The sequence below is a fragment of the Vibrio sp. 10N.286.51.B11 genome, assembly GCF_041469245.1.
Taxonomy (GTDB): Bacteria; Pseudomonadota; Gammaproteobacteria; order Enterobacterales; family Vibrionaceae; genus Vibrio; species Vibrio crassostreae_C.
Window position 1 is genome coordinate 1 of the sequence record NZ_JBFRKI010000039.1, and the last position, 57,671, is coordinate 57,671.

At 45.0% G+C, this 57,671-nt stretch carries 52 protein-coding genes and 2 pseudogenes (1 of these 54 running past the window's edge); 15 read left to right on the plus strand and 39 right to left on the minus strand.

Features of this window, described 5'->3' with window-relative positions:
• Positions 1-100: 100 nt before the first annotated feature.
• The 12 genes from AB4154_RS18925 to gspC all read right to left on the minus strand — a co-directional run bounded on the left by AB4154_RS18925 (position 101) and on the right by gspC (position 11,597).
• Positions 101-880, minus strand: a complete 780-nt coding sequence (locus tag AB4154_RS18925) for a type II secretion system protein N (protein ID WP_017063075.1) — start codon at positions 878-880, stop codon at positions 101-103.
• A 1-nt stretch (position 881) separates the two neighbouring features.
• Positions 882-1,370: a type II secretion system protein M gene (locus AB4154_RS18930; RefSeq protein WP_017062479.1), complete on the minus strand. Its 489-nt coding sequence runs from the start codon at positions 1,368-1,370 to the stop codon at positions 882-884.
• Positions 1,371-1,390: 20 nt separating this feature from the next.
• Positions 1,391-2,620: a type II secretion system protein GspL gene (gene gspL, locus AB4154_RS18935; RefSeq protein ID WP_372123818.1), complete on the minus strand. Its 1,230-nt coding sequence runs from the start codon at positions 2,618-2,620 to the stop codon at positions 1,391-1,393.
• Entirely contained in the window at positions 2,589-3,638 is a 1,050-nt protein-coding gene (gspK, locus tag AB4154_RS18940; protein ID WP_017062481.1) for a type II secretion system minor pseudopilin GspK, read from the minus strand. The genes gspL and gspK overlap by 32 nt, the downstream gene beginning before the upstream one ends.
• Entirely contained in the window at positions 3,622-4,353 is a 732-nt protein-coding gene (gene gspJ / locus AB4154_RS18945; protein ID WP_372123819.1) for a type II secretion system minor pseudopilin GspJ, read from the minus strand. The genes gspK and gspJ overlap by 17 nt, the downstream gene beginning before the upstream one ends.
• Positions 4,340-4,735 (minus strand): type II secretion system minor pseudopilin GspI, encoded by a 396-nt coding sequence (gene gspI / locus AB4154_RS18950; protein ID WP_372123821.1) that lies wholly within the window; start codon positions 4,733-4,735, stop codon positions 4,340-4,342. Before gspI ends, gspJ begins: the two co-directional genes overlap by 14 nt.
• Positions 4,722-5,315: a type II secretion system minor pseudopilin GspH gene (gspH, locus tag AB4154_RS18955; RefSeq protein ID WP_017062484.1), complete on the minus strand. Its 594-nt coding sequence runs from the start codon at positions 5,313-5,315 to the stop codon at positions 4,722-4,724. Before gspH ends, gspI begins: the two co-directional genes overlap by 14 nt.
• Positions 5,316-5,393: 78 nt before the next feature.
• Positions 5,394-5,837: a type II secretion system major pseudopilin GspG gene (gene gspG / locus AB4154_RS18960; RefSeq protein ID WP_017062485.1), complete on the minus strand. Its 444-nt coding sequence runs from the start codon at positions 5,835-5,837 to the stop codon at positions 5,394-5,396.
• A gap of 88 nt (positions 5,838-5,925) precedes the next feature.
• A complete protein-coding gene (gene gspF, locus AB4154_RS18965; protein ID WP_004735600.1) occupies positions 5,926-7,146 on the minus strand; it encodes a type II secretion system inner membrane protein GspF in 1,221 nt (406 codons plus the stop codon).
• A gap of 1 nt (position 7,147) precedes the next feature.
• A complete protein-coding gene (gene gspE / locus AB4154_RS18970) occupies positions 7,148-8,650 on the minus strand; it encodes a type II secretion system ATPase GspE (protein WP_004735599.1) in 1,503 nt (500 codons plus the stop codon).
• Positions 8,650-10,674 carry a type II secretion system secretin GspD gene (gspD, locus tag AB4154_RS18975; RefSeq protein ID WP_372123823.1) on the minus strand — a complete coding sequence of 675 codons (2,025 nt, stop codon included), beginning with the start codon at positions 10,672-10,674 and terminating at the stop codon, positions 8,650-8,652. Before gspD ends, gspE begins: the two co-directional genes overlap by 1 nt.
• 41 nt (positions 10,675-10,715) lie before the next feature.
• A complete protein-coding gene (gspC, locus tag AB4154_RS18980; protein ID WP_372123825.1) occupies positions 10,716-11,597 on the minus strand; it encodes a type II secretion system protein GspC in 882 nt (293 codons plus the stop codon).
• Positions 11,598-11,928: 331 nt separating this feature from the next.
• Between gspC and hslR the strand changes: the two genes are divergently transcribed.
• The 4 genes from hslR to AB4154_RS19000 all read left to right on the plus strand — a co-directional run bounded on the left by hslR (position 11,929) and on the right by AB4154_RS19000 (position 17,315).
• On the plus strand, positions 11,929-12,315 hold the full coding sequence (hslR, locus tag AB4154_RS18985; RefSeq protein ID WP_017062490.1) for a ribosome-associated heat shock protein Hsp15: 387 nt from the start codon (positions 11,929-11,931) through the stop codon (positions 12,313-12,315).
• 18 nt (positions 12,316-12,333) lie between these two features.
• Positions 12,334-13,227, plus strand: a complete 894-nt coding sequence (gene hslO, locus AB4154_RS18990) for an Hsp33 family molecular chaperone HslO (protein ID WP_017063067.1) — start codon at positions 12,334-12,336, stop codon at positions 13,225-13,227.
• A gap of 337 nt (positions 13,228-13,564) precedes the next feature.
• A complete protein-coding gene (gene pckA / locus AB4154_RS18995) occupies positions 13,565-15,190 on the plus strand; it encodes a phosphoenolpyruvate carboxykinase (ATP) (protein ID WP_048661293.1) in 1,626 nt (541 codons plus the stop codon).
• A gap of 154 nt (positions 15,191-15,344) precedes the next feature.
• Entirely contained in the window at positions 15,345-17,315 is a 1,971-nt protein-coding gene (locus AB4154_RS19000) for an AsmA family protein (RefSeq protein ID WP_372123827.1), read from the plus strand.
• Between the two features lie 47 nt (positions 17,316-17,362).
• Here AB4154_RS19000 and AB4154_RS19005 read toward each other — a convergent pair whose 3' ends face one another.
• The 3 genes from AB4154_RS19005 to AB4154_RS19015 are packed head-to-tail and all read right to left on the minus strand — an operon-like array spanning position 17,363 to position 19,662.
• Entirely contained in the window at positions 17,363-18,298 is a 936-nt protein-coding gene (locus tag AB4154_RS19005) for a bifunctional GNAT family N-acetyltransferase/hotdog fold thioesterase (RefSeq protein WP_102394592.1), read from the minus strand.
• A gap of 16 nt (positions 18,299-18,314) precedes the next feature.
• The gene (gene dtd / locus AB4154_RS19010) at positions 18,315-18,749 is read right to left on the minus strand and encodes a D-aminoacyl-tRNA deacylase (RefSeq protein ID WP_004735590.1); all 435 of its coding nucleotides are present in this window, start codon (positions 18,747-18,749) and stop codon (positions 18,315-18,317) included.
• Entirely contained in the window at positions 18,721-19,662 is a 942-nt protein-coding gene (locus AB4154_RS19015) for a virulence factor BrkB family protein (RefSeq protein WP_372123829.1), read from the minus strand. The genes dtd and AB4154_RS19015 overlap by 29 nt, the downstream gene beginning before the upstream one ends.
• A gap of 42 nt (positions 19,663-19,704) precedes the next feature.
• Here AB4154_RS19015 and AB4154_RS19020 point away from each other — a divergent pair, with 42 nt between their 5' ends.
• Positions 19,705-20,346, plus strand: coding sequence for a DUF2959 domain-containing protein (locus AB4154_RS19020; RefSeq protein WP_136977388.1), 642 nt, complete (start codon positions 19,705-19,707; stop codon positions 20,344-20,346).
• A gap of 31 nt (positions 20,347-20,377) precedes the next feature.
• Entirely contained in the window at positions 20,378-20,908 is a 531-nt protein-coding gene (locus AB4154_RS19025) for an AAA family ATPase (protein ID WP_372112729.1), read from the plus strand.
• Positions 20,909-21,070: 162 nt separating this feature from the next.
• Here the strand turns inward: AB4154_RS19025 and typA are convergent, their stop codons facing one another.
• Entirely contained in the window at positions 21,071-22,906 is a 1,836-nt protein-coding gene (typA, locus tag AB4154_RS19030; protein ID WP_372123831.1) for a translational GTPase TypA, read from the minus strand.
• 562 nt (positions 22,907-23,468) lie between these two features.
• Here typA and glnA point away from each other — a divergent pair.
• The 5 genes from glnA to AB4154_RS19055 all read left to right on the plus strand — a co-directional run bounded on the left by glnA (position 23,469) and on the right by AB4154_RS19055 (position 31,117).
• The gene (glnA, locus tag AB4154_RS19035) at positions 23,469-24,878 is read left to right on the plus strand and encodes a glutamate--ammonia ligase (protein WP_017059221.1); all 1,410 of its coding nucleotides are present in this window, start codon (positions 23,469-23,471) and stop codon (positions 24,876-24,878) included.
• Between the two features lie 214 nt (positions 24,879-25,092).
• The gene (locus AB4154_RS19040; RefSeq protein WP_102394311.1) at positions 25,093-25,656 is read left to right on the plus strand and encodes a DUF4124 domain-containing protein; all 564 of its coding nucleotides are present in this window, start codon (positions 25,093-25,095) and stop codon (positions 25,654-25,656) included.
• A 168-nt stretch (positions 25,657-25,824) separates the two neighbouring features.
• The gene (glnL, locus tag AB4154_RS19045) at positions 25,825-26,901 is read left to right on the plus strand and encodes a nitrogen regulation protein NR(II) (protein WP_017079339.1); all 1,077 of its coding nucleotides are present in this window, start codon (positions 25,825-25,827) and stop codon (positions 26,899-26,901) included.
• A 121-nt stretch (positions 26,902-27,022) separates the two neighbouring features.
• Positions 27,023-28,426: a nitrogen regulation protein NR(I) gene (glnG, locus tag AB4154_RS19050; RefSeq protein ID WP_017059224.1), complete on the plus strand. Its 1,404-nt coding sequence runs from the start codon at positions 27,023-27,025 to the stop codon at positions 28,424-28,426.
• Between the two features lie 108 nt (positions 28,427-28,534).
• Complete coding sequence (locus AB4154_RS19055) at positions 28,535-31,117, plus strand: EAL domain-containing protein (RefSeq protein ID WP_372123832.1); 2,583 nt, start codon at positions 28,535-28,537, stop codon at positions 31,115-31,117.
• 83 nt (positions 31,118-31,200) lie between these two features.
• Here the strand turns inward: AB4154_RS19055 and hemN are convergent, their stop codons facing one another.
• The 5 genes from hemN to AB4154_RS19080 form a co-directional block, all read right to left on the minus strand.
• A complete protein-coding gene (gene hemN, locus AB4154_RS19060) occupies positions 31,201-32,592 on the minus strand; it encodes an oxygen-independent coproporphyrinogen III oxidase (RefSeq protein ID WP_017070103.1) in 1,392 nt (463 codons plus the stop codon).
• A gap of 284 nt (positions 32,593-32,876) precedes the next feature.
• A complete protein-coding gene (locus tag AB4154_RS19065; RefSeq protein WP_017060164.1) occupies positions 32,877-33,365 on the minus strand; it encodes a DUF2489 domain-containing protein in 489 nt (162 codons plus the stop codon).
• A gap of 6 nt (positions 33,366-33,371) precedes the next feature.
• Positions 33,372-33,929: a Der GTPase-activating protein YihI gene (gene yihI / locus AB4154_RS19070; protein WP_017060163.1), complete on the minus strand. Its 558-nt coding sequence runs from the start codon at positions 33,927-33,929 to the stop codon at positions 33,372-33,374.
• Positions 33,929-34,567, minus strand: coding sequence for a class I SAM-dependent methyltransferase (locus AB4154_RS19075; RefSeq protein WP_010433503.1), 639 nt, complete (start codon positions 34,565-34,567; stop codon positions 33,929-33,931). The genes yihI and AB4154_RS19075 overlap by 1 nt, the downstream gene beginning before the upstream one ends.
• 557 nt (positions 34,568-35,124) lie before the next feature.
• Entirely contained in the window at positions 35,125-35,742 is a 618-nt protein-coding gene (locus AB4154_RS19080) for a cytochrome c (protein WP_372123834.1), read from the minus strand.
• Between the two features lie 148 nt (positions 35,743-35,890).
• On the opposite strand from AB4154_RS19080, the gene yihA reads away from it, so the two are divergent.
• Complete coding sequence (yihA, locus tag AB4154_RS19085) at positions 35,891-36,550, plus strand: ribosome biogenesis GTP-binding protein YihA/YsxC (RefSeq protein ID WP_017060162.1); 660 nt, start codon at positions 35,891-35,893, stop codon at positions 36,548-36,550.
• Between the two features lie 218 nt (positions 36,551-36,768).
• Positions 36,769-37,368: a GTP-binding protein gene (locus AB4154_RS19090; protein WP_372123836.1), complete on the plus strand. Its 600-nt coding sequence runs from the start codon at positions 36,769-36,771 to the stop codon at positions 37,366-37,368.
• 507 nt (positions 37,369-37,875) lie between these two features.
• Here the strand turns inward: AB4154_RS19090 and polA are convergent.
• The 3 genes from polA to hemB all read right to left on the minus strand — a co-directional run bounded on the left by polA (position 37,876) and on the right by hemB (position 42,909).
• A complete protein-coding gene (gene polA / locus AB4154_RS19095) occupies positions 37,876-40,674 on the minus strand; it encodes a DNA polymerase I (RefSeq protein WP_372123838.1) in 2,799 nt (932 codons plus the stop codon).
• 680 nt (positions 40,675-41,354) lie between these two features.
• Positions 41,355-41,789 (minus strand): GNAT family N-acetyltransferase, encoded by a 435-nt coding sequence (locus tag AB4154_RS19100; protein WP_017063054.1) that lies wholly within the window; start codon positions 41,787-41,789, stop codon positions 41,355-41,357.
• A gap of 76 nt (positions 41,790-41,865) precedes the next feature.
• A complete protein-coding gene (gene hemB / locus AB4154_RS19105) occupies positions 41,866-42,909 on the minus strand; it encodes a porphobilinogen synthase (RefSeq protein WP_017060158.1) in 1,044 nt (347 codons plus the stop codon).
• Between the two features lie 208 nt (positions 42,910-43,117).
• On the opposite strand from hemB, the gene AB4154_RS19110 reads away from it, so the two are divergent.
• Positions 43,118-43,879 carry a TatD family hydrolase gene (locus tag AB4154_RS19110; RefSeq protein WP_372123840.1) on the plus strand — a complete coding sequence of 254 codons (762 nt, stop codon included), beginning with the start codon at positions 43,118-43,120 and terminating at the stop codon, positions 43,877-43,879.
• A gap of 288 nt (positions 43,880-44,167) precedes the next feature.
• Here AB4154_RS19110 and tatC read toward each other — a convergent pair whose 3' ends face one another.
• The 7 genes from tatC to rmuC form a co-directional block, all read right to left on the minus strand.
• Positions 44,168-44,923, minus strand: a complete 756-nt coding sequence (gene tatC / locus AB4154_RS19115) for a twin-arginine translocase subunit TatC (protein WP_017060156.1) — start codon at positions 44,921-44,923, stop codon at positions 44,168-44,170.
• 148 nt (positions 44,924-45,071) lie between these two features.
• Positions 45,072-45,479, minus strand: a complete 408-nt coding sequence (tatB, locus tag AB4154_RS19120) for a Sec-independent protein translocase protein TatB (protein WP_017060155.1) — start codon at positions 45,477-45,479, stop codon at positions 45,072-45,074.
• A 3-nt stretch (positions 45,480-45,482) separates the two neighbouring features.
• The gene (gene tatA / locus AB4154_RS19125) at positions 45,483-45,737 is read right to left on the minus strand and encodes a Sec-independent protein translocase subunit TatA (protein WP_017060154.1); all 255 of its coding nucleotides are present in this window, start codon (positions 45,735-45,737) and stop codon (positions 45,483-45,485) included.
• A gap of 53 nt (positions 45,738-45,790) precedes the next feature.
• Complete coding sequence (ubiB, locus tag AB4154_RS19130) at positions 45,791-47,425, minus strand: ubiquinone biosynthesis regulatory protein kinase UbiB (protein ID WP_017065813.1); 1,635 nt, start codon at positions 47,423-47,425, stop codon at positions 45,791-45,793.
• The gene (locus tag AB4154_RS19135) at positions 47,422-48,027 is read right to left on the minus strand and encodes an SCP2 domain-containing protein (RefSeq protein WP_017063051.1); all 606 of its coding nucleotides are present in this window, start codon (positions 48,025-48,027) and stop codon (positions 47,422-47,424) included. The genes ubiB and AB4154_RS19135 overlap by 4 nt, the downstream gene beginning before the upstream one ends.
• A 98-nt stretch (positions 48,028-48,125) precedes the next feature.
• A complete protein-coding gene (gene ubiE / locus AB4154_RS19140; RefSeq protein ID WP_026012235.1) occupies positions 48,126-48,905 on the minus strand; it encodes a bifunctional demethylmenaquinone methyltransferase/2-methoxy-6-polyprenyl-1,4-benzoquinol methylase UbiE in 780 nt (259 codons plus the stop codon).
• 65 nt (positions 48,906-48,970) lie between these two features.
• Positions 48,971-50,503: a DNA recombination protein RmuC gene (rmuC, locus tag AB4154_RS19145; RefSeq protein WP_171732309.1), complete on the minus strand. Its 1,533-nt coding sequence runs from the start codon at positions 50,501-50,503 to the stop codon at positions 48,971-48,973.
• Positions 50,504-50,641: 138 nt separating this feature from the next.
• Here rmuC and AB4154_RS19150 point away from each other — a divergent pair, with 138 nt between their 5' ends.
• Positions 50,642-51,550 (plus strand): DMT family transporter, encoded by a 909-nt coding sequence (locus AB4154_RS19150; protein ID WP_372123842.1) that lies wholly within the window; start codon positions 50,642-50,644, stop codon positions 51,548-51,550.
• A gap of 136 nt (positions 51,551-51,686) precedes the next feature.
• On the opposite strand, the pseudogene AB4154_RS19155 reads toward AB4154_RS19150, so the two are convergent.
• The 8 genes and pseudogenes from AB4154_RS19155 to AB4154_RS19190 all read right to left on the minus strand — a co-directional run.
• Positions 51,687-51,866 (minus strand): annotated as a pseudogene (locus AB4154_RS19155) (NAD(P)/FAD-dependent oxidoreductase); the annotation flags it as partial.
• A 234-nt stretch (positions 51,867-52,100) separates the two neighbouring features.
• Positions 52,101-52,818: pseudogene (locus tag AB4154_RS19160) on the minus strand (ATP F0F1 synthase synthase); the annotation flags it as partial.
• A 408-nt stretch (positions 52,819-53,226) separates the two neighbouring features.
• Positions 53,227-54,132, minus strand: coding sequence for a DMT family transporter (locus tag AB4154_RS19165; protein WP_372123843.1), 906 nt, complete (start codon positions 54,130-54,132; stop codon positions 53,227-53,229).
• Between the two features lie 72 nt (positions 54,133-54,204).
• Positions 54,205-54,549, minus strand: coding sequence for a RidA family protein (locus AB4154_RS19170; RefSeq protein ID WP_372123845.1), 345 nt, complete (start codon positions 54,547-54,549; stop codon positions 54,205-54,207).
• A 72-nt stretch (positions 54,550-54,621) separates the two neighbouring features.
• Entirely contained in the window at positions 54,622-55,269 is a 648-nt protein-coding gene (locus AB4154_RS19175; protein WP_372123847.1) for a transcriptional regulator, read from the minus strand.
• Between the two features lie 45 nt (positions 55,270-55,314).
• The gene (locus AB4154_RS19180) at positions 55,315-55,695 is read right to left on the minus strand and encodes a RidA family protein (RefSeq protein WP_372123849.1); all 381 of its coding nucleotides are present in this window, start codon (positions 55,693-55,695) and stop codon (positions 55,315-55,317) included.
• A gap of 10 nt (positions 55,696-55,705) precedes the next feature.
• Entirely contained in the window at positions 55,706-56,875 is a 1,170-nt protein-coding gene (locus AB4154_RS19185; RefSeq protein WP_372123851.1) for a MalY/PatB family protein, read from the minus strand.
• Between the two features lie 9 nt (positions 56,876-56,884).
• A protein-coding gene (locus AB4154_RS19190; protein ID WP_372123853.1) for a nitrate/nitrite transporter crosses the window boundary here: on the minus strand, positions 56,885-57,671 show its 3' portion. The gene runs 497 nt beyond the window's last position; 787 of the gene's 1,284 nt are visible here — the last part of the coding sequence; its start codon lies beyond the right edge, outside the window; the stop codon is at positions 56,885-56,887.

Sequence of the window (57,671 nt, forward strand, 5' to 3'; positions counted from 1 at the left end):
CTGTCAGATATCCTCTAGATTCTCAGAACAAACAAAACGGGCACCTCAGTGAGGTGCCCGTTTTTTATATCTCGTAATTTAGTGACCCTTAGCCGTTTAGCTAAAAACGACCTTGATAAGTAAACTGGTACTTACCTTGGCTATCAGGATTACCCAACCATTTAAGCTGATTTTGCATCGTTGGCGGGAATTCAACACCCGGTTTAAACCACGCTGCAGATGTGTAGCGCTGGTTAGATGTTAGACTCGCTGAGAACTCACTGTCTACTTGAGTGCTCTTCTGAACGCCTTTGGCTGCAATTGTACTGTCTTCACAGGTTATGTCCGCAATCACAGGACCAAGGTCTAACGAACCAACAGGTGAATCGACTGCAGCACCAGACCAAGCCACAGTACCTTCACCAGACTGACACCAAGGTTGAGCATGAACCGCATGCTTGATCGTCAGCTCAACCTTTCCACCAATTGAAACCGGGACTGGAATGGCTGGGGCGTATTTCATCACGTTCATAGCAGGCATTGAGGCCACTAAGTTCTCTGCATACGCGCCACTCATGCTGTACCCGACACGCCCTTTACCTGACAAGTTCATGTCGCTGTTACGACCAAAACGAACCGCCAGTTCTGCTTTGGCTTGAAATAGCTTAGAAAACTGGAAGTCCCACTGCACTGAACCGTAATTAACACGCTGCCAGGCGATATTATTGGCGCTGCCCTGCCAAACCGTTCCTTCAACACCTTCAATATTCAAGCCACGCACAGCCGGTGCATGTTTGAGTACAAAAGAGGCCGGTAGATGCAGCAACAGACTAACCGAGAAAAAGACAATAAAGATGCCGCCAAAAAGTAAACCTAACTTCAAAGATAAACCGCGTTTCACATTAACCTCGTTTAAACTGTAGTCGGTTGACCTCAATAACCCCTGGGTTATCGGAGCGATCAATGTCCATAAACTCAACTTCGACACCCTGCTTCTCTTTCAAGTATGTCAGCCAATCTAAGAACTGATTAAAAGGCACAGGTTTCACCCAGACTTGCAGCATCTCGCCACGTGGTTGCACACGTATCAGCTCGATATTAAAGCGACGCATAGAAGCAGGCACAGATTGATTCAGAGGTTGACTGGCACTAATGCCGCCACTGCCTCGTAGTTCAACCACTTCATTGGCTTTATTGGTTACCCAAGCCAGTAGTTGCTTCTCGCTTTGAATGCGGGTCTGCGCAAGTTCAGCTCGCTGACTGAGTGGCTGGATTAGCCCCCAATAAACGACACCGACCACCAATAGAATTGAGCAACCAATCACTAGTCGTTGCTCTCTTTGACTTATTGAAGTCCACCACGCTTGGAGTGGCTCAATCATATTTCTCATCACTGATCTCCTTACGCAGGTTATTGATGGGGTTTAAGAGTAAAGCTGCCAAATACGGCATCGCCATTACGGTTTAATGGACCTTGTTCGACGGTAAACTTCTCTTCGAGCTTCACTCTCGCGGTCTCAAAATGTTGGAAGTCAGAGCTTTTCGCTTCCAATCTCACCTCTGAGCGGTTGCCGTCGTAGCGAATACTATTCACTTCGATGGCTTTCACTTGTCCTAAAGTTTCTGGCAGTAACGCTAGCCATCCAAGTAAGGAATCACCATCACCCGAGCCACCATACTTCTTAGCTTCGTCGTTCATCTGGCGCTTAAGGTAGCTGACCGTCGGAATACGTTGCTTGCCCGGAAGTACGCTTCTAAAAATACGTTCACTCTCCGTTCGGTACGCTTCGGCTTGTGCTTCGTACTGCTGAACCTTTAAGGCTTGCTGAGTGACGATCACCGCCACCAGCAAACAAGCTGCGATCGCTACTTTTTGCCATACACGCCAGTACTTACTGAATGAAGATTTGGTTTTAAAGGTGCCAGTCAGTAAGTTTACGCCACTTGTAATGGCTTGTTGGCTCAGTAAAGACATCACCAGTTCAGCAGGTTTAGCTTGCCACTCAATGCCACTTTGCAGTTGAACGTCATCACTTGGCAGTGCGGTGTAGCTAAAAATCGTTGGTGATTGCTCTTCGTCATCTAAGGCAACCCAATCGCTTTGTAAGAACATCGCTAGCCACGCCTCATTGATCGACACTGCTTGATAGTTGCTTTGACGCAATAACCAATGTTGGTCGATCTGCAGCGCACTGATGCCCTGATCTTCTAAAGGCAACGCTAAGGTATCAGGCAATACTTTACGAAAGATAATGTTCGCTTCGCGGAAAGTATCCAGCGCCTGCTTAAGCCAATCACGTTCCACACCACACACTGTCGCGTGCGTTGCGTCTTTCTCTAAAATAGTCAGGTGTAAGTCTTCGATATCTTGTGCGACTTCGTCTTCTAATAAAAACGGCAGCATAGAATCGAACTGGCGAGCAGCACCTTTCGGGATCTCAACACGCTTAATTAAGCATTCATTTCCCGGCAATAAAGCGATACAGCTACGCTTTTCAGCGTAAGGCGTTAACTCATCCAGCTGCTCCCAGCTAGACAGTTCGCCACTTGCTATCACTTCTTGTTGGCTTGTCGACCAAACTAACCACTGCACAGGGCTTTGTGGTTCGCTACTCAGTCGAACGGTCAGAAACTCGCTCACTGATTCCTCCAAAACGACGGCGTACTACCGTCACTGTTTCTCGATTACTACTATAGAAAAGCGTCCGTATACGTACACGTGACTGCTCAACTAATACCTCTGCATCTAGCTCAAAATAGGCGCTATCTACAGTTAAATATGCTTTCGCTTTTTTGCTGACTTCGGCACTCACACCCACAATAGCAGGCTCAGCCATAAACGCATCCACCGTATCCCAACCATCGAATGGGCGTTTGTCTATCAGCTGTTTGGCATCCGATTCACTTAAGCCGGGGGCAAACATCGCTTCCAATAACGGCGCCTGCTTTTCCGTAAGAGTATTCACATTCAAACGGAAATCGTCGCTCGGCAGAGCACAAACAAAGGGGCGAACCTTATTCATCACCTCACCAGTGACTTGATAAACCGAGCGTAGCTCGGACTCATCGGCCATTAAGCCATTCGCTGCCAAATAAGATGGCTTCATCGCCTCATAAGTACTGTCTTCTACACCAGCTGAAGAGGTGGTTCGGGTATCACTATCAACAAATTCCCAGCTTGAATGTGCAATAACCTCGGCCTGATAAGGCTCAACATCTTGGTTTTCCAACAAGGTTTGCCAAACCGTAATTAAATAAGGTGTTTGGTTACTTGAAGTCGTCGCCACACCAGCCAACGCATTGAGATTAAAACATGCCTGAGCATCAACAATACGGCCTTTAACTTGACCATAATCCAACGGGTATACCTGTTCTTCTAACGCCCATGGTTGACTCAAGTTGACGGTATCACTGTCTTTGTAGCTTTGCCTAATGCCGTCTTGCACCAGCGCTTCGACACCAATGCTGTACCAGTAAGCCTGTTGGTAATTCAGTTGATTGCCCACGCGCTTAAATTGAGTAAACAGGCGTTCCGACATACTGCCTGCGATGGTTGCCATTATCGCCAGTAGCATCAGGATAATGATCAGCGCAACACCTCGCTGCTTGCGCCCCATGGCAGACCTTGTCAGTGCAAACTTATTAGTTCGATGAGTCATTATTCCCCTCATTACTACTTGAAGAGTCACTGTTTGAAGAATCATCGGCCTGATCTAGCGTGCCACCAGGGGTGAGATAAATACGCTCTATCTCACCATAATCTTTCAAGGTTAGCTTTAACCTTACCGCTTTCGGTAGCGATTTGTCGGCTTGCCACTCTTTCCCCCAGCGGCTTCCGTCATAAAACTCGAATTCCAAGCTTTCAACATCATCAAGCAAAGGCGTAATCACACCTTCTTGTCCTGCAGGAGTATCGGGGTAGCGCCACCACACACGCTCAAGCGTTTCTTCTTTAATGCGGTAACCCACTTTGGTGACTTCTCCGCGAGGAAACTGCTGCTGTGGGTTATGCCAGCCAAGGCGAGTAAACATGATGCCAACGCTGTCGGAATCCAGTAAATACTCTTTAATTAAGATCAGCTTAGATGATGCTTCTTCACCGTTGGTACGAAATTGTCGTACCGCCATCTGGCGAAAATCATTATCTAAAATGACTAAGCTACGTTGCAGTTGATTTAAACGAGCACTGCGCTCGATTGAAAGCTCGTTGCTGCGCTGAACCTGATTGACTACCTGATAAGCCGCCATGCTTAACGTGGCAAAGATAGCGATCGAGACCAAAACCTCAATTAAGGTAAAGCCTCTCCCTTTCGAAGATAGTCCTTGTTGACGAGGCACACGCTTATTGGCGGGCATGCTCTTAGTTGACCACATAGCTGCGCACCGTGACCACTGGAGAAGCTTGTTTACTGGTTGCCACACTCACATCAAACGCCTTTAATAAATCATCGCTAGTATCGATTGGCGTGACCTTCCAAAACCACTCTCTCTCGGCCAGCTCTTGTGTGCCCTGCGCTTTTTTTAGCTTCTCAGGATGCAGCATCACCAAAGCCATTTGATTATCAACGACCATCGCCGCGAAGGTTTTTTCTTCTAGATAACTGAGGGTATTGATGTGCTGAGTAACAGCACGAATCACGCTGATCGCCGCGGTCGCAAAGATAGCGAGCGCAACTAATACCTCAAGCAGCGTCATTCCTCGAGAACCAAGGGGCATACCACGAAAACGATAAGGAGAACGATTATTCCTCTTCATCTTCTTCTCCCGGTTCTAGCAGTCGAATCACACCATTGTCCAATACTCGAATACGCCAACCATCTTGTATGGTGTCTCCGGTATTTGGATAAAACGACAATACAAATGGCGTCATTTCAGCACTCGACAAGATGTAGATCTGTGGTGGTTTCGGCTTCTTTTCCTCTTCAAGATCAGCAAACATATCTTCATCAAACAAGCTTCCTGGGTTGAACAACCGATCATCGTCTTCCCATGCGCCACCACCTAGAGTCAGTGACAAGGCGAGTTCTTCCGGTAGTTCAGTTAAAGAGGGGATTTTTTCAAAATCGACTTCTTGCCAGCCTTCGGACTTAAGCGCCATCAGTACATAGGTCGATTTCTTTTCATCAACACGAACGCCAAAATCCAAACCACTCAAAATAGCCTCTTCATTGAGTAATTGAACTCGCTGATAAAAGCTTTGAGCGTATTTTTTAGCAACATCTTTGCTATTGGTAGGAATGGTCGCGATCACCGCGACCGCCGTTACTGACAGTAATACCAACACCAAAAGAATCTCAATTAAGGTGAAACCTGGCTGTGTTTGCTTAGTTTTCACCTTTAGACTCCATCTGTTTACGTCCTACCATCAATAACGTATCAAGCAACAATAACGAATCAAACAATAAGCTGATGCTTATTGGAAATCCTGCATGTTCCAGTTGCCGATATCCGCAGCAATACCTTCACCACCTTCTTGGCCATCAGCACCAAGAGTGAAAATATCAATAGTGCCGTTATCACCAGGGCTTAGGTATTGGTACTCGTTACCCCATGGGTCGTTTGGCAGACGCTTGATGTAGCCACCGTCGCGGTAGTTACGAGGCTCTGGGCTGCTTGGCTTAGAAACCAATGCATCAAGACCTTGATCCGTTGTTGGGTAAACGCTGTTATCCAGTTTGTACATATCTAGCGCGTTCTCTAACGCCACGATATCAGTGATGGCTTTTTGTTGGTCTGCCTTCTCTTTATTACCCAATAGGTTAGGTACAACAAAGCTCGCCAATACGCCAAGGATAACCACAACAACCATCACCTCGAGTAGAGTAAAGCCTGATTGTTTCTTCATTCTGTTTTTCATTATTTTCTCCAAATTACAGACAGCGAGTTGAAGGTAATAATGTCCTTCTTCTCGTTAATCCAAAAACTAACGTCTGATGAGCAGCAGGTTAACCACTCATTAAATTGTTCATTTCAAGCATTGGCATCAGCGTCGCCATCACGATAAACAGCACTAAGCCAGCCATCAACGCAATAAGCGCTGGGGTAAAAATGCCTAACGCGATATTGACCGTCGATTCAAAGCTTTGATCCTGGTTATCTGCCGCTCTTGTCAGCATCTGTTCCAATTGGCCACTCTGCTCACCACTGGCGATCATATGCAGCATCATCGGGGGAAAGAGTTTGGTTTGATCAAGCGCTTTACGCAGGCTTGCCCCTTCTCTAACGCTATCTGATGCCTGCAGTACTTGTTGCTTCACATGGTGATTCGACATTACATCAACCGCAACCTTCATCCCCTCAAGGATAGGAATCGCACTCGAGGTACAGATAGAAAGTGTTCGTGCAAAACGAGAGGTATTAATTCCTTTCGCGATCTTGCCGATCAGTGGAATGCTTAATAGCTTGCGATCCCAACTCATGCGAACGCCCGGCTTTTTCAGCGCAGTCTTAACCAACACAATCACACCAATGGTCAACACCAGTAATTGGATGCCCCAATTCTGGATAAATTCACTCGATGCTAATAAAAATTGTGTCGACTGAGGGAGCTCTTGTCCCATTTGGATAATAGGCTCAACGATCTTAGGCACTACCGTTGCCAGTAGGAACGACACAATCGTCACCGCAAACACCACCAGCACGATTGGGTAGATCATCGCTTGCAGCAACTTAGAACGCATCTTCTGACGGTTTTCTGCGTAGTCAGCCAATCGTTCCAATACCGCATCGAGGTGTCCTGACTTCTCACCAGCAGCAACCATGGCTCTGAATAGCTCATCGAAGATATGGGGATAATCAGACAAGCTGTCTGCTAACGAATAACCTTCCGTCACCTTAGAGCGAACTGCCAACAACATCGTTCGAATACGTGGCTTTTCAGATTGCTCGGCTACCGCCTTCAAACACTCTTCTAGCGGCATACCAGATTGAACGAGCGTGGATATTTGACGAGTAATAAGCGCAAGATCAGGTGTACTGATGCCGCGTTTAAAGCTGGTCGATGGCTGAGCACCTTTTGCTGTTTTTGCTTTAGCCTCGGTCATCTCAACCGGCATCAAGCCAAGCTCTTTGATTCTTTGGCGAGCCTGACGAGCATTATCTGCTTCAATTGAGCCTTTTTTACTTTTGCCTTTGGCATCCAGTGCTTTGTATTCAAATGCCGCCATACTAGACTTCCTTGGTCACTCGCATCACTTCTTCTAGGGACGTTACCCCTTTCAGAACTTTGCTCAAGCCATCATCTCGAATACTTGGTGTTGTGCCACGAATTGCTTTATCAATCGCCTGCTCACCCGCTTCACTGTGAATCAGCTCTTGTACTGAGTCATCAATCATCAGCAGCTCATGAATACCAGTACGACCTCGATAACCCTTATGGCCACACTCTTCACAACCTTTGGCATGGTAAAGCGTCAGGCTTTCTTTCTTCTTCAACCCAAACAGTTTCTTCTGCTCTTTATCGGCTTCATAAGGTTCTTTACATTCGTTACATAAAGTACGAACCAGGCGCTGAGCCAAAACACCCAGCAGTGAAGAAGAGATCAAGAAAGGTTCAATGCCCATATCACGCAGACGTGTAATCGCACCAACGGCAGTATTGGTATGCAGAGTCGACATAACTAAGTGACCTGTCAAAGAGGCTTGGACAGCGATCTCTGCGGTTTCCAAATCACGGATCTCACCAATCATGACCACATCAGGATCTTGACGAAGAATGGCACGTAAACCACGCGCAAAGGTCATATCAACCTTAGGGTTCACTTGTGTTTGACCAATGCCATCGATATCGAATTCGATCGGGTCTTCAACGGTTAAAATGTTTCGTTCATTGCTGTTGAGTTCTTGCAGGCCTGCGTACAGGGTCGTCGATTTACCTGAACCTGTCGGGCCGGTCACCAAGATAATGCCGTGTGGGCGCTGAATCAGCTTACGGAAGTTTTCATGGTTTTCTGCTGTCATACCTAAACTGTGCAAGTCTAGACGAGTGGCGTTTTTGTCCAACAGACGCATTACCACACGCTCACCATGCGAAGAAGGCATGGTTGAAACACGAACATCAACCGCTCGGCCACCAATACGCAGAGAGATACGGCCATCTTGTGGCACGCGTTTTTCCGCAATGTCCAATTTAGCCATAACCTTGACACGCGAAACCAATAACGGAGCCAGTTTACGGCTTGGCGCTAGAACATCACGCAGCACACCATCAACTCGGAAACGGATACAAAGTGACTTTTCAAAGGTTTCGATGTGTATATCCGAAGCACCCTCTTTGATCGCCTCACCCAGCATCGCATTGATTAACTTGATGATTGGTGCATCATCTTCTGATTCAAGTAAGTCTTCGTCTTGAGGCAGTTCTTCCGCTAGTGAGAAGAAGTCATCACTATCAGCACCAATGTCTTCCATGAGCTGACGAGCTTCTGACGAGTCACGCTGATAAGCATCGGTCAGTTTTTTATCAAACTCATCGAGAGTAATCGCTTGTGGCGTGAAACCATTTTTCACAACACGACTCACTTCAATGATCGCCGCCGATTTCAGTGGCTCAACATAATAAAGTATCGGTGCGCGCTCTGGATGTTGGTATTCCAACACCATCTTGTAGCGATTCGCAAAGCTAAACGGCAAGCGCTGATAAGTACGTGCCGCCCCTACCAATTCAGCCATTATTCTTGTTCCATTTGATCGATGAAGGCTTGAATTTCAGCCGGGTGATTCATCTCCGCACCAAATTTAGGCAATACTGGGATATTATCGTCGGCCAATAATTTCAGCCCTTGCTCAGCCTTATACAGTTGCTCCGCACGAATGAAATTGTATTTACGCTGAGTGATACCATCGGCTGTCATACCATCACGAATGATGGTTGGCTTGATGAATACCATTAAATTCTTTTTCTCAACCTGAGTACTGGTGGATTTGAACAGGTGGCCTAGAAAAGGGATATCACCCAAGAACGGTACCTTAGATTCACTTTCCAGTGCTCGCTCGTCAATCAAGCCACCAAGCACCAGCATTTGACCGTCTTGAACAATCACAGACGTGTTCAGTTGACGCTTAGCAAAACGAACATCAACTGCACCATTGGCGCCCAATACGTTAGAGACTTCTTGTTCTATTTGCAGTTGAACCGAATCACCCTCGTTGATTTGTGGCACCACTTTAAGCTTGATACCCACTTCTTTACGTTCAACCGTTTGGAATGGGTTGTCGTTGCTTGAACCTGCGGTCGAGCCAGTTAAAACAGGCACCTCTTCACCCACAATGAATGAAGCCTCACCGTTATCCATCACGGTAATACTTGGAGAAGATAGGATATTTGAATTTGAATCGGTCGCTACTGCACTGATCAAGGCGGTCCAGTCACCCATGACGACACTCATTGCGGCGCCATTAACGCCAGAAAGAGCAGAAGCTAACGTTGAGTAGTCACCCTTTTCGGTGGTCGTCTCATTACGCTGGAAATTACCATCAGAGTCATAAACCGCGGTGGTCGTTTCAGTGTCTTTCGCTTCTTCTAAACCAACCATTACGCCACCGATTGACGCACCAGTGTTGCCATACTGAATCACAGCACCAGTATCAAGGTTACCCCATTGCACACCAAGGTTAATACCGTCACCTTCTGCCATCTCGACAATTAGGGCTTCAATCAATACTTGAGCACGACGAATATCCAACTGTGCGATCACATCTTGTAGCGCATTCATGATGTCCGGCTGTGCGGTAATCACTAAAGAGTTGGTGTCACTGTGAGCGGAGATCATCACTTGATTGCGCTGCGATGAACTGCCTTTAGTTGAAGTTTGCTTCTCTGATTGCAGGTTATCCGACACGCCTTTCAGCACATCAACTAAATCTTCTGCTTTTGCGTATTTAAGGTAAATAACTTGGTTATTGCCCTTGGTTGCCATTTCAACATCAAGCTGTTCAATCAGCCTTCTTAAACGGCTACGTACCTTAGGGTCACCTGAGATAAGGATCGCATTGGTACGTTCATCGGCAACTAATTTAGGTTGTAGGAAGGCTGGTGTGTTTTGGGCATCTGTGGTTTTGCTTAGTGCATCAACGATACGTACCATTTCTGCCGCAGAAGCATTCTTTAGCTCAACGACTTCAATCTCTTTATCACCCGCTTGGTCAACACGCTTGATGATTTCAGCTAAACGGTTTACTACCGCCGCTCGGCCTGTAATAAGGATGATGTTGGCTGGGTCGTAGTGCACAACGTTACCCGCGCCTGCATTGTCGTTTAGTTGACGAAGCAGAGGAGAAAGTTCACGCACCGAGACATTACGAACCGTCACAACACGTGTCACCACGTTGTCGCCTTTGATCGTATCACTGTCTCCAACGACTGGAATTGCCGATGTTTTCGAATCCTTGGCCTTGATGATCTTAAGAACACCCGAGTCCATTTCGACAACCGCGTAGCCATACACTTCCAATACGTTTAGGAAGAAGCTGTAATATTGCTCTTCATTGAGTACGTCGTAGCTGCGTACATCGATTTTTCCGCGCACCGAAGGGTCAACGATGATCGTCTTCTCTAGGTTACGACCAACAATATTAATAAACTCTTGAATATCAGTGCCTTTAAAGCTGGCACTAAAATCACTCGCGATGGCTGCGGGTGTGCAGATTAAGCTTCCTGCCAATAACCATGCACTTTTCTTAAACCAATGCTTCACGTACTTCTCCTACACTTTCGTCCTTCGTTAGACGCAAAGTTTTAAAATTCAATAAACACTTCATGTTGTTGACCATCTCTCTCGACGACGAGGTTTAGCTCTGTCAGCTCTGAGATAGAACGGAATATGTTGCCCATAGCGGCAGGGTCTGTCAGGTCTTGTCCATTTAACTGAGTGGCAATATCTCCGTTTTGGAGCCCAACAGAGTTAAAAAGTTCTGAATCTTTGCCAGGGCTCACACGATAACCAATCACTTTATCGTCGCGTTTCACCTGAGACAGTCGAACATATTGGAAGATTTGTTGAGGGTCTTTCATTATCTTCGCTTTAATTTCATCTAGCTTCTCTTCTGCAGAAGCTGGGTTGTTGCCACGCACAGAAGAAGAGGTACGAGGTGGCGCAGGTGCTGATACAGACAAACGCTTGTACTCAATACCTTCAAGCATCAGGGTTTCGTCTCGACCTGAGTTATCAATAATCACACGATCGACTAATACCGCTTTTAACTTAGCTCGCGTACCTTCGATCTCTTCATTAATGCCGTAGGTCGCTTGTGTGCCGCGATTGGCAATCACCGCCAAGCTCAGCTTTGGATTAGAACTGGCTACTGCACCCACTAAAACGAGGTTCAGTCGCGTCTTTGGCGCATCTTGGATAACTTGCTGCTCAACCACAGCAGGCGTGGTTGGGTTATAAGCACCAAACATGTTGCTCTGCTGCAAAGAAGAGATATCAAGAGTCGATTGAGGTGCTGAAGACGATGAAGCCGTTGCTGTCCAAGGCGCGATAGTTTGCTCAGCAGGTTCGATAAACCATGCAAGCTGCCCTAAGATCCATGCGGAAGCTGCAATCAATACACAACAGGTCGCTAAGCTTAGTTTCTGCTGAAGTACAAATCCATTCTCTAATAAGCGGCTCAACATAGGAGAATTCCCTACGCGATTTTTGAGCTCTAAAAAGTTCACTTTCCTAGTCCCTTTTCATGACGACAAACGCTGCAAATCATTAAACTTTCAGCTTTTTTATTCATTCGTTCGATACCAAGCTTATTTAAGCAATAAGATCCTGAACTATATCATAGCAAATCTATAAATCGGCATTACCTGAGCTATTTTGTAATCTTCCTTGAAAAAAAAGCCAATCGCCTCCACATAAGCTTCTACTAAATGTGATAAGCGTCATCAAAAACATGTTGCGCACTGTTCGTTACAGTTAAACCGCATTCATTTCTCACTTAATAAGGCACAGCCCTATATGAAAACTGCTAATGAAGCTGTCAGACTCGATAAATGGTTGTGGGCAGCTCGTTTTTACAAAACCCGGTCTATTGCTCGCAACATGGTCGATGGTGGCAAAGTCCACTATAATGGTCAGCGCAGCAAGCCAAGTAAAATTGTCGAACTTGGGGCTGTGATTACACTGCGCCAAGGTAATGAAGAAAAGACGGTAACGATCGAGAAAATCTCAGCCCATCGTGGTGGAGCTCCGATCGCTCAAACCCTCTATGAAGAAACCACCGAAAGCTTGGCAAAAAGAGAAGAGTTTGCACAACAGCGCAAGCTAAATGCTCATAGCCCAGCACCAGAACGTCGCCCAGATAAAAAGCAACGTCGTGACATCATCAAGTTCAAGACTCAATAAGCTAGAAGGAATAGCCAAATGGCAGACCCAATGTCTACAAGTAATGTTTTAAATCGCTACCTATTTGAAGACCTATCAGTACGTGGTGAATTGGTACAGATGGACGAAGCGTACCAACAGATTATTTCTAGCAAGGAATACCCAGCTCCAGTACAAAAGCTGTTGGGTGAGCTACTGGTTTCAACGACGCTACTAACGGCGACCCTAAAGTTTGAAGGTTCTATCACGATGCAGCTGCAAGGTGACGGCCCAGTATCTCTAGCAGTTATCAATGGCGATCACGATCAGAAGATCCGTGGTGTTGCTCGCTTTGAAGGCGATATCGCAGACGACGCAGGTCTACACGCCCTAATGGGTAAAGGTCATCTAGTGATCACTATCGATCCTAAGAAAGGTGAGCGTTACCAAGGTATCGTTGGTCTTGAAGGTGACACGCTTGCACAAGTGCTTGAAGGCTACTTCGCTAACTCTGAACAGCTTAAGACTCGTCTATGGCTGCGCACTGGCGAGCATGAAGGCAAAGCACACGCTGCAGGTATGTTGCTACAAGTAATGCCCGACGGCACCGGTACTCCAGACGACTTCGAGCACCTAGAGCAACTAACAGACACCGTGAAAAACGAAGAGCTATTCACTCTAGAAGCGAACGAACTGCTTTACCGTTTGTACAACCAAGAGAAAGTACAGCTATTCACACCACAACCGGTTGAGTTCTTCTGTGGCTGTTCACGCGATCGAAGTGCAGCAGCAATCATTACTGTTGCTCAAGAAGAGATCTACGACATCCTAAGCACCGAAGGAAGCGTTGGTCTACACTGCGATTACTGTGGCACAAACTACTCGTTCGACAAGAATGATGTTGATGCACTGTACGCAGAAGCAGCAGATAAAGGCAGCAATACGGTTCATTAATTTACGGCGTACCAAAAACACGTAATTTACCCCAAAAAGGTCAGCCCTCAGCTGGCCTTTTTTGTGATCAAAATAGCGCAAACTCCGTAACATCTCGTAATAAAATCACCGCTTAATTTTAATCAATTAATAATGTTCTCGCCCCTAGCGCAAAGGTTTGCGTACAGGATAGACTAGTTGGGCCAATATGTGACGAGACGCTTAAAACCCCATGGCTAATATGGATATTTTTTGAGCTATATCCCTGTTTCCCCCGAGTCTCGTTGCTAGCATGGTGAGCAGATAACAATAAAAAATTAATACAAAATCCCTACAAAATATCCTACAAGGAGCACCTATGACCGTTATGGAACATACAAAGGCTGCACAAATTGATCTAACTAAGCACGGACTGACTGGCGTTACTGAAGTTCTTCGTAATCCTAGCTACGAGCAGTTATTCGTTGAAGAAACACTGCCAGGTTTGGAAGGCTACGAAAAAGGCGTAGTAACGGAACTAGGCTCTGTTGCGGTAGACACTGGTATCTTTACTGGCCGCTCACCAAAAGATAAGTACATTGTTAAAGATGACACGACCCGCGATACCATGTGGTGGTCAGATCAAGGCAAAAATGACAACAAACCGATTACAACTGAAGTATGGAATGAGCTGAAAGAGCTTGTGACAACTCAGCTATCTGGCAAGCGCCTGTTTGTCATCGACGGTTATTGTGGTGCTAACCCTGATACGCGCTTAAGCGTGCGTATTATCACTGAAGTAGCGTGGCAAGCGCACTTCGTTAAGAACATGTTCATTCGTCCAACTGACGAAGAGCTAGCAACGTTCGAACCTGATTTCGTGGTAATGAACGGTGCTAAAACAACTAACCCTAACTGGGAAAAGCAGGGTCTAAACTCTGAAAACTTCGTTGCTTTCAACCTAACAGAGCGCGTTCAAATCATCGGTGGTACTTGGTACGGCGGTGAGATGAAGAAAGGCATGTTCGCAATGATGAACTACCTGCTTCCTCTGCAAGGCATTGCTTCAATGCACTGTAGTGCAAACGTCGGCGAGAAAGGCGATGTAGCCATCTTCTTCGGTCTATCTGGTACAGGTAAAACTACGCTTTCAACCGATCCTAAACGTGAGCTAATCGGTGATGATGAGCACGGCTGGGACGACGACGGTATCTTCAACTTTGAAGGCGGTTGTTACGCGAAGACTATCCGTCTATCTAAAGAAGCAGAACCAGAAATCTACAATGCTATCCGCCGTGATGCACTGCTAGAAAACGTAACGGTTCGTGGCGATGGTTCTATCGATTTTGATGACGGTTCTAAAACAGAAAACACTCGTGTTTCTTACCCGATTCACCACATCGACAACATCGTTAAGCCAGTATCAAAAGCAGGTCACGCTCAAAAGGTTATCTTCCTGACTGCTGATGCATTTGGTGTACTACCACCAGTTTCTAAACTGACTCCAGAGCAAACCAAGTACCACTTCCTATCTGGTTTTACAGCGAAACTAGCAGGTACAGAGCGCGGTATCACAGAGCCGACTCCTACCTTCTCTGCAGCATTTGGCGCGGCGTTCCTAACGCTTCATCCAACTCAGTACGCTGAAGTACTTGTGAAACGCATGGAAGCAGCTGGCGCTGAAGCTTACCTAGTAAACACAGGTTGGAACGGTACTGGCAAACGTATCTCTATCCAAGATACGCGTGGCATCATCGACGCTATCCTAGATGGTTCTATCGACAAGGCTGACACTAAGGTTATCCCTATGTTCAACCTAGAAGTACCACTAGCGCTGCATGATGTTGACCCAGCGATCCTAGACCCACGCGACACGTACACTGACCCACTACAATGGGAAAGCAAAGCGAAAGATCTAGCAGAACGCTTCATCAACAACTTTGATAAGTACACAGACAACGCTGAAGGTAAATCACTGGTTGCGGCTGGCCCTCAACTGGACTAACCCAATCATCTGCTCGGGCTTAGCCAAAAGCGAACGCCCAATTTAAAGTGATATTTTTGTAGCAAGCCCCTCTTTTGAGGGGCTTTTTTGTTGCTGCTTGCCCCTTTTTGTTCCACTCTGTTTTGAGACTATTGAAATTTAAGGCTTTCAAGGAATGAAAAAGGTATTCATGGTGTTCGGCATTGTATTGGCTATCGCCGTTGCAGCTATCGCAGCGTTGCTATTAAGCCTGCAGACCCAATACCGTGTGGATGTGGCTAACTTTTTTATCAAACATACGATTGAACAACCTGTGCTCATTGAAGATTTAGAGTATCAGGCGCCTTATCACATCACCTTAATGGGCATTACCCAAAGCCAACCCGAAAAACAGGAACCTCTGTATATCGACAAGATCGATTTTTGGTTCAGCCCAGACTCTCTCCTTGAAGCCAAACTGGTTTTAGACTCTGTGTTGATCAGCGGACTACAGTTAGAAGCCGACAATCTAACAACACTCACATCAGTGTTTATCCAACCAAACCTCAAGCTGCGTCAGTTGGCAATCAATAATCTAGATTTCTCGACGCCAGAGTTTAATGCGCGAGACATCGACCTGCAGCTCTCTGCCCCAACATGGAACGACGACAACTCGCTTCTGCCTTATGGAAAAACCCAACTCTCTGCCTCACAACTGTATTGGCAAGGAGAAGCCTTCGATAACCTGTTGATTGATCTAGACCTCAAGCCGAATGACAGCACCCTTTATGGTGCTTCTTTTGACTGGCGCGGCGCCAAGATTTCCGGACAAGCAGAGCAGTATCAGCAAGATTGGTCGTTAGTGAATGTGACCGTTGATGGTTTACGACTCAATAAGAAACAGACCCAAAGCCTACTAAGCAAAGAGTGGGATGTTGCAGGCATTAAGATTAATCACATCAATAGCTTAGATATTCTGCGTAGCGACGTAGAGTGGCAAGATGGCCACTTAGCTGGCTTTGATGCCTCATTAGAAAATATCCAACTGCCTTTTGAAATCTGGAAACAACAGAAAGCCATTTTTTCTCTACAGGCAGAAGGAGTGACCATTGATGATGACATGTTCATCGAGCCAAGCCTCAAGCTCAACCTAGAAGCAAACCGGATTCTGATTGAGGATTTCTATACTCAATTCCTGCAGGGCACTGTTCAGCTCAATGGCGAAGTCGCCCCTAGCAGCATTCAATTGGCGCAGCTCGACCTGCAAGGCATCAAGTGGATTACCGAAAACCAAGATAGCCCTCTACCGGCCGCTCGCCTATTGCCTTGGCTCACACAGCTCCAGAACGTCGAGATTAACCGACTTAATATAGAACGCAGCCAACTTATCCAACTAGCACAAACGCCTTACTGGCAGGTCTCTGGATTACATGTCGAGGGGCATCAAGTTCAACTGCTGCAAGATAGAAAACTGGGCTTGTGGCAAGGGAAGCTGATGGCGAGCGCCAATGATGCCAGCTACCAAAATATTCTCAGCGCACAGCCTGTGGTTGAGATGAATAGCGAACAAGGAAAATGGACGCTGACTCGTCTGTTTGCACCACTCAGGAATGGCTACATTGAAGCCAATGCAACGCTCGATTTTAACCAAATCAGCAAGCCATGGAGCTTAGATATTTCTGCCGATGGGTTACCCATTGCGCCTATGCTGCAGCGACTTGAATTACCACTCGATGCAACCGGCTATGGCGAGTTTGAACTTCAAGCCGCAGGTTTATATGGCGACTCACTGATGCTCGGTTACTCAACCACAGGGCAACTCACTGGCAGCGTTCGCCAGGGTGTGATGACCTTTAATGACAAGCTTTCTGAAACATCGACTGATAACGTGTTTGAAATTCCAGAGCTTAATGCGCATTTTGACCGTGGGCGCTTCACTCTCGAACCGATGCACATTATTGGTACGTCAGCAGCAGAGCAAGGCGAACAAAGGGTTCAAACGCTCAATGGCGAGGCTTCTGGAGAACTCGACTTGCTTAAAGCCGAGCAACACACCCTCTCGATTACCCTATCGGACCCATGTCATCAAATCTCAGGAAAGCTCACCCAAGCTGAGTATTCGGAGATTAACGACTGCCAACAAAAAAGCGCCACTCCACAGGAGTAGCGCTTTTAATCAATATCTTACCAAATCAACGGAGTGCTAGATGTGGGCTATTCGCTCACATTAGAATCTGTCGAGAGTATCTTTTTATAATCAGGGATCAGCATATAGGTTCCCGTAAACTCAACCGCTTCCACATCGCCACTGTTAATGGTCACATGAATGATGATACGAGCTTTTCTGCCAGACGCGAGGCGATCTAAATCGCCACTGATCCCATCCAATGAAGTGGATGCGACTGGGTTTTGCTCGACTGGGTGACGATAACGAATATTACTGTCTGCCAGTACGATATCACCGGTCAGCCCGCGTTCTTTCATCAATAACCAAGTCATCCCCCAACCAGTTAAGGTCGCTAAGGTAAAGGCAGAGCCTGCAAACATGGTGTTATGAGGGTTCAAGTTAGGATTCAGCTGAGCACTACACTCAAATTGGTAACCCGTGTATTGGTTGATCTTGATGCCCATCTTGTCACTGATCGGGATCTGATGTTCCCAGCGCTGCTGAAGCTCATTACACCACTCAGGCTTGCGTAGAACGTCTGCCATTGGGTCAAGATGCTTAACCATCTGTTGGTGACGCACAGGGCCACGTTGATCGTTAATCTCACCGCGACGTTCAAATTCATTCTTCTCATAGAATGAGATCGCATCTTCACGTGCATTACACACCAAGCGCTTAGCACCCTCTTGGCGAGCCAGTGATTCAAGCGCGACTAGAATCAACGAACCCATGCCTTTACTTTGGCGAGATTTCTTCACCGCCATATAGCGGATCTGACCTTCCAGGTCTGGGGTGATATACAGACGACCAATCGCCATCGGGCGACCACGACCATCAACAATCATGCGATGGTGACTCATTGGGTCATATTCATCGCGCTCAGAACCTACCGGCATTCGCCAAGGTTCACGGAGCATCTGCCAACGAAAATGGTAATACTTGTTTAGCTGATTTTCGGTGGTTGGTGTTATGAGTTTAAACATGCTTATTCCTTTAAGCCTAAACCTGCAGCCAGAATGTCACTGGGCCATCATTAACCAAAGACACTTTCATGTCGGCTGCGAATCGGCCACGTTCCGTTGGTAACACTGATTCACACTGGTCAGAGAAATAGTTATAAAGACGCTCAGCATCTTCTGGGTGAGCACCACGAGAGAACCCTGCTCGAGTCCCTTTCTTGGTATCGGCCGGCAGAGTGAATTGAGACACCACTAATACCTTACCTTCTACCTGCTTCACGTTGAGGTTCATTTTATCGTCTTCATCTCCAAAGACACGATAAGTGGTCACTCGTTCCATCAAACGTTTAGCTTTGGCTTCATCGTCACCTTTTTCTACGCCTAACAAAACTAATAAGCCTTGTTCAATCTCACCAACTACTTCGCCATCAACACGGACGGCAGCTTCACTTACTCTCTGGATCAGTGCTATCACTGTTGTTTCCTTGCTCTGTGATTTTGTCTTTATCCGACGAGTGTACCATTTCTTTCGAGTCACTCCACTGTTCCTGCTCACCCAATGCAGCGGTCACCTCAGCACCCACCAGCACAATCAACCAGCACAAATAAACCCAGACAAAAAGAATTGGTATTGCCGCCAATGCGCCATAAATCAACTGGTAAGAAGGGAATTGAGTAATGTAGGCCGCGAAGCCTTTCTTACTGAGTTCGAACAACAGAGCCGCCACTAGAGAACCTGCAGCCGCATGAGAAAAGTGTATCTTTTTGTTGGGAACCAACAGGTACAGACCGAAAAACGCAAAGAAAGAGAGAATCAAAGGAAGTTTGCGAATCACAGTATTAAAGGCGCCAGACACTACCTCGTTTTGCAGCAAGCTCAATGATGTCACATAAGAAGTAGCAGCAATACTCGCCCCGACTAGAATAGGTCCTAGCGTAAGCACCATCCAGTACATAGAGAAAGACAGCACCGCACGTCGCTTCTCGTCGACACGCCAGATGTAGTTTAAGTTCTTATCAATATTCGAGATCAACATCAGTGCCGCAATGAACAAGAACACACTACCGACCGCCGTCATCTTACCCGTGTTGGCAACAAACTCGAGCAAGGCACCGTGCACCGCATCTCCTGACGCTGGAACAAAGTTGATAATAACGAAGTTTTGAATCACGATACCAACATCAGCAAAGATGGAAAATGATGACAAGATAGAGAGCAGAACCGTCAACATCGGTACGATCGAGAGCAAAGTAATGTACGCCAAGTAGCCCGCATTCACGTTGACTCTATCGTGCGTCATTCGCGCCAAAAGATAGCGAGAAAACTGAATACTGAGTGTGGCGACCTTTTTTATCTTCAACTTGTAACTCCCTTGTAACTCGTTCATAGTCCTAATTAATATTCCGTTACTTAACTATAGGAAACTAGGATGCCTTATTTAATAGTTATAGTCCTCTCTATTTTTACTCTTACTGGATGCCAATCAGCTTATTACTCCGCAATGGAGCAAGTGGGCTATCACAAGCGTGACATTATGGTTGATAGAGTGGAAGACGCTAAAGAGTCACAGCAGGATGCTCAGGAAGAGTTTACCAGCGCACTTGAAGCACTCAGCAGCCTGACTAACTTCAGTGGCGGCGACCTTGAAGACATGTACAACCAAATCAATGATAAATACCAAGACAGCGAGAAAGCCGCGCAAAATGTCAGTGACCGCATTGCTGCGATTGAAGATGTGTCGGATGCGCTGTTTGAAGAGTGGCAGAGTGAGTTAGATCTCTACACCAGTGATTCACTGCGCCGCTCGAGCGAGCAAAAGCTTCGTGAAACTAAATCGTCTTACCAAAAGATGCTGTCAGCAATGAAGCGCGCCGAGAAGAAAATGGATCCCGTGCTCAATACCCTTCGCGATAACACGCTTTACTTGAAGCACAACCTCAATGCGAGTGCTGTGGGTTCACTGCAGGGTGAATTTATGAGCTTAGAAAAAGACATCGCCTACGCGATCAAACAGATGAATGCTGCAATAGCAGAATCGGATAAGTTCCTAGCTCAACTGAACCAGAAATAACGCCCGTAGACACAAATAAAGATAAGCCCGTATGAACCCAATCATTATTACTGGCGGCCCTGGCGCCGGAAAGACCACACTAATTAATGCCTTGGGAGATGCGGGTTACCCAACCTTCGCTGAGTCCTCTCGCCAGTTAATCGAACAGCAGAGCCAACTTGAGAACGGTATCTTACCTTGGTTAAACCTTCCGGGCTTTGCTCGCCTATGTTTAACCGTCATGAGCGAACAAAAAGACCAAGCCAATCAACGTCCGATTGCGTTTCTCGATCGCGCTATTCCCGACATCTGCGGTTACTTGTCCCAGGCCAACCTTGAGGTTACTGAGAACTACCGAGAAGCGAGCCAAGGCTATCACCCTCAAGTGTTGTTCTGTTGCCCTGAGGCTTCCATCTATGTTCAAGATGAAGTGCGCCCTTACCCATTTGAAGAAGCATTAGAGATTCACCACTCGCTGGTCAAAGTCTATCGAGAGCTAGGTTATAAGGTAGTTGAAGTGCCCTTTATGTCGGTCGCTGAGCGAGTTCAGTTCGTTGAAAGTCACCTAGGAATCAAAAGCTAGATCCCCAACTCGGTCGTTCCTCCCTCTTGAGGATGACGAAGACTTAAACACTCTTCGTATCTCGTTTAACCGTATCTAAACAAACTAAAAAACAAAAGCCCCGAGCAGCTAGGCTACTCGGGGCTTTCTTATCTACTTAGCTAGAAGCTAGTCAGCTGGCAATTAAGCCTTAGCTGGACGTGCTGCACGCTTACGTTCGTTTTCAGTAAGAAGCTTCTTACGGATACGAATGCTTACTGGCGTTACTTCTACTAGTTCATCTTCGTCGATGAACTCAAGAGCTTGCTCTAGAGTGTGACGGATAGGTGGCGAAAGAACCTGTGCTTCATCAGTACCAGATGCACGAACGTTCGTTAGCTGCTTACCTTTCAGACAGTTTACTGTCAGGTCGTTTGAACGGTTATGAATACCGATAATTTGACCTTCGTATACTTCATCCGCGTGCTCAGCAAATAGACGACCACGTTCTTGTAGGTTGAATAGTGCGTAAGTCAGAGCTTTACCAGTTGCGTTCGAGATTAGAACACCGTTGTTACGTTGACCGATTACGCCGCCTTTGTGAGGGCCGTAGTGATCAAATGAGTGGTAAAGAAGACCAGAACCAGACGTTAGAGTTAGGAACTCAGTTTGGAAACCGATAAGACCACGAGAAGGCATCATGAAGTCCATGCGAACACGGCCTTTGCCATCTGGAGACATATCAGTTAGCTCACCTTTACGTAGACCGATGTTTTCCATGATGCCACCTTGGTGCTCTTCAAGCACGTCGATAGTCACAGTTTCAAACGGTTCAGTTAGGTTGCCATCTTCGTCTTTCTTGATGATAACTTCTGGACGAGATACAGCTAGTTCGAAGCCTTCACGACGCATGTTTTCAATCAGGATAGACAGGTGAAGTTCACCACGACCTGAAACACGGAAACGATCTGGGTTATCAGTTTCTTCAACACGTAGTGCAACGTTGTGTACTAGTTCTTTTTCTAGACGCTCAAGGATGTTACGTGAAGTAACGAACTTACCTTCTTTACCCGCGAACGGAGAAGTGTTTACTTGGAACGTCATTGTTACTGTTGGTTCGTCAACAGAAAGCGGAGTCATTGCTTCAACATTGTTTTGGTCACAGATAGTGTCTGAAATCTTCAGCTCACCAAGACCAGTGATTGCAATGATGTCGCCAGCGTTAGCTTGCTCAACTTCGTGACGGTCAAGACCTAGGTAACCAAGAACTGTACCTACTTTACCGTTACGTTTTTTGCCTTCTGCATTCACGATAGTTACTTGTTGGTTTGGTTTAACTGAACCACGAGTAACACGAGCAACACCGATAACACCTACGTAAGAGCTGTAATCAAGTTGCGAAATTTGCATTTGTAGTGGACCGTCAAGGTCAACAGAAGGAGCATCTACTGTATCAACAACAGCTTGGAACAATGGTTCCATGTTCTCGCCAGTTTCGCCTTCAGTCATTGTTGCCCAACCGTTTAGAGCTGAAGCGTAAACAACTGTGAAGTCTAGTTGCTCATCAGTAGCACCTAGGTTGTCGAAAAGGTCGAATACTTGATCCATAACCCAATCAGGACGAGCGCCTGGGCGGTCAATCTTGTTGATTACAACGATTGGCTTAAGACCGTGTGCGAATGCTTTTTGCGTTACGAAACGAGTTTGAGGCATTGGGCCATCAACTGCGTCAACGATAAGCAGAACAGAGTCAACCATAGACATGATACGCTCAACTTCACCACCGAAGTCCGCGTGTCCCGGAGTATCTACGATGTTGATGCGGTAATCATTCCAGTTGATTGCTGTGTTCTTAGCAAGAATGGTAATGCCACGCTCTTTTTCGATGTCATTCGAATCCATGACACGCTCTTCAGCTTCACCACGAGACTCAAGAGTGCCTGACTGTTGTAGCAGTTTATCAACCAAAGTCGTTTTACCGTGGTCAACGTGCGCGATGATCGCGATATTTCTTAACTTATCAATCTGTGGAGTAGACATGGATTCTCGATTCACTCATAAAAGTAGCCGTCACTTATCTCAAAAGTTTGGATAATAACCGCTAGCTTGATTTAAAAAACGGTCAATAATATACCAGATTCTAGACAAAAACCCAGAAATATGTGATCTGAACCGGGGCTTTTTTCTTTATTAGCGATTCATATCCGCTTAACTTTGATTCAGTACAGTGTTGAACAGCCCAATTCGTAGGACTCTAAAAAAGTATCACCTGCGAGTGGCGAACCAAATCTCCCGCAAAATAACAAAAGTGGATTGACAACTTAGGCAATTCATTGCTGAATGGTGCTCGCTTATGTCTCATATTGGTGCACAGACAAACAATTGCACCAATAAGGTGCGCCCGGAGATCATTTTGGTGCAAAAACCAAATTAAGCAAAACCGAAAAACAAGTAAATCATTGAAATTAATGGAATAATTTTTTTGGCACGTTTTTGGCTATAGATAAATCAGCATCGATTAATGCACTTATAGACATTAATCAATGCTAGTTTCAACCGAATCGAGCTAATACCGAATTAATAACACTGGAGGTTATCCAAGATGTCAGTAGAAAATGTACTATCCCTGATCCAAGAGAACGAAGTTAAATTTATCGACTTACGTTTTACTGATACAAAAGGTAAAGAGCAGCATATCTCTATTCCTTCTCACCAAGTTGATGCAGACTTCTTCGAAGAAGGCAAAATGTTTGACGGCTCTTCAGTAGCTGGTTGGAAAGGCATTAACGAATCTGACATGGTAATGATGCCAGACGCAGCATCTGCTGTACTGGACCCATTCACAGAAGACGCAACACTAAACATCCGTTGTGACATCCTTGAGCCTGCAACAATGCAAGGCTACGACCGTGACCCACGCTCTATCGCTAAACGTTCTGAAGAGTACCTACGTTCTACAGGTATCGCAGACACAGTTCTAGTTGGTCCAGAGCCAGAATTCTTCCTATTTGACGACGTTAAGTTCTCAAACGACATGTCTGGTTCTTTCTTCAAGATCGATGACGTAGAAGCAGCTTGGAACACAGGTTCTGACTTCGAAGGCGGTAACAAAGGTCACCGTCCTGGCGTTAAAGGCGGTTACTTCCCAGTAGCTCCAGTAGATTCATCTCAAGACATCCGTTCAGCAATGTGTCTAGTAATGGAAGAGATGGGCCTAGTTGTTGAAGCTCACCACCATGAAGTAGCAACTGCGGGTCAAAACGAAATCGCTACTCGCTTCAACACGCTAACAGCGAAAGCTGATGAAACTCAAATCTACAAGTACGTTGTACACAACGTTGCTCACGCATTTGGTAAAACAGCGACATTCATGCCTAAGCCACTAGTTGGTGACAACGGTTCTGGTATGCACGTTCACCAATCTCTAGCAAAAGACGGCGTTAACCTGTTTGCTGGTGATAAGTACGGCGGCCTATCTGAAATGGCTCTTTACTACATCGGTGGTGTAATCAAGCACGCTCGTGCAATCAACGCGTTTGCTAACCCATCAACTAACTCGTACAAGCGTCTTGTACCTGGTTTCGAAGCACCTGTAATGCTTGCTTACTCAGCACGTAACCGTTCTGCTTCTATCCGTATCCCAGTAGTACCAAGCCCTAAAGCACGTCGTATCGAGCTACGTTTTGGTGACCCAGCAGCTAACCCATACCTATGCTACTCAGCAATGCTTATGGCTGGCCTTGACGGCATCAAGAACAAGATTCACCCAGGCGAAGCTATGGATAAAGATCTATACGACCTTCCTGCAGAAGAAGCAGCTGAAATCCCAACAGTTGCAGAATCTCTACAAGAAGCTCTAGCAGCGCTTAGCGAAGACCGTGAGTTCCTAACAGCTGGCGGCGTATTCTCTGACGATTTCATCGATTCTTACATCACTCTGAAATCTGACGACGTACAACGCGTGAACATGGCTACACACCCTCTTGAGTTTGAACTGTACTACTCAGTTTAATCTCCTGTAGAGATAAGCCATTTCTTACTGCAACCTTGTAAGAATCGCTGACTAAATATTAGGCTCGCCTCGCAGGTGGGCCTTTTTTTTATTCTCTCGACGCCCCCCACCTCGTACCATACCTTAGACAAAAGCCCTCAGAGGCTGTCGCGCTAAATACAATAAAACCAACGCCAAACGTGAAATCACCTAGCGGTGAAAAGAGGCTAAAGATATGAAAAACATACTGTTCCTAATCGGGTTAACAGTCGCGCTCTCGTGCTCTGCTCAAACTGTGTATACCTGGGTAGATGAAGATGGCGTGCTCCACTTTAGTGATAACCCTAGCGCTCAAGATGCCGAGGCTCTTCGCCTGCCAGATGTGCAAGCTTCAGCACCCGCCCCTAAATTTGAGGCCTCGACTCCGGTTGACGCCGCAGCTTCCTCTACAACTAAAACGCCAGCTAAAACCCAGGCAGAAACCGAAACCACAGAGCGCGAGGTTCCCACTCAATTAACTCTCACCATGCTGACTCCAGTTCATGATCAAACCATTCGCAACAACCGCGGCTTAATCCCGATTCAGATAGAGCTCAACCGAAAACTTGGTATTGGGGAGCAATTACAATTGATGCTTGATGGCCGTCGATATGGCGCCCCACAGACCCAGCCTATTTGGGAATTAAAAGGTATCGATCGAGGTACTCACACCATTGCAATTCAAGCACATAGAAGCGGCAAGCTTATTGCATCTACTAGTCCAGTCACCGTGTATTTACATCGAGCGACGCTCAAGTAGGCCAATGTGTTAAAAGAGGCCAAATAACCTCTACTTTTCACCTAATCGAAGCAGCTTTCAGCGACTCTAATGAATTATCTTTAGCTTCTGGTTGATATGCGCCATACTTGAACTTAGCCACGCACCAATTTGGTGCAGTGAGAAAAACACCAGTTCAAGGACGAAATAGTGAATCGATCAGCCAAAAGCGACAGCATAGATACACATCATCTTTCCAGCGCCATTCTCGACAATATGGTGACTTCGACATTGATGCTCGATGAGCAATTGTATGTCCGATACGCCAATCCGGCCGCTGAGCAGCTCTTTTCACAGAGCGCACGACGCATCGTTGATCATCCACTGAGCCAACTTATCCAACACGCTTCACTTGATTTGGCACTGTTGACGCAACCGCTACAAAGTGGCCAGAGCATTACCGACAGTGACGTTACCTTCGTTGTTGATAACCGCCCACTGATGCTTGAAGTCACGGTTAGCCCAATCTCTTGGCAACGAGAGACGCTGTTATTGGTTGAGATGCGCAAGATAGACCAGCAAAGACGCCTCAGCCAAGAGCTCAACCAACACGCACAACAACAAGCAGCTAAGCTGTTGGTGCGCGGGTTAGCACATGAGATTAAGAACCCACTCGGTGGCTTAAGAGGTGCGGCGCAGTTACTTGGAAAAATGCTTCCTGATCAGTCTCTTAATGAATATACACAGATCATTATTGAGCAAGCCGACCGCCTAAGAGCTTTAGTTGATCGCCTGCTTGGCCCTCAGAAACCGGGGACGAAGTCAGAAGAGAACCTACACCAGATACTTGAGAAAGTCAGACAGCTCGTGGAACTCGAGTCGGGTTCAACGCTCGCCATCGAACGAGATTACGACCCGAGCTTACCGGACATTCTGATGGACTCAGCACAAGTTGAACAAGCGATGCTCAATATCGTGAGTAACGCGGCACAGATTTTAAAGGCCCAAGAATCAGGGAAAATCACCATTCGCACCAGAACGGTGCATCAAGCCAATATTCATGGGCAGCGACACAAACTCGCAGCGCGCATTGAGATCAGCGATAACGGCCCCGGCATCCCCGATGATTTAAAAGATACGCTGTTTTACCCAATGGTCAGCGGACGAGAGGGTGGCACAGGGCTGGGGCTATCGATTTCTCAAAACCTGATCGATCAACACAATGGGAAAATTGATGTTGAAAGCTGGCCAGGCAACACCACATTCACGATTTATCTACCGATTTAGGTCATAAGAACCTCGCTATTGGACAGCGAGATGAAAGGCTTAGCTCGGTAACACAAAGATTAAGACATCATAAAAACAACAATGATTATCACAATAGATTTGGCTGCAAAGGAATTGAATTATGAGTAAGGGATACGTTTGGGTCGTCGATGACGACAGCTCTATCCGCTGGGTAGTAGAGAAAACACTTTCATCTGCGGATATTAAGTGTGAAACATTTGCTGATGCTGAGAGCGTGTTGCTTGCGCTTGAGCGCGAGACACCGGACGTATTGGTGTCTGACATTCGCATGCCCGGCATTGACGGGATTGAGCTGTTGCATCAGGTTCATCAACGCTCTCCCGACCTGCCCGTGATCATTATGACCGCGCACTCAGACCTTGATGCGGCGGTGAATGCTTATCAAAAAGGCGCCTTTGAATATCTTCCAAAGCCGTTCGATATTGATGAAACACTGACTCTAGTCGAACGAGCGATCGCGCACAGCCAAGAGCAGAAACGCGAACAAGCCAGTGAGGTCGCTGAAGACACCAACGCGCCAGAAATCATCGGTGAAGCACCGGCAATGCAGGAGGTTTTCCGAGCGATTGGCCGTTTGTCTCGCTCATCCATATCCGTGCTGATCAATGGTGAATCGGGTACCGGTAAAGAATTGGTCGCTCACGCTCTGCATCGTCACAGCCCAAGAGCTAAGAAGCCCTTCATTGCCTTGAACATGGCAGCAATCCCCAAAGATCTGATCGAGTCTGAACTGTTTGGCCACGAAAAAGGTGCCTTTACCGGTGCTAACAGCGTTCGCCAAGGACGCTTTGAACAAGCCAACGGCGGCACGCTTTTTCTGGATGAGATCGGTGACATGCCACTCGATATCCAAACTCGCTTGTTGCGTGTACTTTCTGATGGTCAGTTCTATCGTGTCGGCGGTCACTCTGCAGTTAAGGTAGACGTTCGTATCGTTGCCGCAACCCACCAAGATCTTGAGCGCTTAGTGCATGAAGGCGACTTCCGTGAAGACCTTTTCCACCGACTCAACGTTATCCGAATCCATATCCCGGCACTTCGCGAACGTAAACAAGACATTGAAAAGCTGACTCATCACTTCCTAGCATCCGCCGCCGAAGAGCTCGGTGTTGAAGTGAAGACACTGCATCCTGAGACCATTTTGAAGCTCAACCAGCTCAATTGGCCGGGTAACGTGCGTCAGCTTGAAAACATTTGTCGTTGGCTTACCGTGATGGCCAGCGGCAGCGAAATTCTTCCTTCAGACCTGCCACCAGAGCTGCTAGAAGAAAAAGTGGTGACCACCTCAGGAACTGGAGATAACTGGCAACAACTGCTCGCTAATTGGGCAAAGTGTGCGCTTGATTCAGGAGAAAAAGAGCTGCTAACTTATGCTCTGCCAGAATTTGAACGTATACTGCTAGAAGCTGCACTCCACCACACTAATGGTCATAAACAGGATGCAGCTAAGGTTTTGGGATGGGGAAGAAACACCCTAACTCGTAAACTCAAAGAACTGTACTAGACCTTATATGATTCTCGATGCAGCTACTTTTTAACCAAAAAAGTGTCGCTTGGTTTGAATAGTGTCGGTACAATTACAGTGCGCTATTCACCAAAGTTGTAGCTAAAGATGTCTTTGAAAACACAAATTACTTTGAGAACCGCAGTGGTTCTGCCATTCGTGATGATTTTTCTGTTCACTATGGGTGTAATGGTTTTCACTCAAAAGCTAAGCTACAAAGAGATGGTGAGTGATGTTAGTGCACGCCAGCTGACATCACTGACTGACAATGTTCATCAAAGCCTGTCTAATTTTTTAGAAAAGCCATTTCACGCCAACCTCTCGCTCAGCCATAACATCGGCTACCACCATCTTTATCAAGCAGGCAATCTTAGTAAGGTCCAAGACTATATTTTTTATACGTTTTCAGACCATTACACTGCTGTACCTCAACTCGATGCGATCGGCTTTGGTTCTGAAGATGGTAACTACGTCGGTTTCCGCAAAGAAGCCAACAAAGGCTACACCTTGATGGTGCAAGACGAACGCACCAATGATCAGCTGGTCATTTACCGTGGCAGCAAAATTAGTGAAGACATTCGATCGGTGATTTCAGGTTACGATCCTAGAATCCGTCCTTGGTACACACCCATTGCGACACAGAAAAAACCGTTATGGTCACCAATTTATGCCAATGCTGACGAACGTCAAGAAATCACCTTATCTGCTCTAGCGCCTATCTATGATGATAATGAATTCAAAGCCGTCGTAGTCAGCGACATCAAAATCAATACCTTCAATGCGTTTCTCAGAAAGCTCAAAGATAGAACGGATGCCTCTGTTTACATCATCGATAAGCAGCAACGCTTGGTCGCGCACTCAGGCGGAGGCAGTGTCGTTTCATGGGGCACAGGACAAACCAACAAAGGGCAACGCAAACTAGCAACAGAGAGTGCTAATCCAGTCATACGTGAGAGTGCTAGCTACGTAGAGCAATTCCACCTAATCGAGAATTTGGGCGAGCAGCGCTTTAGTTTTAGCCTAGACAACGAACGCTACTTCAACCAAATCACCCCATACGAAGATGAGCACGGGCTCACGTGGTTTATTGGGGTGTCGATCCCTGAAAGCAATCTGCTCGGTGAATTGCCAGAAAATCAAAGAAACAGTTGGTTGCTTGGGCTAGCACTGAGCTGCATTGGGGTCATTGCAGGATTAATTGCCTTTAATCGCGCAACCCAACCCATCACCTCGACAGCGGATACGGCAAAACGCCTTGCTAAGGGCGATTGGGACGCGAGCATGCCAAAAACAGGGCATATATATGAAACCAGCATGTTGGTCGAGTCATTCAATGAAATGACCAACAACTTAAAGGCTTCGTTTCATGCATTACAGTCTCAACTTACCTATGACTCATTAACCAAGCTATACAGCCGTGAAGGCTTTATTGACGCTGCCAAGAAACACCCCGACAACGAAAAAGGCACACTGTATTTGATTGGTATTGATCGCTTCCGAGACATCAATGACAGCCTAGGTCATTACAATGGCGACCAGCTACTTATCATTGCGGCCGCTCGTTTAAGAGGCACACTGCCATCCGAATACCTACTAGCTCGCACTGGTGGTGATGAGTTTGCCATCTACGCGCCAAACGTAACGCAAAGCGATGATGTTCAGCTGCTGACTAACCGCTTACTTCAAACCTTCGCTTCCCCATTTTCAATGGAATCGGAAAGCGTGGTGATTAAGGTATCGATGGGGATAGTGAATGTCTCGAATCTTCACGACATTACACTCCTGCTACGCAGCAGCAGCATTGCATTGAGCAATGCGAAACAAGACAAAACCAGTGTCTGTATTTATAGCCTTGAAATGGGCAAAGCATCGAGACATCGCACCAAGATGTTAGCGCGGATGAACCGAGCGATTGAGCTTCAACAGTTCGAACCGTTTTATCAGCCTATTATTGATCTGGAATCTGGCTCGACCATAGGAGCAGAAGCTTTAGCTCGCTGGATAACGGATGAAGGGGTGATCTCGCCACTCGAGTTCATTCCTCTCGCGGAAGAGAGCGGGCTCATTGACGATATCGGAAAACAAATTCTGCATAAGTCGTGTCGAGATACAGCCATCGCGATTGAGTCAGGAAAATGGAGCAAGGACTTCTCGATTCACGTCAACCTGTCGGTCGTTCAGCTAAGCGAAAGTGGCTTTGTGGAACAAGTAAAAGGCACGTTGCGAGACACAAATCTGCCAGCAAGCAACCTGACACTAGAGATCACCGAATCACGCATCGTCGACAACGACCCGACCATCATCGATAACATGCTGACTCTAAAAGCACTAGGGATATCAATTGCGATTGATGACTTTGGTACCGGCTATTCGTCACTGGCTTACTTACACAAACTGCCATTCGACTGCCTTAAGATCGACCGCAGCTTTGTCAGCAAACTTGATAAAGAGAACCTAGATAGCTCCATCGTCGCGGCCATCGTTAACATCACTAAGGGCTTCAAAGTAAGCTTGGTGGCAGAGGGCGTTGAAACACAGCAACAGGCTGAACTTCTCAAGCAGCTGCAGTGCCCGCTTGCTCAAGGCTTCTTATACAGTCGCCCAGTTCCGTTTGACCAATGGCCTACCGACCTCATCAACTCCAAGCAAAGTGCCAAGGTCAAACAAAATACCACTGAGAGTCTCACCTAAACCAGGCAGAAATCGAATGAGTCAGATACAAAAATGCCAGCATGATGCTGGCATTTTTTATTGTTCTATTCTCTATCGAGCGATTAGATAACGCGAGAGAATTGCTGCTGGCGAGCCTTGGCACGTAAGTATTTATCAAAACACATACAGATGTTACGGATCAGCAAGCGGCCACGCAGAGTAACGCGGATTTCTTTGTCATCGACTTCAACCAAATCATCGTTGATGAAGGTTTGTAGAAGCTCTAAATCTTCTTTGAAGTAGCGATTAAAGTTAACCGAGAACTCAGATTCGATCATTGTTTTATCAAGCTTGAAGTTACAAATCAGCTGCTTGATCACTTCACGACGTAGAAGGTCGTCACTGTCTAGAGCAACACCTTTCCAAAGTGCATGACGCAGGTCATTCACCTGAGCGTAGTACTTCTTCAGCTCTTTCTGATTTTGTGCGTAAGCATCACCAACCATAGAAATCGCAGAAACACCGAAACCAATTAAGTCAGCTTCACCTTGGGTGGTGTAGCCTTGGAAGTTACGATGCAGAATACCTTCACGCTGTGCTACGGCTAGCTCATCTTCAGGTAGTGCGAAGTGATCCATACCAATGAACTGGTAACCCGCTCCCGTTAGCGTCTCGATGGTATCTTGCAAGATAGCCATTTTCTCTTTCGCTTCAGGTAGATCTTCGTCTTTAATCTTACGCTGCGCCGCAAACAGCTGAGGCATGTGTGCGTAGTTAAATACCGATAAACGGCCCGGCTTCATTTCTAACACTTGCTTCAATGTTTCAGCGAACAAAGCTTGAGTCTGCTTTGGTAGGCCGTAGATCAAATCCAGATTAGTTGAACGGAAGCCTAGCTCTTTCGCTCGTTTAACCATCGCAATGATGAACTCTTCATCTTGCTCACGGTTAACCAGTTTCTGCACTTCTTTATTGAAGTCTTGCACGCCAATGCTCAGGCGGTTGAAGCCTTCGTTACGCAGGTGGTCAAGTACGTCTAGCTCAATCTCACGCGGGTCAACTTCAATACTGATTTCAGCGTCAGCGGTGAAGTTAAACTCTTCACGCAAAATACTCATCAAACGAGTGATTTGTGTTTTGGTCAAGAACGTTGGCGTACCACCACCGAAGTGCAATTGCGTCACTTCACGGCCATTCAATAAAGAGGCGCGTTGGCGGATTTCATGTTCAATCACATCAAGGTACTCATCCGCTTTATGCGAGTGACGAGTAATGACTTTATTACAACCACAGTAGTAACAAAGCTTGTGGCAGAACGGGATATGCACGTAAAGAGAGAGTGGACGCTCAGGATATTGAGTACACGCCATGTCGTAATCAGCGACGGTAAACGCTTCATGAAACTCCAACGCAGTTGGGTATGAAGTGTAACGAGGTCCCGAATAGTTGTACTTGTTTAAGATCTCTTGATCCCAAACGATTTGCTGATTCGTTGTTACTGGCTTGCTCGACATAGCGGTATTTCCAATTTAGATCCGCGAGAACCTAAGGTCTCTCAAATCATTTTACATACATTAAAATATAGACGGGTTATTTTGCCACACGACCTGTAAGGTCGTTCCAAGACAAAATCAATTTTTTAGACAAAAACTCAGAACTGCTAGCTTGATCACTAACAAAGCGTCGGGATTAACGAGACGCAAAAGGTAAGAAGGCTCATTTAACACTATCTATAAAGATAAGGTGTCTCAAGAACACCCTGTATTAAACAAGCCTCTATTTTAAATAGTCTTAGCGACTAGATCATCTGAATGTTGATTTGGTTGTTGAGAGGTTTAACCTTCTCTTGCAACCTTTTCAGATCTTCAATGACCGCATCATTCAAGCGAGTCTCTGCCTTATGGCGCGTGAGATTCTGCTGCATGCGCTCTTTCTTCGTCAGTTCCTGTCTTGCCTCTCCGCGAGCCATATCTTTTACGATATGGTACAGCTCAGAAAGAGCAGGATACTCAGAATCAAAATCGACACGCTCATCACCCTGAACATTATCCATAATGATACACACTCGGATACTGATCTCAGGTAAGTCACATTGCCCTTGAATGCCCGCTAAGCACAAAGTATTTACGTTTTCGTAAATCGTCGCGTTGCGTTTTTCAATGGCTAGTGCTTGATGCTGCTTTTGCAACTCCGTCTGCTTCTTCACTTGAAGTAGAAGGTAACCTGCGTAAGAGCCCAAGCCGAGAATGATAATTCCACCAGCAATTGCTAATAAGGTTACGTTCACTGGCTATTAACCTTTAAAGCTGTCTAAATCGAAATCTTCGAATTGAGATAGCAAGTCTTCGTCAGAGCTCGCTTTCTTCTTAGAGGCAACCGGTGCTTCTTCGAAGATCTCTTCTTCATCGTCTTCTGGCTCTAGTAGACCTAAGCGGCCCATTAGGTGTTCGATACGATCAAGTTTCTCATCAACAAACTTCTGTAGACCAGCACCTAGGTTTTCACCATTTTCGATACGATCTAGGAGTGTGTTCAGTTGAGCGTCATTCTCAAGCATCTCTAACTCTTGTTCGTTAGATAGCTTGCGCTCTTGTTTAGTCGGCTTCTTCGCTGGTTCAACGATCAGCGGAATTTTTTTCTTGCTGCCTAAACGTGGATCACGAGCTTGTGCAGCTTTACGCTGTTTTGCTTCGCTACCATCTGAGTGACGGCTGCCAGACTTAAGGCCTTTACGCTTTTTAACACGCTTACGTTCACGACCTTCAACATCAGATTCACTACGGTTACGAGTAACCATAGGCTCCGGAGCGCCAAGTGCTCCCGGCTTTCTTGATTTCTTACTACGACCCATTACTGCACTTTCCTCAGTAAAATTACATCATTTCCAAAAAATTCTAGTTCGAGCTTATCCCGCTCTGCCAAAAACTGGAATGTTTGACGACTAAAGAAGACGACATGTGTCGGGTCATTCTTGTAGTGCCAACCAGCAAACGCGTCTACGTCTATTACTAGTTTAGTCATAAGACCAATCCAGCCCTTGGGTTTAACTAAATTCAACCATTGCTGCCACACTTTGTCTGGGTGATAAAGATGCTCTATCACCTCCGTGGCAGTCATAAAGTCATACGTTTTTTCCAACACAGAGGGTTCTGGGTGGTAATAGATATCGTACAACTCCATGGTGTGTCCGGCTTCTTCTAACATAATAGATAGCGTAGGGCCTGGGCCACAACCAAAATCCAACCCGTGTGAGTTAGATGAAATTTTGTCTGTTAGTGGATCCGCGATGCGAGATAAAAAGCGGCGATAGCCTGCATCACTAGGATCGTTCTCATGGAGATCATAGTGTGCTTTTTCTTCTTTTGCTTCTAACCTTTGTTCAGGTTTAACAAATACCAGTTCACATTGCTGACACTGCAGATAGGCTCTGCGTTTGTCTTCAAAATAGTGATTCACGCCTTGGTGATGGCATAAGGGACAAGTATACATAGCACATCCTTAAACAGGGATGCGAAACATACCAGAAACTGAGTTTATAGTGGAGAGGTATTGGGTGTTTTTTCATCAAATCAATAAAAAAAGCGATAGGAAAACCTATCGCTCTCTAAATCTGCCTATATCGGCCAAAATTTGCATACTCAACTTGGTACACAAATCTCCATTTGTTATTGGTGCTTTCCATGCCAAATTTGTTTGTTGTTCATCGTCCTGATGAGTTTTGGCTATCCTTTTCTAACACCTTGTTGCTGGGCTGTCCTAGCCTGATCCATTTCTGTCTATACCGTTAGACTAGATGATCATCCATATCTAAGTCAGCTCCTAGCTGATGGCGGTTACTTTACCGTGTTACAAAAAGACTACAAGAGTGCGACTTCACACTTTTGTACACAAATCGATCACACATTGATAAATCAGACATAAACACAAAACGCATTAATAAAACCAATACAAAAGAAAACGCCCCGACCATGACTGATCGGGGCGTCTCTTCAATCTCGCTCGAACGTACATTCCTTTACTCTGGCTAAGAGCAAGAAACCGACAAATTAGTGTAAACCACCAACGTACTTCGATAAGGTATCAATATCAGCGTCTGTTAACTTTTTAGCTACATCACGCATCATCGCATTCATGTCGTTATTACGGTCACCATCGCGGAATTTTTCAAGTTGAGCCTTGATGTAATCTGCGTGCTGACCTGAAATCTTAGGGAAACCAGAAAGTTCGGTACCATTACCACGAGGGCCATGACAAGCAATACACGCCGTTACGCCGCGTTCTGCGTTACCCGCTGTGTAAAGAACCTTACCTTCATCTACTACATTTTCAGGAGTAGAGTTACTAGAGATAGGTAGAGAGGCGTAGTATGCCGCTAGGTCAGCCATATCTTCTTCAGATAAAGACATCGCCATTGCACCCATTACAGGTTCGTAACGACCTTGCTTACCACCACTTGTCATACCTAGCTTAAGCTCTTTTAACTGCTTCTCTAGATACTTCTCATGTTGACCAGCCAGCTTAGGGTACTGAGTGATCAGGCTGTTGCCGTCAGCACCGTGGCAGGCAACACATGTTTGTGATTTGGCTTTACCAGCTTCAATACTACCTTGAGCCCATACTGAGCAGCTGGCTAAAAGACTCAAAATTAGCGCTAATTTCTTCATGACATTCCATTATAATTATCAAGCTTCCAGTACCACTCTATGTTGCCACTCATGGTACAATAGGCGACCTTATGCCGAGCACGGTTATTTTACACAAATTCACAAAAAAGTAATCAATCGACTACACAAAGTCGAGATGGAGTTAACAGTGAGCGTAAAAATTCATTATCAAAACACGCATTTCATTACCAGTGCACCTGATATTCGTCATTTACCAGAAGACGAAGGGATCGAAATTGCGTTTGCAGGACGCTCCAATGCTGGTAAATCTAGCGCGCTAAATCGCGTTACAAACCAAAAAAGCTTGGCGAAAACCAGTAAAACACCCGGTCGAACTCAGCTAATCAACCTATTTAAGGTAACGGACGGTTGTCATATCGTCGATTTACCTGGATATGGCTTTGCTCAAGTACCACTTGAGATGAAGAAAAAATGGCAGAAGTCGCTAGGTGAATACCTACAACGACGTGAAAGCCTGAAAGGTTTAGTGGTATTGATGGATATCCGTCACCCAATGAAAGACCTTGACCAACAAATGATCTACTGGGCTATCGATAGCCGCATCCCAGTACAGGTTTTGTTAACAAAAGCAGACAAACTGAAAAGTGGTGCGCGTAAAGCACAGCTACTGAAAATCCGTAACGATGCAAAATCTTTCGGTGGTGATGTTGCGGTTGATGTCTTCTCTTCAATGAAGGGCATCGGCGTTGACCAACTGCGTGCCAAGATGGATGAGTGGTTTGCGCCTGCGCTTGCTGATCAAATCATTGATGAGTTAGCAGACGAAGAGCACAACGACTCAGAGTAGTTCCTCTACTTATCGCTATAGGTTAGAGCACTTACAACACGTGATTTAGCCTTATCAATGCCCCTCCTTATATAGGTGGGGTATTTTTTTGCCCAAAAATGAGTGAGTTAAGCCTAAGTTTTTAGTGTTAAAGATCGGATTTACCCACTAAAACCAATAGAAGTGAACCATACTAAAAGACACATCTAAATAATCAGAAAAATGAGAAAGGAATACTCATGTGGAAAATACCGTTGGCCATCATTGCACTTATGTTGGTCTCACTGACAGGGTTTGCCTCTGAAGCAGAACAAGAACAAGCCCCACTGATCAATGTCGATATGACCTTAGACCTCGATGGCATGGAAAAGTACGCCCAAGACGCGAGTGAGTCTCTTGAGGTGATATCGCAATCTTTGCAAGCGATAGTCAACAACCCCAACCTAAGCGACGACCAGCAACAAGCCCTCAATCAAACGGTTGAAAGTATCAATAAGCTTGCGAGCTCCACCAAGACATCACTCAATCAACTGCCACAAGCCTTAGACCAATCTCGACTCGCCTTTAAACAAACCAGTCAAATGCTGTTGGATGACATTCAGACCAAGATCATCATTGCGCTGGCGGCCGTTATCGCCGTCATTATTATCGCTTTGACCGCTATCTATCTGCTTATCCTGAAACCAATGCAGCAAACCTTGGTAAAAGCGACCAACAATATCTCTTCAATGGCGCAATCCATCCAGATCACCGCCGAAGCTCTGAAATATAGCACCGAGAAACAACAGAAAATCATGGATTACATTGAGCATTCACCGACTCAATACACTGATAAATAAGGCGTGATCCATCAATCCTTTATCGATAACTTGTAAAATAAAAGTTATTTCAAGTGATAAAACAATCGACTTAGAGACGGATTTAAATTACCAAAAGCTGATCGAATTTCAGATCTAAGGCAAATCAGGGGTTTATCACTGTGCTTGAGAAAGTGTAATAAAAGGCACTAAAAATGAGAGGTTTTACGGGGGAATGATAGGTTGGAAATATTTTTCTTTCGCACAAGAAAAAACGCCCCAGTCAAATACTGACTGGGGCGGCTGAATCAGCCTAATCCAATAACGTGAAACAAAAGGTCTGAAAGATAGAACATCTTACCTCTGTACCCTACGAGATTTAATGTACAACAATTGCTCAGAAATGAAAACAACTTTTGTAGTTTTTTTTCATGAATGTTTTATTAAAACACCTAAATTCTTATTACGACTTAACTTTATTTGAGACAAAAAAAAGCCAGTGTTTGTGCACTGGCTCATACTAATTTGCTTATTAAGGTCAAAAACTGATTAGTGGGCTTGATCCCAGTTGTCACCGTGGCCAGCTTCCGCGACAAGCGGCACTTCTAGCTCTGCAGCGGATTCCATCAATTCTTGTACTTTACTTTCAATTTCGGCTAAAGATGACTCTTCCACTTCAAACACCAATTCATCGTGTACCTGCATAAGCAGTTTCACACGACCATCGCCTTCCGCTTGAATCCACTCATCCACCAACAACATCGCTTTCTTAATGATGTCAGCCGCTGTGCCTTGCATTGGCGCGTTGATCGCCGCGCGTTCAGCAGCCTTACGACGCATGCCATTACGAGATTGAATCTCAGGAAGGTGCAGTCGACGACCGTAAATGGTTTCAACGAAGCCTTGCTCTGAAGCAGCACTGCGCGTGTCTTCCATATACTGCATTACGCCAGGGTAACGCTCGAAGTAAGTGTCCATGTAGTGCTGTGCTTCGCCACGAGGAATACCCAGTTGCTTAGCCAAGCCAAAGGCACTCATACCGTAGATAAGACCGAAGTTAACGGCTTTAGCACGACGACGTTGTTCAGTGGTCACACTCTCAATATCAACACCAATGATCTCAGCAGCCGTTGCCGCGTGGATATCTTTGCCTTGTTGGAATGCTTCCAGAAGCGCTTTATCACCCGAAAGGTGCGCCATGATACGCAATTCAATTTGAGAGTAATCGACCGCTAGAATCTTCCAACCATGTTGTGCAACGAATGCTTGGCGGATACGACGGCCTTCTTCATTACGAATTGGGATGTTCTGCAGGTTTGGATCTGTTGAAGACAATCGACCCGTTGCTGTCACCGCTTGGTGATAAGACGTATGAACACGACCCGTTTCAGCGTTGATCATCTTCGGTAGTTTATCTGTGTAGGTAGACTTGAGTTTCGCAAGGCCACGATACTCAATGATCAGCTTAGGTAGCGGGTAATCAAGAGCCAGCTCTTGCAGCACTTCTTCGTTGGTTGAAGGTGCACCTGATGGCGTTTTCTTGATAACAGGCAGACCCATTTTCTCAAACAGGATCGCTTGCAGCTGTTTTGGCGAGTTCATGTTGAACTCTTGCTCTGCAATCTCGTAGGCTTTCTGTTCTAGCTCATCCAATCGAACCGCAATCTCTTGCGATTGAGCGCCTAGCAGCATGTCATCGATGAATACGCCAGTGCGTTCAATGCGAGACATAACAGGGATCAGTGGTACTTCGATTTCTTCATAGATGGCTTTTAGCTTTTCATCTTGCTCAATGTTTTCCATCAAACGGTTATGAAGACGTAAAGTCACGTCAGCATCTTCTGCTGCGTATGGAGACGCTTCACCCAGCTCAATCTGGTTGAAAGTAAGCTGCTTCTTACCTTTACCTGCGATTTGCTCAAATGAGATGCAGCTGTGCTGAAGGAAACGCAGCGCTAGGCTATCCATATCATGCTTGCCGCCAACGCTATTAAAAACATAAGACGCTAGCATGGTGTCGTGCTTGATGCCTTTCATCTCGATACCGTAGCGCGCTAAAACGCTCATATCGTACTTCAGGTTTTGACCGACTTTAGCCTGTGCGTCATCTTCAAGAATCGGCTTAAGCTGTTCAAGTACCCAATCACGGTCGAGTTGTTGAGGTGCATCTAGGTAATCATGGGCAACCGGTACGTAAGCGGCAACGCCTTCTTCGGTTGCGAATGATAGACCAACAAGGTTAGCCACCATGTAGTCCAAGCTGTCTGTTTCAGTATCAAAGGCAAACACCTCTGACGCTTTCAGTTTCTCTAGCCACGCATTAAAAGAGGCTTCATCTAAGATGGTTTCGTAGTTGCTGCGATCAATCGTCACTGCAGAGGTGTTCATTTCTACGGTAGAAGTGGTTGATGCCGTATTGCTGTGCACTGCGCCCGACTTTTCATCCGCCTCAACCACACCACTGCCACCTTCAAGTAGCTCGTTCAACCAAGACTTGAAGACCAGTTGACCATATAGCTTAATCAGCTCATCCGTGTTTGGTTGTGCTTTTACAAGCGACTCAGGTGTCTCTTCTAACTCGACGTCCAGTTTGATCGTTGCAAGCTCATAAGACATCTCAGCGTTGTCTTTATTATCAATCAGCTTCTTAGCCATGGTTTTTGAACCACGGAAGCCAAGAGCGGCAATATCATCCAGGTTTTGATACAGCTTTTCGATGCTACCAATGCCTTGCAGCAGAGCAGTCGCTGTCTTGTCACCGACACCCGGAACTCCTGGGATGTTATCGACTTTATCGCCCATCAGCGCAAGGTAGTCGATAATAAGCTCTGGTGGGATGCCAAACTTCTCAATCACGCCTTCACGATCCATTACCACGTTGGTCATGGTGTTAATCAGAGTAACGTTGTCATCGACAAGCTGCGCCATATCTTTATCGCCAGTACTAATAAGCACAGGCATACCCATCGCAGAAGCTTGAGAAGCAAGCGTACCGATCACGTCATCCGCTTCAACGCCGGGAATAGAGATAAGTGGCAAACCCATTGCACGAATCACATTGTGCAAAGGCTCAATCTGGCAACGAAGATCATCAGGCATAGGTGGACGGTTTGCCTTGTACTCTGGGTACATGTCATCACGGAACGTCTTTCCTTTCGCATCAAAAATTACCGCAATACGATCAGAAGCAAATTGACGCATCATGCTGCGCAGCATGTTAACTACACCGTAAACAGCGTTAGTTGGGATATCACCATTGCTCATTGTGCCAGGGTAAGCATGGAACGCGCGATATAGGTAAGAAGAGCCATCGATCAGAATCAATGGATTATCAGGAATACGAGCCATAATGTTTGTGTATCCAGTAAGTACAGAAATTATCTGTTAAGAATGCCACGTCTGTTGGTTGGATTCCACGTTGTCGATCTGTATCCGTTCACTCGGTTGTGTTCGTTATAATCGATTTGTTGTTATTTTTTGTTCTTAGACGCAAGCGTTCTGTGGATAACTCTGTTTATATTATTTATCCACCCTGTTGAGAACTACGGTGAACAACTCAAAAAACACCAATAAACAACTGAAAATAAAGAATAATTTTACAGATCGAACAGATGATCAACGATCTTTTCTCGATCTTGCGTTGTGGAAAAGAATGCTGATGGCGTTTTATTCATAAAAATACGTGCCACTAAATATGCATCTTGTTGAAATGGTAGGTATAAAAAAAAGCGACACCCGAAGATGTCGCCTAGCAAAAACCGGTAAAGCCATTCAAATTGAATACCACAGCTTTACCTAAAAGCTATAAATTACACTGGAAGCAATGTGAGCAATGTCGTGTCAAAAAGAACTTAGTACAAGTTCGCGAGAATTCTGTTGGGTAACCAAGTAGATACTTGAGTACTTAACATCCTTGTGAACATTTCCTCATTCCCTAAGACGAAGTTAATAATAATGATTCTCATTTAATAGTCAACAATTAAATGATAATAAATCTCATTTGATTTATAAACCGTTAACAGCAGTGCTTAAATTTGCTTCAAAAAATGGATTCTATGGTCATTAATGTCTTCTTTTTCTTCAAATCTTTCGATTAGGTAACCGTTTCTCAATAACAGGCGCAACATTGCAGGGAACTGGTTACGAGACTTAACCTTTAACTGTCTGTAGCCCTGCTCTTTCGCCCACTGTTCCTGAACGTCTAATTGCGCCTGTGCAACGCCTTTGTTCCTCGCGAGCGGTGACACGCCACCAAACCAGCTGTAAAAAGTATCTTGATCCAATTCATAGCCGATCTTAAAGCCAAGCAACACGCCAGCTTCTTCAGCCACTAAGATAAGGCTCTTTTTCCCTGCCAGCCGCTCTGACAGAGAAGCGACACTCTCTTTTTTAGCGAACTCAGAGATCTGCTCGACCACAGACACCACTTCTTCTAAAGAACCTTCACGTACGACAACTGACATCTTATTCATCCTTATAAACGAAAGGGCTGGCACAATGGCCAACCCTTTACTGATCACTTAAGTGAGATCTACACGGTTACTTTTCTTTTAAATGCTCAGCAGCTTGTGCGTTATCTTCAGCAAGCCACTCTGCGACATCTTTAGCGAAGTAAGTAAGAATGCCATCAGCGCCAGCACGCTTAAAGCACAACAGTGATTCCATGACGGTTTCGCGCTCTTTCAGCCAGCCGTTTTGAATCGCCGCTTTGTGCATCGCGTATTCACCAGATACTTGGTAAGCAAACGTAGGCGCTTGCAGTTCGTGCTTAACACGACGAACAATATCAAGGTAAGGCATGCCTGGTTTCACCATCACCATGTCCGCACCTTCATTAAGATCCATCGCGACTTCATGAATCGCTTCATCGCTGTTGGCTGGATCCATCTGGTAGTTCTTCTTGTTACCACCTTTCAGGTTCGAAGCACTGCCAACTGCATCACGGAATGGGCCGTAGTAGCACGATGCATATTTTGCAGAGTACGCCATAATCTGAGTATGAATATGGCCCGCTTCTTCTAACGCTTCACGGATCTTACCAATGCGACCATCCATCATATCCGATGGGGCAACTACGTCAGCACCCGCTTCAGCGTGTGATAATGCTTGCTTGATCAAGACTTCAGTCGTCTCGTCATTCATCACGTAACCATCTTCATCGATGATGCCGTCTTGGCCGTGAGTGGTGAACGGGTCTAGTGCTACGTCAGTAATAACGCCAATGTTTGGCACATGCTCTTTTAGTAAACGTACAGCGCGCTGCACCAAACCTTCTGAGTTATGAGCTTCAGCTGCGCATAAACTTTTAGCATCTTGGTTCACGACTGGAAATAGAGCAATCGCAGGAACACCCAGCTTTGACAGGTAATCTGCTTCCTCAAGCATGTAGTCGATCGACAAGCGTTCAACACCTGGCATTGACTCGACAGGCTCGCGGCGGTCTTTACCCATCAGGATAAACATTGGGTAGATTAGATCATCCACAGACAATTGATTTTCTGCCATTAGGCGACGGCTAAAGTCGTGCTTACGCATACGGCGCATACGGCGACCTGGGAATTGACCTTGAATTGAAACAGACACTAGATTCTCCTTGCCTAGTCTAAGCACCGAAATACTTAGATATGAAAAGTGCTAAATACAGGCAAAAGCATATCACTGATGGCTCAGGACGCTAGCAGTAAAATATGAAACCCACTCAAAAATAGGGATAAATGGCAAAAAATGACCTTCTCCTCACACTGCCGTATACTCATGACAACTCAGTAAAGACCGCTTTCAGGACAAAACAATGATCGACACCCATGCTCATATTTACGCTAGCGAATTCGATGAAGACCGCGAACAAGTTGTGCAGCGCGCACTGGCTCAAGGGATTGATACCATTCTATTGCCGAACATCGATTTAGAATCTATCGAACCAATGTTAGCAACGGAAGCGCAGTTTCCTGATGTGTGCCGTTCAATGATGGGCTTACACCCTTGTTATGTGGATGCGAATATCGAGCAAACCCTCAAAACCATTCGAGCTTGGTTTGATAAGCATGACTTTATCGCCGTGGGTGAGATTGGTATCGACTTGTACTGGGATAAAACCTTCAAGGCTGAACAAGAGATGGCGTTTGTGACTCAACTGCAGTGGGCAAAAGAGCTTGATCTACCTGTGGTGATCCACACTCGTGATTCCATTGAAGAGACACTTGCCCTACTTCGTAAAGAACAAGATGGCAGCTTACGCGGGGTATTCCACTGCTTTGGTAGCAGCTTAGAGGAAGCTCAAGCGATCAACGAGCTAGGCTTTCATTTAGGTTTAGGCGGCGTTTCGACCTTTAAGAACTCTGGGATGGACAAGGTGATCCCACATCTCGATATGGATTACGTCTTTCTAGAGACAGATTGCCCATACTTGGCACCAACACCGAATCGCGGTAAACGCAATGAACCAGCCTACACAGAATTAGTAGCAAAACGCATCGCCGAATTACGCGGAATTACCCTTGAAGAAGTCGAAAACATAACCACCAAAAATGCTAAGGCATTGTTTAATTTATGACAAATCTATTAATAAGTAATTATTACGGATTTTTCCTGAATTTATTTGAGAAAGCTAAGTGACATGTATAGTATCAACCACCTGCATATGGAGATAGTTGATTATGTGTGACCATTCACAACACTTACAACGTCAACATCGAACCCTATGGCATAAAATTTTGGGCATCAAAGAGCTCTATATATGTCAGAACTGTGGCTATCAGTTAAAGATTCGATAAACAGACATAATAAAAAAGCGGCCCTAGGCCGCTTTTTTATTATGTGATTTTTACTGAAGCATTCCGAATCAAGATTCAGCTTCTTCCTCTTCATCCGCATCTGGCTTACGCGTATAAAAGCGTGCGAAAAACAGGCCAATCTCAAACAGAATACACATTGGAATCGCCAACAGTGTTTGCGAGATCATATCTGGTGGTGTCAGCATCATACCGATGATGAAAGCACCCACCACAATGTAAGGACGCTTTTCAGACAGAGATTGAGGCGTTGTTGCCCCCGTCCAACACAACAAGATAATCGCAACAGGCACTTCAAAGGCAATACCAAAAGCAAAGAACAGCGCGAGTACAAAATCAAGATAGCTTGAGATGTCGGTTGCGAACTCTACTCCCCCTAATGATATGGCCGTAAAAAAGCCAAATACCAACGGGAATACAATAAAGTAAGCGAACGCCACACCACAGTAAAACAGCAATGAACTTGAAGCCAATAGCGGCATGATCAAGCGTTTTTCATGCTTGTATAAACCCGGAGCAACAAAAGCCCACACCTGATACAAAATAAACGGAACCGCGAGGAATATAGACGCGATCAAGGTTAATTTCAGCGGTGTGAAAAATGGCGATGCAACATCGGTTGCGATCATCGTCGCCCCTTCCGGTAGACGATCTACCAAAGGTGCTGATACGAATTCATAAATATCATTAGCAAAATAAATTAGCCCGACAAATATCACTAGCACCGCGACAATCGCACGTAGTAGGCGATTACGTAGTTCTAGAAGGTGGCTAATTAAAGGCTGTGTCTGCTCAGTCGAAGACATGTCAAACCTCTTAAACAGGAAGATCGAAAAGGAGCCGCGCGTGTATCTATCCAGTTGAATTGGTATCCACTTGAATAGTTATTTACTTGAATAGATATCTATTTAAACATCTAGCGAATCAAGTATCCGGCGACTCCTCCTTGCGAGACTATTCGGCTTTCTTATCTGACGGTGCTGAAGCTTCGCTGTTGACCTGAATGGTTTCAGATTCCACAGTTTCCATGACACTAGGTTTAGTCTCACTTGGCTTATCAGACTCAGGCTTAGCATACGGACGTTGAACCTCAGCAGCGGCCTGCTTGAGTTCATCGACTGACGCTTTAAGGTCTGGAGATAAATCTTCCATACCCATTTTTTCCGCCTTGCGTAGGTTTTCTTGCAGCTCTTGCACCTTAAGCTCATGAGAAAGTTCATCTTTCACACTGTTTGCCATGCTTTTCGCTTGTCCAACAAACTTGGAAATACTGCGAATCGCCACGGGCAAACGCTCAGGCCCTAAAACCACTAACCCAACGACAGATATTAATACCAGTTCCCAAAAACCGATATCAAACACGATTTACGCCTGCTCTTTGTCTTTCTTTGTTTCAGCAGTTGTTTCAGCGTGAGCTTCTGTCTTCTGCTGTTCAATATTCTTTGGTTCGAAGTCTGCATCTTTCTTATCTGCAGGCTTGTCTTCATCGCTCATCGCTTTTTTGAAGCCTTTAACCGCTGAACCTAAGTCACCACCCATACCGCGCAGTTTCTTTGTTCCGAATAGCAAAATTACAATTACAGCAATGATTAGAAGTTGCCAAATACTGATACCACCCATTGTCATTGTCCTCGGGTCTGTCTACACATAAAAATATTAAGAGAGTCTACTGTCTAACGACGGTAAGCTCGCCAACTAAGCAACCAAAATGTGACACCTGCGATGCCACAGCCCATAGATAGCTGCTCATAAGGGCTTGAAACTAATATTGCGGAGCATACGACTAAAGTGGCTCCAACGCCAAACAAAAACTTTCCAGTTGCTTGCTGACGCTTACTATCTCGGTAACCTTGATAAAGCTGATCCATTCTGTGGTTCATCGCTTTACCTTGGCGCAAGCTGTCATAAAGTAGCTCTGGCAGCTCTGGCAGTTTTTCTGCCCAGAATGGCGCACGCTCTTTTACTGCGTTGATCACAGCTTGCGGCCCCACCTGATTCATCATCCAGGTTTCAAGGAAAGGCTTCGCCGTTGCCCACAAATCAAGTTGCGGATACAGCTGACGGCCTAGGCCTTCGACATACAACAAGGTCTTTTGCAGAAGCACCAACTGAGGTTGAACCTCCATGTTGAAACGTCTTGCTGTATTAAATAAGTTTAGCAACACATGGCCAAATGAGATCTCGCCAAGTGGTTTTGCAAAGATTGGCTCACACACCATACGGATCGCGAACTCAAAATCATTGACGTTAGTGTCGTGTGGCACCCACCCCGAATCAACGTGTAGCTCAGCAACTTTACGGTAATCTCGATTGAAGAAAGCCAACAAGTTCTCTGCTAAATAGCGCTTATCTTCGCTATTGAGCGTACCAACAATGCCACAATCCAAACCAATCCACTGAGGGTTATCTGGATTCTCTGGGTTAACAAATACGTTGCCCGGGTGCATGTCTGCATGGAAAAAGCTATCTCGGAATACTTGGGTGAAGAATACCGTCACACCGCGTTCCGCGAGCAATTTCATGTTGGTGCCGTTGGCTTCTAGCGTCTCAATATCGGAGACTTGAATACCATAGATTCGCTCTGACACCATCAGGGTTTCGCTGCTTAGATCAGGGATAACCTCTGGAACATACAGCTCTTCACTGCCTTCAAAATTACGTCGCAGTTGAATGGCATTGGCCGCCTCACGGCGCAGGTCGAGTTCATCAAGTAACGTTTTCTCGTACTCGTGAACCACTTCAACCGGTTTCAAACGACGTGCTTCAGGAAGCGACTTAGCGACTATACGCGCCATTCGGTGCATCAGTTTTAGATCTGCGTCAATCACCGGGCGAATATCAGGTCGAATGACCTTCAGAACAATCTCGCGACCGCTCTCTTTAAGCTTTGCGGTATGCACCTGAGCAATAGAAGCAGAAGCCAGTGGCTCGATATCAAAGTCGGTAAACCAGTTGTCTAAACTGCCACCCAACGCCTTTTCCATATCTTGCTTCGCCAATTGACCATCAAACGGCGCAACTTGGTCTTGCAACAACGCCAACTGATCGGCGATATGAGGAGGGAACAGATCACGACGTGTCGACATCATCTGTCCAAACTTGATCCACACTGGACCAAGTTCTTGCAGCGCAAGGCGCAAGCGATGACCCAACTCTTTATCTTGATGCTTGTTCTTGAGCCAAAACAGTGACTTTCGCGCCAACAAAGGGGCTTTAGTCAGTTGGTGTTCCGGCATCAACTCATCAAGGCCGTATTCCAACTGTACCTTGATAATATGATAAAGACGTTTCAGTTCTGCTGGGGTCATGCTTTCTCCAACAGAGCGTTCAACTTAGCTTCAAGACGAGCAGCAGAGCTTTTTACGTCATCAACTTGGTCGCAAAAATGCGCGACTTCTAACGGTGCAGGTGCGATCTTCCACTCTTCAGTCAGAACTTGAGCAACATGGTTTTGATGCTTAGTCGCCTGTTTTGCCACAAAGCCACCGACGTTTTTAACGCCTTGCACCAAGGTATGCGCAACCACATCACCCGTTACGCGCGATAACCACTCTTCCAAATCAGGCTTGCAGTCTGTCATCAGCTGAGCAAATTTCTGTGCCAGTTGAATATCACCCTCTAAGATCAGCTTATCTTGCTTGATCAGCTTGGTGATGTTCGATTGCTCACGCAGTTCCGGTAACACCGATAAATTCAAAGATAGGTAGCAATCAGGCTGCCCTTCGTATTCCGACAACACATCGATTTGTTGGCTGAAAACGAAAGTGAGCGTTTTATTCAACTCTTTCAAATTAACTTGAATGATCTGCCCCTTTAAACGAGACAAACGACGAACCAAGGCTGGATCATCGTTCACGAAAGTATTTAAAGAGGTTTCAATAACCGCGGTTACCAATGGATCAAATGGCATGACTGTCCTTACCTTTGAAAACGGATAAGCCTTAACCTATCCGTTCTGTCTTTATTCTTATTGTTTAGCACGCCCTAAGAGCCTGCTACCAAGTTCGACTAGAACTTGTAACCGCGGTGCAGCGCAACAATGCCGCCCGTTAGGTTGAAGTATTTAGTATTCTCGAAACCCGCTTCTTGCATCATGCCTTCCAAAGTCTCTTGATTTGGGTGCATACGAATAGATTCTGCAAGGTAACGGTAGCTGTCTGCATCGTTAGCAATCAACTCACCCATTTTTGGCAACAGGTGGAAAGAGTATGCGTCGTAAACCTTTGATAGTGGCTCAAGCACTGGCTTAGAAAACTCAAGAACCAACAGACGGCCACCCGGCTTAAGTACGCGGTACATAGAACGCAGCGCTTGGTCTTTATCGGTTACGTTACGCAGACAGAAGCTGATGGTAATGCAATCGAAGTAGTTATCTGGGAATGGCAACTCTTCAGCGTTCGCTTGTACGTAGTGTACGTTGCCAACAATGCCGCTATCACGCAGCTTATCACGGCCAACATTCAGCATTGAGTTGTTGATATCAGCAAGAACCACGTGGCCTTTTTCACCAACGATACGCGAGAATTTCGCAGTAAGGTCGCCAGTACCACCACCAAGATCTAGGATACGCTGACCAGGGCGAACGCCACTGCAATCAATCGTGAATCGCTTCCACAAGCGGTGAACACCACCCGACATTAAGTCATTCATGATGTCGTATTTAGCGGCTACAGAGTGAAATACCTCTGCTACTTTCGCGACTTTTTCGTCTTTTGCGACTGTTTCGAAACCAAAGTGTGTGGTTTCTGACTCTACTGCTGAATTTGTCTGCACGCTTGTGTCCATAATGCTGTTATCTACCATGGTAAGTTCTCATCGACAGCGCTCTTTGTGTTTAGAGGCGCTGCGGCCGATTAGTTTACTTTATCCTCAGCAGGTTGTCTTTCTACTAAGGAGGCATTTTCTGAAAAAGCCTCATTTTGCGCCATTTCAGCCAAACCAATCGAGATCGGTTTCTTCACTTCAACACCCAATTGCTTGAAGCTTTCGGCCTGACGAATCACGTTGCCACGGCCTGTTACTAGCTTATTCATCGCACCTTGATAGCTTTGGTTGGCTCTATCTAACGAGCTACCAAGGCCTTCCATATCATCCACAAACAAGCGCAGTTTGTCGTAAAGCTTACTTGCACGCTCTGCGATGACTTGAGCGTTCTGGTTCTGTCTTTCATTACGCCACAGGTTATCAATTGTACGCAGTGCCACCAGCAAAGTGGTTGGGCTGACCAAGATGATGTTTTGCTCCATCGCATCTTTCACCAAGCTAGGATCCGCCTGAATCGCCACTTGGAATGCTGGTTCAACCGGGATAAACATCAACACATAATCCAAGCTTTGGATGCCTTTGAGCTGATGATAATCTTTCTGGCTCAAACCTTTGATGTGCGCTCTTAACGACACCAAGTGATCACGCAATGCAGCATCACGCTGCTGGTCGGTTTCGGCATTGAAGTAGCGTTCAAATGCCACCAACGCCATTTTGGAATCGACCACCACTTGCTTATCTTGTGGCAGATGCACAATCACATCCGGTTGATAACGCTTGCCCGCATCGTTTTGTAGGTTCACTTGCGTTTGGTATTCGTGCCCTTCGCGCAGTCCTGATTCAGCAAGCACCCGTGCCAGTACCACCTCGCCCCAGTTACCTTGTTGTTTATTGTCACCCTTTAGCGCTTGAGTCAGGTTCACCGCTTCACGCGTCATACTCTCATTAAGACGCTGCAGGTTTTTAAGCTCATGCACCAAAGTATGACGCTCTTTGGCTTCTTGGCTGAAGCTGTCGTTCACTTGTTTCTTAAAGCCTTCCAACTGCTCTCTTAGTGGAGACAACAAACCTTCTAGGCTCTGCTTATTCTGCTGATCAACCTTGGCGGTTTTGGTTTCAAACAGTTGGTTCGCTAACAATTCAAACTGCTGCTTAAGTCGTGATTCAGCTTGCTCTAGCAACTGCAGCTTTTCGCTATTGGCGAGGTTTTCTTGGTCATGCCTTGCTTCTTGCTCGCGCAGCTCGGCTTCTAATTCAGACTTATGATCTTTAAGCACATTGATCTCATCAGCGTACTGCTGGCGCTCTTGCTTTACCGCCTCAAAGTAGCGCAGTTTTTCCATTGCAGCCATCACCTTACCGTGCGCCTGCTTGAGCTCGAATGCCGCTTTGTCTCGGTCATCATCTAACTCATCGAGCTCTTGTTGCGCCTCTGCGAGTGATGCTTTGAGCTGAGCTTGCTGAGATTCATGCAACAAACGATCGGACTCTAGCTGCTGCTCGAGCAATCGCTGCTGAAAAGAGAGCTTCTGTTTAATCCACCAACCCACGACACCGCCGCTGACGAGCGCGCCAGAAATTGCAGCAATAAGCGTTGCCTGATGTTCGATAATCCATTGCATGATAATGATTTAGCCTAATTGGAAATAACTCATTAAATGGTATTTTGATACTGGATAAATGTCCAGTTTGCCGTATTAAAATTCGACAGATAGACTAGGCGCTCCGTATTCTGTCCCATCAAATTAGAATGAGTTGCCATGAACGAACGTCGTGCCTTGGGCTTTGGCCTTTCCGCAGTACTGCTGTGGTCAACGGTCGCTACTGCTTTTAAGCTGACCCTTGCTGAGTTTTCACCTGTTCAAATGCTGACTATCGCTAGCATTGTGTCGTCGATTGCACTGATCGCAGTCTGCGCCTTTCAAGGTAAGCTTTCTCAGCTGAGTACAACGTTCCTTTCAAACCCTTGGTATTACCTGCTGCTCGGCTTGGTTAACCCATTGGCCTATTACCTGATTCTATTCAAAGCCTACGACCTGCTGCCCGCTTCTCAAGCTCAAGCCATCAACTACAGCTGGGCTATCACGCTAACCTTAATGGCGGCGGTTTTTCTGGGGCAAAAGATTCGTAAGCAAGATTGGATTGCGTGTACCTTCAGCTATGCGGGTGTGGTAGTTATTGCCACCAAAGGCGATGTGTTAGGCATGCAGTTCGATAGCCCACTCGGTGTGGCACTGGCGCTGCTTTCTACTCTGCTTTGGGCAGGATATTGGATTCTCAACACCAAAAACAAGGCTGACCCAGTGGTTGGCGTACTGCTTGGTTTCTTAGTGGCATTACCTTTCGCGATCGGTTTAACCCTTTTTGAAGGCGAGAGCTTTAGCCAAATCACAGCGAAAGGTTGGATGGCCGTAACTTATGTTGGCCTGTTCGAGATGGGCATTACCTTTGTCTTGTGGCTCTCGGCATTAAAACTGACCAACAACACGGCACGTATCAGCAACCTAATTTTTGCCTCGCCGTTTATCTCGTTGATGCTACTTTCCACTATTATCGGCGAAGAGATTCACCCAGCGACCCTGTTTGGCTTGGTACTGATCATTGCCGGCCTTGTTATCCAGCAGATCAAATGGGGAAAGAAGAAAAACAACCTCAGCCCTGAAAGTTAATGCCCAGAAAGATTAGGATTATCGCACTACGCGACTTCCCGAATTATCAACGATAACAAGCTTTGAATACAAAAATGGCGAGTCCTATGACTCGCCATTTTTATGTAATTTAAAATCTAATGGATAGGCTCAAAGCTTAAACCCACTGACCTGCTGCAAAGCCAGAACTCCAACACCATTGGAAATTATAGCCGCCTAACCAACCGGTTACGTCCATCACTTCACCAATGAAATAGAGGCCAGACACGCTCTTACATTCCATGGTTTTTGAAGATAGGTGATTGGTGTCCACGCCACCTAGAGTTACTTCGGCAGTATTCCTAACACAGTACAAAAGTTGTCAAAATACAATTTATCAATTCTGCATTTTATCCTTCAAATTTAACTTGCAGCGCTGTAAGTTCTCAATAAAGCGCACTGATGTAAAAACCAAATTAGCAATTCAACAATGGTTATACCCACGTTTTTGAACCACATTCGGGAGATGTCATGAGCTTTGCTAAGAACCCGATAACATCAAATAACAACGCATAACTATTCAACTAGTGTATTACATTGGTTGGACTGAATTAGCCAAGCGTTTTTCACGCCCTAACGGTGTAGTGTAAAAACGCTGTTCAATACCGTAGAGCAAATATTTCAGCTCATCGTCTGAGTTGATTTCAAACTTACTGTTTTCTTTATCGAACGTTAGCTTTTGCTCACAGTAACTATGAATATACGAGTACATTTGATCTCGTTCTTCCACTGGTAATGCCGCCAGTGTATCCATTGCCAATGCGATACGTTTACGATTAGGCTTCGATACTTTAGACGTATCATAGCCATCAGAAAGTTCGATAAAGTCCTCTTCTAAAAATTTTTCAACCTCTTCTTTTGTGGCTTCTTTGTAGAGCTCATCAATACCTTTAAAAATACTAGATATTGTCGCTAGGCTCTTAAATATTAACTTATCCTGCGCTTTGTAGTAGACAGCATCAGCCACTTGATTAACTACCAAACGCTTTTCAGTACTTTCAAGCTCCGCAGCTTCGCCGAATGCAATCATCTTTTTGGTGACAAAAAGGGAAGGCGTTATTTTTTGAACAATAAAAATTATCGCCTTGAACCGCATAAAGCTGAGCAATGTCTTTGAACTTAGCTTTTGGAAGATCGTCATAATCTTTTGAATCAAAATCGGCTATAAGAATATCAAGACAGTATGGCTGCTGACTAAAGTTATCGATTTTAAACCACGAATCCTCGTCTAGGTTGTGATCAGGGGCATATGTCGACGGACATTAAAGATCGAAACTTTTCTCCCGTGTAGGGGTTAACACTACGTAGCGCTAGATAGAAAAAGTGAAAATAGAGTTTGAAACTATATTAACGTAGCCACCTTCTGAACAACAGAATTGTGACAATAAAGTTTGAAACTTTTAGAGCGAGTAATAAGACGCCTTCTCTCTAGATACTTAATTATGAGTCAACCACAGCCACAAAATCTGATCACTCGAATTACGATACGACAGAATCCCTTGGTGATCATACAACTGTCCAAATCCATCTAATGAAGGATTTGGATAGTTGTAAGTCATTGATTTTGCATAATTAGCATTTAAAGGATTACTTCAGATATTGCAAAACTTCTAATTGAGTGGCTAAATTCACTATGCCACCACATTGAAAGATCTAACTCATTTATTGAACTCAATTGTCTTCGAACCAATAGCATTAATAAAAACACCCAAAATAATCAAACTTCCCCCTACGAGAGTCCATAAAGAGGGGGACTCTTGGAAGAATGCGATGCCGATTAACATTGAAAAAACTATTTGGACATAGGAATATAAAGAAACTCTAGACGCTTGTTCAATTTTCATTGCTCTAGTTAATGAATATTGTCCAATTTGAGTAAAAATACCAAGAAGGATTAATATAAAAAACAAATGAAAGCTTGGTATTACAAAACTATTATTAATCATAATTAAAGATACAGGTAAAGCAATCATTGGAAAGTAAAATATAATGACAGATGTATCTTCAGTATTACTCAGCTTTTTCACCAAAATATAGGCTATTGAACTAGTTAGTGCTCCAAAAAGTGCAACAGCGATGCTTAATGAAGGTAAGGGGCCTAAGTTTGTTACATTAGTGACTTGTGATTTAATTATAACAAGCAACCCTAATATAGACAGTAAAACTGATATAAGCGTTGATCTAGATATCTTTTCATTCAAAAAAAAGCAACTAAGCAGAATGGTAAATATTGGGTGAGTGTATTGAAGCACTGTTGCTTCAGCCAGTGGTAATGTTGCAACCGCATAATAAAGACTAATTAAAGCTAATGTTCCAGAAATACCTCTTGCTGCCAGTAGTTTTTTATTTTTTCCAAAAATTGGAATACGTTTTCTTTTTACATCAAAATAACTAATAAAAAGAGAAACACAAGCACGAGCTGCAACGATTTCGAAAATGGGAATGCCATTTATCGAGACATACTTTACACAAGCAGACATAAACGCAAAGCTCAATGCTGATAGAAGCATGAACTTCACGCCTGTCGCTAGAAATAGCTGGGGGTGTTTCGATTGAAAAGCCAACCTTAAACCTATTAAAGTAGTAACAAGAGGGAGGGGCTAAGGTGCTAACCTTCTAGTTAGCACCTTAAGTTTTTAAATAGCAGCTGTTACAGAGATCTCAACTAACAGCTCTTCTCTTGCCATTGACGCCTCTACACAAGCTCTTGCTGGTGCATGACCCTCTGGAACCCAAGAATCCCAAACTTCATTCATTTTTGCAAAATCATTCATTGTCTTAATATAGATAGTTGCAGACAACATTTTTTCTCGACTCGAACCGGCATTTGTCAACAAATCATCCACTTTTTGAAGCATTGTTTTAGTCTGCTCTTCAATATCTTTCGTACTATCTTTCGCTACTTGACCACATAGATAAATAGTATTGTTGTGTATTACAGTACGACTCATACGTTGTGATGTTTCAGTGCGTGAAATCATAATAGTTCCTTGACTATAAAAAACACCCTAATGTTAGGGTGTTTTTAATTATGGGGGGGGGAATAATATATATTATTTTATTTTCTGAAGGTATTTATAAACAGTTGGCTCTGACATGTGGAGCATTTTTGCCACTTTTACAATGGTACCCTTAAGTAAAAACACGCCATCATTATTTAACTCAGTAATAATATTAATTTTATCATCTGAAGTTAGAGATGATGTCGGCATATTTAGGTTCGCAATAATATTAGTTATCTTATTATCAACCATTTCAGGAATCGTTACACCTAGATGCTCATCTACATTATCGGACGTATGATTTATTTGATTACCAATCATTCCATTAACAATGGTATCAATTTTACTTTGTAATTCTAATAAACCATCAATCATAGAGTTTATACATAGAGCACCAACAATTTCTTGGGCTTCATTTCGGATATAAAATGTTGCACACTTCAATTGTTTTCCATCTGGTGTTTTTGCTGAATAATTCGTTTGAAATGGAATTGTGGAATCATTAATTTTAAGTGCTTTTACAACTAGGTCTGTGATCGGATCCCCAACCTTTCGCCCACTAATGTGTCCATTTCTGATTTTATAAATAGATTTTTCAAAATCATCAAGGTTATGTAGAACGACTTCGGTATCTTTACCGTGGAAATCAGCAATAAAATCCACTATTACTTCGTAAGGTTGTAAGTATTTATTTCCCATCTTATCGTAGGTGCCGCTATGCAGCACCCTCCTAATTATTAATTACTACTTTTTATATGCTACCGCTTCAATTTCAATCTTTGCACCAAGAGGCAGATCTTTTACTGCAAAACAGCTTCTTGCAGGGAAGTCGTTCGTAAAGTATTCAGAGTATACTTTATTAAACTCAGCAAAATCACTGATGTCAGCTAAGTAGCATGTTGTTTTTACAACAGTGCTTGCATCGCCACTAGCAGCAGATAATACAGCCATTAAGTTATCAAGAGATTGATGTGACTGTTGTGTAATATCATTACTCTCAATTTTTCCTGTTTCAGGATTAACTGGAAGTTGACCTGAGGTGAAAATAAGGTTTCCCAGCTCATTTCCTTGGCTATAAGGTCCAATCGCTGATGGTGCTTTTTCAGTTGCGATAATCTTTTTCACTTTGTTTTTCCTATGATAATTTTTTATTGAATGCTTTTTCAAGTCGCATTAGTGCTTCATCGATTCGAGACTCTGGCACACCACAGTTAATACGAGCAAATTTAGCACCCGACTCACCAAATTGATCACCTCGGTTAAAACCAAGACCCGCTTCTTTAACTAAGAAGTCCTGAATTTCATCAGCACTCCAACCAGTGTTAGAGAAGTCTGCCCAAACTAAGTAAGTAGACTCAGGTAGGTTTGCTTTCACTGGATAAGGCATATTATTTAGACCATCAACTAGTTTTATCTGCATTTTTCTAATATGTTCAACTACCTGTTGACGATAGCTGTGACCATACTTATATCCAGCATAAGCAGCTTCGTGTGCAAAAGCGGTAGGTTGGAAATGCAACTCTTTAAGAACAATGCCGATCTGCTTTTTAATTTCAGGATCTGAAGTGAATACATAGGAGCTAAAGATGCCGCCAATATTAAACAGCTTACCACCAGATGAAAAAGTAATGATACCATCAGGTTTATCTGCAACATGAAGTACAGGTGTATATACTTTTTCATCATAGACAAAGTCAGCATGAATCTCATCAGAAATTAAAGTTACGCCGTGTGCTTGAGCAATATCAACAACTTTCTTAACTTCTTCTTTTGTCCAGCAACGACCAATAGGGTTATGAGGGTTACAAAAGATTAAAAACTTATTTTCTGCCGCACTACAAAGTTGATCTAGTTTGTTAAAATCAATCGTGTAGTTATTCTCGTCGTCTTTTATGAGATCGCACTCAACGACATCACGGTGATTTTCGCGGATAGTTCTTGCGAAAGAGTGATACACAGGTGTCATGATAATGACTTTATCCGTAACTTCAGTCTTACCTCGAATATAAGCACCCATTGTCATCAACAGCGGTGGCGTTTCAATAATATCGTCAGTGCTAGGTTTCCAACCATAGTAACGGTCATACCATGCAGCTAATACGTCTTTAAAGTCTTCATGGTAAGCAGGGTAACCAAACTCTCCACGTGTACAAACATTAATTAAAGCTTCCTTAACTTCAATAGGAGACACTAAGTCTGTATCTGCAACAGACATTGGGATAACTTTGTATCCATCGATAACACTGTCATATTCCCATTTTTCTGAACCTTTACGAACGATTACTTCATTAAAGTCATATTTCATAATGCTACCCTATTGTGCTTTTGTTGGTTGAGGTTTAGAAGCTAGCTTAAAGTTTTCAAATGCAGTACCTGCGTTTTTGTATAAATATGCAGAAGAAAAAGCAGCAAGAGCGAACAATGTTGTCATAAAGATGAACATATAGTTGTAGCCTTCAAGCTGGTATGTGTCTAACCAGTAGCCAAAGACTGCATGAATAAAAATCTCAGGAGAGAAGCCAATAGTCAGAACGATACCTGTTACTGTACCAGTTAGGTGTTTAGGTACTTTAATCTCTTCTAGCTGTGCATACATAACCCCACGTAATGCAAAATTAATAGAGCCCGCAACTAGTAGAGCTGCAATCATAAACCAAACAACTTCCGGCTTTTGAGGAATAACTAGAAACAGACCTGTACAAAGAGCACCAACAATGAAAAGGAACTTCATAACTTTGATAGCTGAACCTACTTTATCAACTAAGATGCCGGCAATAGGAGCAAGGAAGATTGCTAGGACGTAAGCTCGGATCATCCCAACGATAGCAGCTTGATCAGTAGACATGCCATATGCATCTGTTAGGTATGGTACTAAGTATGATGAACCTTGGTAAAAACAAATCGTAGCGAATACTGCAAAAGCGGCCAGCCAAACTTCTTTTACTTTAGCAATTGAAAGTACATCACCAATGCTAAGCTTTTCTTTCTTCTCATCAGATTTTTCTTCATCTTTTGTTTTAGGGATGCAGAACCACATCATTACACCCAAACCAATATATAAGAATCCGTATGCATAAAGAATATTTGCAACACCTTCAATA

Coding starts and splice junctions, on each gene's coding strand:
- AB4154_RS18930 (WP_017062479.1), bottom strand. CDS start 1,370: ATGAGAAATATGATTGAGCCACTCCAAGCGTGGTGGACTTCAATAAGT.
- gspK (WP_017062481.1), bottom strand. CDS start 3,638: ATGACTCATCGAACTAATAAGTTTGCACTGACAAGGTCTGCCATGGGG.
- gspJ (WP_372123819.1), bottom strand. CDS start 4,353: ATGTGGTCAACTAAGAGCATGCCCGCCAATAAGCGTGTGCCTCGTCAA.
- gspI (WP_372123821.1), bottom strand. CDS start 4,735: ATGAAGAGGAATAATCGTTCTCCTTATCGTTTTCGTGGTATGCCCCTT.
- gspG (WP_017062485.1), bottom strand. CDS start 5,837: ATGAAAAACAGAATGAAGAAACAATCAGGCTTTACTCTACTCGAGGTG.
- gspF (WP_004735600.1), bottom strand. CDS start 7,146: ATGGCGGCATTTGAATACAAAGCACTGGATGCCAAAGGCAAAAGTAAA.
- gspE (WP_004735599.1), bottom strand. CDS start 8,650: ATGGCTGAATTGGTAGGGGCGGCACGTACTTATCAGCGCTTGCCGTTT.
- gspC (WP_372123825.1), bottom strand. CDS start 11,597: ATGTTGAGCCGCTTATTAGAGAATGGATTTGTACTTCAGCAGAAACTA.
- hslR (WP_017062490.1), top strand. CDS start 11,929: ATGAAAACTGCTAATGAAGCTGTCAGACTCGATAAATGGTTGTGGGCA.
- hslO (WP_017063067.1), top strand. CDS start 12,334: ATGGCAGACCCAATGTCTACAAGTAATGTTTTAAATCGCTACCTATTT.
- pckA (WP_048661293.1), top strand. CDS start 13,565: ATGACCGTTATGGAACATACAAAGGCTGCACAAATTGATCTAACTAAG.
- AB4154_RS19000 (WP_372123827.1), top strand. CDS start 15,345: ATGAAAAAGGTATTCATGGTGTTCGGCATTGTATTGGCTATCGCCGTT.
- AB4154_RS19005 (WP_102394592.1), bottom strand. CDS start 18,298: ATGTTTAAACTCATAACACCAACCACCGAAAATCAGCTAAACAAGTAT.
- AB4154_RS19015 (WP_372123829.1), bottom strand. CDS start 19,662: ATGAACGAGTTACAAGGGAGTTACAAGTTGAAGATAAAAAAGGTCGCC.
- AB4154_RS19020 (WP_136977388.1), top strand. CDS start 19,705: ATGCCTTATTTAATAGTTATAGTCCTCTCTATTTTTACTCTTACTGGA.
- AB4154_RS19025 (WP_372112729.1), top strand. CDS start 20,378: ATGAACCCAATCATTATTACTGGCGGCCCTGGCGCCGGAAAGACCACA.
- typA (WP_372123831.1), bottom strand. CDS start 22,906: ATGTCTACTCCACAGATTGATAAGTTAAGAAATATCGCGATCATCGCG.
- glnA (WP_017059221.1), top strand. CDS start 23,469: ATGTCAGTAGAAAATGTACTATCCCTGATCCAAGAGAACGAAGTTAAA.
- AB4154_RS19040 (WP_102394311.1), top strand. CDS start 25,093: ATGAAAAACATACTGTTCCTAATCGGGTTAACAGTCGCGCTCTCGTGC.
- glnG (WP_017059224.1), top strand. CDS start 27,023: ATGAGTAAGGGATACGTTTGGGTCGTCGATGACGACAGCTCTATCCGC.
- AB4154_RS19055 (WP_372123832.1), top strand. CDS start 28,535: ATGTCTTTGAAAACACAAATTACTTTGAGAACCGCAGTGGTTCTGCCA.
- hemN (WP_017070103.1), bottom strand. CDS start 32,592: ATGTCGAGCAAGCCAGTAACAACGAATCAGCAAATCGTTTGGGATCAA.
- yihI (WP_017060163.1), bottom strand. CDS start 33,929: ATGGGTCGTAGTAAGAAATCAAGAAAGCCGGGAGCACTTGGCGCTCCG.
- AB4154_RS19075 (WP_010433503.1), bottom strand. CDS start 34,567: ATGTATACTTGTCCCTTATGCCATCACCAAGGCGTGAATCACTATTTT.
- AB4154_RS19080 (WP_372123834.1), bottom strand. CDS start 35,742: ATGAAGAAATTAGCGCTAATTTTGAGTCTTTTAGCCAGCTGCTCAGTA.
- AB4154_RS19090 (WP_372123836.1), top strand. CDS start 36,769: ATGTGGAAAATACCGTTGGCCATCATTGCACTTATGTTGGTCTCACTG.
- polA (WP_372123838.1), bottom strand. CDS start 40,674: ATGGCTCGTATTCCTGATAATCCATTGATTCTGATCGATGGCTCTTCT.
- AB4154_RS19100 (WP_017063054.1), bottom strand. CDS start 41,789: ATGTCAGTTGTCGTACGTGAAGGTTCTTTAGAAGAAGTGGTGTCTGTG.
- AB4154_RS19110 (WP_372123840.1), top strand. CDS start 43,118: ATGATCGACACCCATGCTCATATTTACGCTAGCGAATTCGATGAAGAC.
- tatC (WP_017060156.1), bottom strand. CDS start 44,923: ATGTCTTCGACTGAGCAGACACAGCCTTTAATTAGCCACCTTCTAGAA.
- tatA (WP_017060154.1), bottom strand. CDS start 45,737: ATGGGTGGTATCAGTATTTGGCAACTTCTAATCATTGCTGTAATTGTA.
- ubiB (WP_017065813.1), bottom strand. CDS start 47,425: ATGACCCCAGCAGAACTGAAACGTCTTTATCATATTATCAAGGTACAG.
- AB4154_RS19135 (WP_017063051.1), bottom strand. CDS start 48,027: ATGCCATTTGATCCATTGGTAACCGCGGTTATTGAAACCTCTTTAAAT.
- rmuC (WP_171732309.1), bottom strand. CDS start 50,503: ATGCAATGGATTATCGAACATCAGGCAACGCTTATTGCTGCAATTTCT.
- AB4154_RS19150 (WP_372123842.1), top strand. CDS start 50,642: ATGAACGAACGTCGTGCCTTGGGCTTTGGCCTTTCCGCAGTACTGCTG.
- AB4154_RS19170 (WP_372123845.1), bottom strand. CDS start 54,549: ATGATTTCACGCACTGAAACATCACAACGTATGAGTCGTACTGTAATA.
- AB4154_RS19175 (WP_372123847.1), bottom strand. CDS start 55,269: ATGGGAAATAAATACTTACAACCTTACGAAGTAATAGTGGATTTTATT.
- AB4154_RS19185 (WP_372123851.1), bottom strand. CDS start 56,875: ATGAAATATGACTTTAATGAAGTAATCGTTCGTAAAGGTTCAGAAAAA.